At 44.7% G+C, this 57671-nt stretch carries 56 protein-coding genes (2 of these 56 only partly in view); 17 read left to right on the top strand and 39 right to left on the bottom strand.

Features of this window, described 5'->3' with window-relative positions; all coding sequences use genetic code 11:
* Both ACZ5DR_RS13260 and ACZ5DR_RS13255 read right to left on the bottom strand, forming a co-directional pair.
* A protein-coding gene (locus tag ACZ5DR_RS13260) for an EAL domain-containing protein (RefSeq protein ID WP_377366969.1) crosses the window boundary here: on the bottom strand, positions 1–1240 show its 5' portion. 788 nt of this gene lie to the left of the window's left edge; only the first 1240 of its 2028 coding nucleotides appear in the window; its start codon is at positions 1238–1240; the stop codon falls past the left edge of the window.
* 3 nt (positions 1241–1243) lie between these two features.
* Positions 1244–2800 (bottom strand): methyl-accepting chemotaxis protein, encoded by a 1557-nt coding sequence (locus ACZ5DR_RS13255; protein WP_377366967.1) that lies wholly within the window; start codon positions 2798–2800, stop codon positions 1244–1246.
* A gap of 453 nt (positions 2801–3253) precedes the next feature.
* Here ACZ5DR_RS13255 and ACZ5DR_RS13250 point away from each other — a divergent pair, with 453 nt between their 5' ends.
* From ACZ5DR_RS13250 to ACZ5DR_RS13230, 5 genes are all read left to right on the top strand, one after another.
* Positions 3254–4666 (top strand): sigma-54 interaction domain-containing protein, encoded by a 1413-nt coding sequence (locus ACZ5DR_RS13250; RefSeq protein ID WP_377366965.1) that lies wholly within the window; start codon positions 3254–3256, stop codon positions 4664–4666.
* 265 nt (positions 4667–4931) lie between these two features.
* On the top strand, positions 4932–5990 hold the full coding sequence (locus tag ACZ5DR_RS13245; RefSeq protein ID WP_377366964.1) for a TRAP transporter substrate-binding protein: 1059 nt from the start codon (positions 4932–4934) through the stop codon (positions 5988–5990).
* An 83-nt stretch (positions 5991–6073) separates the two neighbouring features.
* Complete coding sequence (locus ACZ5DR_RS13240) at positions 6074–6667, top strand: TRAP transporter small permease subunit (protein WP_377366962.1); 594 nt, start codon at positions 6074–6076, stop codon at positions 6665–6667.
* A gap of 8 nt (positions 6668–6675) precedes the next feature.
* The gene (locus ACZ5DR_RS13235; RefSeq protein WP_377366960.1) at positions 6676–8040 is read left to right on the top strand and encodes a TRAP transporter large permease; all 1365 of its coding nucleotides are present in this window, start codon (positions 6676–6678) and stop codon (positions 8038–8040) included.
* Between the two features lie 64 nt (positions 8041–8104).
* Positions 8105–8878 (top strand): 3-hydroxybutyrate dehydrogenase, encoded by a 774-nt coding sequence (locus ACZ5DR_RS13230; RefSeq protein ID WP_377366958.1) that lies wholly within the window; start codon positions 8105–8107, stop codon positions 8876–8878.
* Positions 8879–8932: 54 nt separating this feature from the next.
* Here the strand turns inward: ACZ5DR_RS13230 and ACZ5DR_RS13225 are convergent, their stop codons facing one another.
* From ACZ5DR_RS13225 to gloA, 4 genes are all read right to left on the bottom strand, one after another.
* Positions 8933–9793, bottom strand: coding sequence for an endonuclease I family protein (locus ACZ5DR_RS13225; protein ID WP_377366956.1), 861 nt, complete (start codon positions 9791–9793; stop codon positions 8933–8935).
* 166 nt (positions 9794–9959) lie between these two features.
* Positions 9960–11231 carry a translesion error-prone DNA polymerase V subunit UmuC gene (gene umuC, locus ACZ5DR_RS13220; protein WP_377366954.1) on the bottom strand — a complete coding sequence of 424 codons (1272 nt, stop codon included), beginning with the start codon at positions 11229–11231 and terminating at the stop codon, positions 9960–9962.
* A complete protein-coding gene (gene umuD, locus ACZ5DR_RS13215; RefSeq protein ID WP_377366952.1) occupies positions 11231–11677 on the bottom strand; it encodes a translesion error-prone DNA polymerase V autoproteolytic subunit in 447 nt (148 codons plus the stop codon). The genes umuC and umuD overlap by 1 nt, the downstream gene beginning before the upstream one ends.
* A gap of 257 nt (positions 11678–11934) precedes the next feature.
* Positions 11935–12459, bottom strand: coding sequence for a lactoylglutathione lyase (gloA, locus tag ACZ5DR_RS13210; RefSeq protein ID WP_377366950.1), 525 nt, complete (start codon positions 12457–12459; stop codon positions 11935–11937).
* Positions 12460–12832: 373 nt separating this feature from the next.
* Here gloA and ACZ5DR_RS13205 point away from each other — a divergent pair, with 373 nt between their 5' ends.
* The 5 genes from ACZ5DR_RS13205 (at position 12833) to ACZ5DR_RS13185 (ending at position 17379) form a co-directional block, all read left to right on the top strand.
* The gene (locus ACZ5DR_RS13205; protein ID WP_377366948.1) at positions 12833–13390 is read left to right on the top strand and encodes a serine hydrolase domain-containing protein; all 558 of its coding nucleotides are present in this window, start codon (positions 12833–12835) and stop codon (positions 13388–13390) included.
* Positions 13353–13529, top strand: coding sequence for a hypothetical protein (locus ACZ5DR_RS13200; protein ID WP_377366946.1), 177 nt, complete (start codon positions 13353–13355; stop codon positions 13527–13529). Before ACZ5DR_RS13205 ends, ACZ5DR_RS13200 begins: the two co-directional genes overlap by 38 nt.
* A 20-nt stretch (positions 13530–13549) precedes the next feature.
* Entirely contained in the window at positions 13550–14989 is a 1440-nt protein-coding gene (locus ACZ5DR_RS13195; RefSeq protein ID WP_377366944.1) for an aldehyde dehydrogenase family protein, read from the top strand.
* A gap of 328 nt (positions 14990–15317) precedes the next feature.
* A complete protein-coding gene (locus ACZ5DR_RS13190) occupies positions 15318–16226 on the top strand; it encodes a DMT family transporter (protein ID WP_377366942.1) in 909 nt (302 codons plus the stop codon).
* Positions 16227–16440: 214 nt separating this feature from the next.
* Entirely contained in the window at positions 16441–17379 is a 939-nt protein-coding gene (locus ACZ5DR_RS13185) for a helix-turn-helix domain-containing protein (RefSeq protein WP_377366940.1), read from the top strand.
* Positions 17380–17441: 62 nt separating this feature from the next.
* On the opposite strand, the gene ACZ5DR_RS13180 is transcribed toward ACZ5DR_RS13185, so the two are convergent.
* The 13 genes from ACZ5DR_RS13180 to nthA all read right to left on the bottom strand — a co-directional run bounded on the left by ACZ5DR_RS13180 (position 17442) and on the right by nthA (position 30238).
* Positions 17442–18317, bottom strand: a complete 876-nt coding sequence (locus tag ACZ5DR_RS13180; protein WP_377366938.1) for an arginase family protein — start codon at positions 18315–18317, stop codon at positions 17442–17444.
* Positions 18318–18403: 86 nt separating this feature from the next.
* Entirely contained in the window at positions 18404–19399 is a 996-nt protein-coding gene (locus tag ACZ5DR_RS13175) for a sugar ABC transporter substrate-binding protein (protein WP_377366937.1), read from the bottom strand.
* Between the two features lie 52 nt (positions 19400–19451).
* On the bottom strand, positions 19452–20417 hold the full coding sequence (locus ACZ5DR_RS13170; protein WP_377366936.1) for an ABC transporter permease: 966 nt from the start codon (positions 20415–20417) through the stop codon (positions 19452–19454).
* An 11-nt stretch (positions 20418–20428) separates the two neighbouring features.
* Positions 20429–21421 carry an ABC transporter permease gene (locus tag ACZ5DR_RS13165; RefSeq protein ID WP_377366934.1) on the bottom strand — a complete coding sequence of 331 codons (993 nt, stop codon included), beginning with the start codon at positions 21419–21421 and terminating at the stop codon, positions 20429–20431.
* Positions 21418–22917 carry a sugar ABC transporter ATP-binding protein gene (locus tag ACZ5DR_RS13160; protein WP_377366932.1) on the bottom strand — a complete coding sequence of 500 codons (1500 nt, stop codon included), beginning with the start codon at positions 22915–22917 and terminating at the stop codon, positions 21418–21420. Before ACZ5DR_RS13160 ends, ACZ5DR_RS13165 begins: the two co-directional genes overlap by 4 nt.
* A 44-nt stretch (positions 22918–22961) precedes the next feature.
* The gene (locus ACZ5DR_RS13155) at positions 22962–23306 is read right to left on the bottom strand and encodes an EthD domain-containing protein (protein WP_377366930.1); all 345 of its coding nucleotides are present in this window, start codon (positions 23304–23306) and stop codon (positions 22962–22964) included.
* 304 nt (positions 23307–23610) lie between these two features.
* Positions 23611–25626, bottom strand: coding sequence for an ABC transporter permease (locus ACZ5DR_RS13150; RefSeq protein WP_377366929.1), 2016 nt, complete (start codon positions 25624–25626; stop codon positions 23611–23613).
* 8 nt (positions 25627–25634) lie between these two features.
* Positions 25635–27185 (bottom strand): sugar ABC transporter ATP-binding protein, encoded by a 1551-nt coding sequence (locus ACZ5DR_RS13145; protein ID WP_377366927.1) that lies wholly within the window; start codon positions 27183–27185, stop codon positions 25635–25637.
* Positions 27186–27293: 108 nt separating this feature from the next.
* Complete coding sequence (locus ACZ5DR_RS13140) at positions 27294–28466, bottom strand: substrate-binding domain-containing protein (protein ID WP_377366925.1); 1173 nt, start codon at positions 28464–28466, stop codon at positions 27294–27296.
* A gap of 40 nt (positions 28467–28506) precedes the next feature.
* Positions 28507–28965 carry a nitrile hydratase accessory protein gene (locus ACZ5DR_RS13135; protein ID WP_377366923.1) on the bottom strand — a complete coding sequence of 153 codons (459 nt, stop codon included), beginning with the start codon at positions 28963–28965 and terminating at the stop codon, positions 28507–28509.
* The gene (locus ACZ5DR_RS13130; protein ID WP_377366921.1) at positions 28962–29312 is read right to left on the bottom strand and encodes an SH3-like domain-containing protein; all 351 of its coding nucleotides are present in this window, start codon (positions 29310–29312) and stop codon (positions 28962–28964) included. Before ACZ5DR_RS13130 ends, ACZ5DR_RS13135 begins: the two co-directional genes overlap by 4 nt.
* A complete protein-coding gene (locus ACZ5DR_RS13125; RefSeq protein ID WP_377366919.1) occupies positions 29312–29632 on the bottom strand; it encodes a hypothetical protein in 321 nt (106 codons plus the stop codon). Before ACZ5DR_RS13125 ends, ACZ5DR_RS13130 begins: the two co-directional genes overlap by 1 nt.
* Before the next feature lie 9 nt (positions 29633–29641).
* Positions 29642–30238 carry a nitrile hydratase subunit alpha gene (gene nthA / locus ACZ5DR_RS13120; RefSeq protein ID WP_377366917.1) on the bottom strand — a complete coding sequence of 199 codons (597 nt, stop codon included), beginning with the start codon at positions 30236–30238 and terminating at the stop codon, positions 29642–29644.
* Positions 30239–30424: 186 nt separating this feature from the next.
* On the opposite strand from nthA, the gene ACZ5DR_RS13115 reads away from it, so the two are divergent.
* From ACZ5DR_RS13115 to ACZ5DR_RS13100, 4 genes are all read left to right on the top strand, one after another.
* Positions 30425–31954 carry an amidase gene (locus tag ACZ5DR_RS13115; RefSeq protein WP_377366915.1) on the top strand — a complete coding sequence of 510 codons (1530 nt, stop codon included), beginning with the start codon at positions 30425–30427 and terminating at the stop codon, positions 31952–31954.
* Positions 31954–33171 carry an MFS transporter gene (locus ACZ5DR_RS13110; RefSeq protein ID WP_377366914.1) on the top strand — a complete coding sequence of 406 codons (1218 nt, stop codon included), beginning with the start codon at positions 31954–31956 and terminating at the stop codon, positions 33169–33171. Before ACZ5DR_RS13115 ends, ACZ5DR_RS13110 begins: the two co-directional genes overlap by 1 nt.
* Before the next feature lie 50 nt (positions 33172–33221).
* Positions 33222–33947 (top strand): response regulator transcription factor, encoded by a 726-nt coding sequence (locus tag ACZ5DR_RS13105; RefSeq protein ID WP_377366912.1) that lies wholly within the window; start codon positions 33222–33224, stop codon positions 33945–33947.
* A gap of 127 nt (positions 33948–34074) precedes the next feature.
* Positions 34075–34746 carry an energy-coupling factor ABC transporter permease gene (locus ACZ5DR_RS13100; protein ID WP_377366910.1) on the top strand — a complete coding sequence of 224 codons (672 nt, stop codon included), beginning with the start codon at positions 34075–34077 and terminating at the stop codon, positions 34744–34746.
* Positions 34747–35003: 257 nt separating this feature from the next.
* Here ACZ5DR_RS13100 and ACZ5DR_RS13095 read toward each other — a convergent pair.
* The 17 genes from ACZ5DR_RS13095 to ACZ5DR_RS13015 form a co-directional block, all read right to left on the bottom strand.
* A protein-coding gene (locus ACZ5DR_RS13095; protein WP_377366908.1) for an IS3 family transposase occupies positions 35004–36151 on the bottom strand; the annotation gives its coding sequence in 2 pieces (ribosomal slippage) (positions 35004–35914 and positions 35914–36151; 1149 coding nt in all).
* 108 nt (positions 36152–36259) lie between these two features.
* Positions 36260–36931: a GntR family transcriptional regulator gene (locus ACZ5DR_RS13090; RefSeq protein WP_377366906.1), complete on the bottom strand. Its 672-nt coding sequence runs from the start codon at positions 36929–36931 to the stop codon at positions 36260–36262.
* 29 nt (positions 36932–36960) lie between these two features.
* Entirely contained in the window at positions 36961–37626 is a 666-nt protein-coding gene (locus ACZ5DR_RS13085) for an amino acid ABC transporter permease (protein ID WP_377366904.1), read from the bottom strand.
* A gap of 11 nt (positions 37627–37637) precedes the next feature.
* Positions 37638–38300 (bottom strand): amino acid ABC transporter permease, encoded by a 663-nt coding sequence (locus ACZ5DR_RS13080; protein WP_377366902.1) that lies wholly within the window; start codon positions 38298–38300, stop codon positions 37638–37640.
* A 33-nt stretch (positions 38301–38333) separates the two neighbouring features.
* Positions 38334–39149 carry a transporter substrate-binding domain-containing protein gene (locus ACZ5DR_RS13075; protein WP_377366900.1) on the bottom strand — a complete coding sequence of 272 codons (816 nt, stop codon included), beginning with the start codon at positions 39147–39149 and terminating at the stop codon, positions 38334–38336.
* A gap of 19 nt (positions 39150–39168) precedes the next feature.
* Complete coding sequence (locus tag ACZ5DR_RS13070; protein ID WP_377366899.1) at positions 39169–40083, bottom strand: aminotransferase class IV; 915 nt, start codon at positions 40081–40083, stop codon at positions 39169–39171.
* A gap of 19 nt (positions 40084–40102) precedes the next feature.
* Entirely contained in the window at positions 40103–40891 is a 789-nt protein-coding gene (locus ACZ5DR_RS13065) for an amino acid ABC transporter ATP-binding protein (protein ID WP_377366897.1), read from the bottom strand.
* A gap of 674 nt (positions 40892–41565) precedes the next feature.
* Positions 41566–42786, bottom strand: a complete 1221-nt coding sequence (locus ACZ5DR_RS13060; RefSeq protein ID WP_377366895.1) for a methyl-accepting chemotaxis protein — start codon at positions 42784–42786, stop codon at positions 41566–41568.
* A 51-nt stretch (positions 42787–42837) separates the two neighbouring features.
* Positions 42838–44838, bottom strand: coding sequence for a methylmalonyl-CoA mutase family protein (locus ACZ5DR_RS13055; RefSeq protein WP_377366893.1), 2001 nt, complete (start codon positions 44836–44838; stop codon positions 42838–42840).
* Complete coding sequence (locus tag ACZ5DR_RS13050; RefSeq protein WP_377366891.1) at positions 44838–45683, bottom strand: Pnap_2097 family protein; 846 nt, start codon at positions 45681–45683, stop codon at positions 44838–44840. The genes ACZ5DR_RS13055 and ACZ5DR_RS13050 overlap by 1 nt, the downstream gene beginning before the upstream one ends.
* Before the next feature lie 54 nt (positions 45684–45737).
* The gene (locus tag ACZ5DR_RS13045; protein WP_377366889.1) at positions 45738–47006 is read right to left on the bottom strand and encodes an MSMEG_0569 family flavin-dependent oxidoreductase; all 1269 of its coding nucleotides are present in this window, start codon (positions 47004–47006) and stop codon (positions 45738–45740) included.
* Positions 47007–47034: 28 nt separating this feature from the next.
* Entirely contained in the window at positions 47035–47316 is a 282-nt protein-coding gene (locus ACZ5DR_RS13040; RefSeq protein WP_377366888.1) for an MSMEG_0570 family nitrogen starvation response protein, read from the bottom strand.
* Positions 47297–48298: a sll0787 family AIR synthase-like protein gene (locus tag ACZ5DR_RS13035; RefSeq protein WP_377366886.1), complete on the bottom strand. Its 1002-nt coding sequence runs from the start codon at positions 48296–48298 to the stop codon at positions 47297–47299. The genes ACZ5DR_RS13040 and ACZ5DR_RS13035 overlap by 20 nt, the downstream gene beginning before the upstream one ends.
* The gene (locus tag ACZ5DR_RS13030; RefSeq protein ID WP_377366884.1) at positions 48289–48903 is read right to left on the bottom strand and encodes an MSMEG_0567/Sll0786 family nitrogen starvation N-acetyltransferase; all 615 of its coding nucleotides are present in this window, start codon (positions 48901–48903) and stop codon (positions 48289–48291) included. Before ACZ5DR_RS13030 ends, ACZ5DR_RS13035 begins: the two co-directional genes overlap by 10 nt.
* Positions 48887–50011: an MSMEG_0568 family radical SAM protein gene (locus ACZ5DR_RS13025; protein WP_377366882.1), complete on the bottom strand. Its 1125-nt coding sequence runs from the start codon at positions 50009–50011 to the stop codon at positions 48887–48889. Before ACZ5DR_RS13025 ends, ACZ5DR_RS13030 begins: the two co-directional genes overlap by 17 nt.
* Positions 49983–50993 carry a Nit6803 family nitrilase gene (locus ACZ5DR_RS13020; protein ID WP_377366880.1) on the bottom strand — a complete coding sequence of 337 codons (1011 nt, stop codon included), beginning with the start codon at positions 50991–50993 and terminating at the stop codon, positions 49983–49985. The genes ACZ5DR_RS13025 and ACZ5DR_RS13020 overlap by 29 nt, the downstream gene beginning before the upstream one ends.
* Positions 50994–51009: 16 nt before the next feature.
* Positions 51010–51492, bottom strand: coding sequence for an MSMEG_0572/Sll0783 family nitrogen starvation response protein (locus tag ACZ5DR_RS13015; RefSeq protein WP_377366878.1), 483 nt, complete (start codon positions 51490–51492; stop codon positions 51010–51012).
* Between the two features lie 268 nt (positions 51493–51760).
* Between ACZ5DR_RS13015 and ACZ5DR_RS13010 the strand changes: the two genes are divergently transcribed.
* Positions 51761–53161: an aminotransferase-like domain-containing protein gene (locus ACZ5DR_RS13010; RefSeq protein ID WP_377366876.1), complete on the top strand. Its 1401-nt coding sequence runs from the start codon at positions 51761–51763 to the stop codon at positions 53159–53161.
* Here the strand turns inward: ACZ5DR_RS13010 and ACZ5DR_RS13005 are convergent.
* A complete protein-coding gene (locus tag ACZ5DR_RS13005; protein ID WP_377366874.1) occupies positions 53158–54075 on the bottom strand; it encodes an alpha/beta hydrolase in 918 nt (305 codons plus the stop codon). The two genes, ACZ5DR_RS13010 and ACZ5DR_RS13005, sit on opposite strands and share 4 nt — an antisense overlap.
* Before the next feature lie 124 nt (positions 54076–54199).
* On the opposite strand from ACZ5DR_RS13005, the gene ACZ5DR_RS13000 reads away from it, so the two are divergent.
* Complete coding sequence (locus ACZ5DR_RS13000; protein ID WP_377366872.1) at positions 54200–55615, top strand: aminotransferase-like domain-containing protein; 1416 nt, start codon at positions 54200–54202, stop codon at positions 55613–55615.
* Here ACZ5DR_RS13000 and ACZ5DR_RS12995 read toward each other — a convergent pair.
* Positions 55599–56594, bottom strand: a complete 996-nt coding sequence (locus tag ACZ5DR_RS12995) for a cytochrome d ubiquinol oxidase subunit II (RefSeq protein WP_377366870.1) — start codon at positions 56592–56594, stop codon at positions 55599–55601. The genes ACZ5DR_RS13000 and ACZ5DR_RS12995 overlap by 17 nt on opposite strands.
* 362 nt (positions 56595–56956) lie before the next feature.
* Complete coding sequence (locus ACZ5DR_RS12990) at positions 56957–57439, bottom strand: DUF2938 family protein (RefSeq protein WP_377366868.1); 483 nt, start codon at positions 57437–57439, stop codon at positions 56957–56959.
* Between the two features lie 173 nt (positions 57440–57612).
* Between ACZ5DR_RS12990 and ACZ5DR_RS12985 the strand changes: the two genes are divergently transcribed.
* A protein-coding gene (locus ACZ5DR_RS12985; RefSeq protein ID WP_377366866.1) for an OsmC family protein crosses the window boundary here: on the top strand, positions 57613–57671 show its 5' portion. 361 nt of this gene lie beyond the right edge of the window; the window shows 59 of its 420 coding nt (coding positions 1–59); its start codon is at positions 57613–57615; its stop codon lies beyond the right edge, outside the window.

Here is a 57671-nt window from a genome sequence, read left to right as displayed (position 1 = left end):
TCTCATTATGAAGCGCGTAAAACACGTCTTCTTGTAACGCGTAAGACAAGGCCATTTCAGAGCGTAATACCACATCATCAAAGCTCTCACCCGCCTGATAAATGGCACAACCAGAGCGCAACTCCGTCTCAATGATGGCGTGTTGATTCATCAGTTGCTGCAGCTTTGATAAATGCGCTTCCACATATTGTTGAACGTCACAGGTCTTTGGCAGTGAGCACACCACAAGGAAGCCATATTCGGTAATACGACTGGCCATGATGATGTTGTCATCACTTTCAAAGATGGTCGCAATATGACGTAGTTTTTCATCCACGGCGGAGTAACCATCCAACTTGGCCATACGCTTAAACTTGATCAGCTCAATCTGAACAAAGACATAGGTAGAAAGATCGTTGCGCATATCAGTCGCAATGAACTTCTTACGCAGAAATTCGATATTTGGCAGCTTAGTGACCTTATCGAAATGCTTGAGAAAATACGCTTCGTTTGCCGCAAACACTTTTTCGGACACGTCAATGCCAACTGCTTGGATATGGGCGCCATCTTGATCTGTCACTTGACGAATCCACCACTCGACTTCCGTGCGCTCTGCCCCTACTTTCAATGTTAACGGTAGCTTAAATTCCTTTTCATTTCGCAGAGTCAGTAATGCCACTCGGTTTTTAAACTCCTCTTGATTGCTTTCTAGCAGGCAATCAACAAAGTTCTTTTCCATGGTAAGACCATGCTGAGCAAAGACATTATCAAAGGTACGGTTGGTCAACATGATCTGACCGTTTAAGGTCATACGCACAATGTAAAGCCCTTGGCTGTCAAACACACTCTTATAGCGCGTATCCACCCGCTTAAGTTGATTAACCGCTGTTTTGTATTGGGTCAAATCATGGCAGATGCCGACAAAGGATGGCTTACTCTGGGAGTCTAAAGAGCGCCCAACAGACAAGTGCATGTCAAACACTTCGCCATTCTTACGGCGCGCGACCACTTCACGGCCACGGCCAATGATCTCCGTTTTACCTGTGACCAAGTGATTGTGGAGATATTCATCATGTTTCAGCCCTACATCCGATGGCATCAGGATAGAGACGTTTTGTCCCACAACTTCCTTTGCCGAGTAGCCGAAAAGAGTTTCTGCAGCGGGGGAAAATGATTCAATCACCCCTCTATAGTTGATGATAATGATGCCATCTGCAGCAGAGTTGAACAGCGCCTCGTATAAAAATCCCTTTTCACTCATGTCCTAGCTCCTAAAACGCTGCACCAAATTATGTAGATCAACGGTGGAGTTTTTAGACGCCGCGACTGCTTGGCTGAGCTCTTCCATTAAATCTTTATTCTCGTGTGACAACTGGGCAATACGTACTACCTGCCCACTGGTGTCTTCAATGACCGTCACTTGTTGCAACGAAGTGGATGACATTTGCATGGTGCGTTCCGAAATATCTTCCATGCGTTCTGCAACCGTATGAATTAGGTGTTCTTCTTCCTCCACCAAAGTCATGCTGTGTACAGAGGCTTCGCCCCCCTTATGGGCAAGCTCAGACGATTCGGTCACACTTTGCTTAAGCAGGTTAATCTGCTCACCAATGTTCTGGGTTAGACTTTGAGTCTTGCTCGCAAGATTACGCACCTCGTCAGCCACCACAGCAAAGCCGCGACCATGTTCCCCTGCTCGCGCCGCTTCAATGGCCGCATTCAATGCCAATAAATTCGTTTGCTCGGCAATTTGATCGATGGATTGAGTGGCGGTGTAGATATTATCTGTTAAGGATTGAACCCCTTGGATCGCCGTTTCCACTTCCTGTACCTGCTGTCTGAGCTGGCTAATCGACCCTTTGACTTTGCCTCCTAATAAAGCAGCTTCTTGGGTAAGATCCGCACCCGCCTTAGTAAACTCCGCGGTCTCAGTCACATGGCGAGACACTTCTTCTGTGGTAGACGAGAGCTCCGTCATGGCGGTTGCCACCAAATTTGTTTGATCGTTCTGATCAGCGATCTTGGCCTGTCCCTGTGCTAACCGCTGGTGACAGGCATTCATTTGCTCCTCCACCGTGGCACTGGATTCTTCAATCCGGGTCAAAATAGTGATCATACGGCTATGAAGTGACTTGATCCCCATTGCAATTCGACCTGATTCGCCAGAAACGCTGGAATAGGTTTTGGCAATTAATGGATCTTGAAAGGCTTTAGGCCCTAAATAACTTTTTAACTCATTGAGGTTTTTACGATGCTGATACACCGTCGAGGCATTCATGACAATGCTACATAAAAGCGCCAATATTATGGTCGGCAAAAGTCCAGCGTATGCATAAGACAAAATTAAGGCGATCAAGGAGACTGCAAACAAACTCCAGCCATTTTTAAGCAGTTTAAGCTTGTCCAGAGGGCTAGGTTTTTGAATCCCTTGGTAAATGGCTTCTGCACGTTTAACATCTTCACGTTTAGGACAAGAACGAACGGATTCATAACCCACTACCTGCCCATCCTTGTACATGGGCATGACGTAAGCATCGACCCAATAAAAATCACCATTCTTACAACGGTTTTTAACCAAGCCCATCCAAGAGCGCCCAGATTTCAAGGTCTCCCACATATTATTAAACGCTGCTGCGGGCATATCTGGATGACGTACAAGGTTGTGAGGCTGCCCTAGCAGTTCATTTGCTTGATAGCCGGATATATCCACAAACGCTTGGTTAAAACTTGTGATCCGTCCTTTTAAATCTGTCGTCGAAATTAACTGAGTGTCTTTTGAAAACGTGCGCTCATTTTGACTCACAGGGAGATTCATTCTCATGATGTCACCATAAATAACTTTTATAAGCTGGTATTAGATCGCGTAATAATGCCAAGCCCAAAAATTTATGATAGTGAAATGTTACGGAATATTACCGAAAAACATTAGAGAGAACTTAACTATTGATCTGGATCAATTAAAAACAGAAACACAAATAAAATTGATATTTTTCAGTACTTTTTTTAATCAATTCTTCAGGTGTCGGCTATCACGATGCTTGTCATATCTAAGACTTTAGATACAAAAGGCTACATTTCATGTAATTATTACCCCTGAGGCTCACTTAGTTACATGATGATATTTCAGTGATTCAATCAATATTTTGGGTGGGCTTGCCTAATCTCATGGCGAACACCCTAGGCTATTCTTTGAATGAACTCTTTCTAAGCGTTCGACGTCTAAACACAACACCGATTAAACTAGCAAGATGGCAAACAAAGGCTCATACCAAGAATGACATCCACACCCAAAAAACTCAGACAAGCTGCCGATGCCTATCGAGCCATCCTAGACACACTTGAAGAATGGATATTAGTGGTTGACCAAAACGCCCGTATCTTCTTTATGAATCGGCCCTATGCGCGGTTTCTAGGAGTGAATGCGGAGGAGGTAAAAGGCAAGAAAGTGACGGATGTGATCGAAAACACGCGTATGCATCTAGTTATTCAAAAAGGGGTTGCCGAGCGGCTGTCCATACAAAAGATTCGCGACAGTAACATGATCGCAAGCCGCTACCCTATCATTGATCAAGGCACTGTGATTGGCGCAGTGGGCATTGCTATTTTCAACGACACCTACCAATGGAAGCGAATAAATAGCCACATAAAAGCCCTCATGGCAGAGCAGACGCCACTTCCGCAAAGCCAAAGCCCCCATAAAGATTCGTCCACAAGTTACTATCGCCTGACAGATGTTGTTGGCGAGAGCAAAGCCATAAAAGAATTGAATCAGACCATCACTCAAGTGGCATCCGGTGATGTCACTGTCCTATTACGAGGAGAGTCTGGTACCGGCAAAGAGCTTTATGCCCATGCCATCCACCATCTATCAGAACGCTCTGACGCCCCTTTTATCAAGGTAAACTGTGCTGCGATCCCCGAAAACTTATTAGAAAGCGAACTTTTTGGGTACTTGGATGGCGCCTTTACCGGCGCGAGAAAGGGCGGTAAAGCCGGAAAGTTTCAATTGGCCAACAAAGGCACATTATTTTTAGACGAAATTGGCGAACTCCCCCTATCAATGCAGGCCAAATTACTACGAGCCTTACAAGAGCGCGAGGTCGAAGCAATCGGCAGCCATTCCCCAACGCCTATCGATATTCGCTTGATCACCGCTACCCACCGCCCTTTGGAGGACCTGATCCGCAGTGGTGAGTTTAGAGAAGACCTGTATTATCGAATTAATGTGGTAAACATCTCTTTGCCTCCCTTGCGGGAACGCCCTGAGGACATTGCCAAGTTAACTGAACACTTTTTACACGCCTTATCCCGCCGTACAGGTCGTCGCGCTCCCAAACTGACCGCCCAAGCCATGACGGCTCTTCTGGAATATCATTGGCCAGGTAATATTCGTGAACTTGAGAATGTTTTAGAAGCGGCATTTTTTACAACCCAGGAACATAAAATCCCATTATCCCTGCTTCCTGCCAATGTTCGTCAGGCTGCCAGCCAAGACGAATTTTCGTCGTCCTTACACACCAATAGCCCAATTCTGTCCGGCACCCTTAAAGAGCAACTAGATCGAGCCGAGAAGCAGGCGATTAAACAAGCCTTAAACAACGCCTATGGCAACCGCACTTTGGCTGCTAAACAATTAGGCATTAGCAAATCAACCCTGTACGAAAAGCTCCAAAAGCACGAACTATAAGTAAATCATTAATTTTTTCCGAATAATCGGACTTAGTCTGATTATTCGGACGCCATCCCTATTTTTAATCACCTAAACCATCCGGAATTTCGGATTTTCAATCACTCTCTCTTCCCTATTAAACAGCAAAAAATCTCATAGAGATCTGTTTTATAAGGCTTTTAATCTCATGGCATCTTTATTGATACGACTTTTTTTCGATACGTCGTTCGCCTGCACTTCATCCATGCAGGCTTTAGAAAAACAATAAAGCTAGGATCAGACTATGAAGAACACTTTTATCGCTGCCACTTGTGCATCAGTTGCTTTCATCTCTACGCCCTCGTTTGCAGAGCTAGACAGAATTCGCTGGCAAATTCCTATGCCAATCTCCTCTTCACTTGCCATACTCGGAGACACCATGACGGACGTTTCCAGACGACTTGAAGAGATAAGTGATGGTCGTATAAGACTTCAAGTGTTTGAACCAAACTCTTTGATCCCTGCTCTGGGCGTCTTTGAAAATGTCAGTACTGGTACCATTGATGCAGGATTTTCATGGATGGGATACGAATCAGGTCAAGTCCCCGCCTCTGCTCTCTTTGGCGCCACCCCCTTCGGCCTTGAATCTAACGAATTTACCGCATGGTTGTACTTCCATGGGGGAGATGGATTGCTCAAAGCTTTGTACGAACCCCACAATGTCTATCCGATTTCGTGTGGTACCGTCAGCTCGGAAGCAGCAGGCTGGTTTAGAGAAGAAGTAAAGACCCCAGAGGATATGAAAGGCATCAAATTTCGAGCCGCGGGGCTGGGCGGAGAGATCATGGCTGAAATGGGCATGTCCGTGACCGTGCTTCCAGGTGGCGAATTATATCAGGCCCTTGAAACAGGCGTGATTGACGGCACTGAATTTTCCATCCCCACGGTCGATCAGCAATTAGGGTTCTACCAAGTCGCCAAGCATTACTACCTTCCTGGTTGGCATCAGCCAAGCACCAACCTGTTTTTGTATATTAATCTGGACAGCTGGAAGGACTTAAATCCATCCACCCAATCTCTTATTGAAACCACTTGTATGGCGGCAAACACCTACTCCATTGCCAAATCAGAAGCCATGCAAGGCGCCGTTATCAACGACTTTGAGTCTAAGGGTGTCCAGCTGCACCAGTATTCACCTGAGATCCTAAAAGCTTTTGAGAAAGCGACCGAGACCGTTATGGCTCGTCGTTCCGCCAGCAATAAAGAATTCGCAGAGATTTATGCATCCATGAAAGCTTTCCAAGAAGAACACAGTGCTTGGAAAAACTACGGCTATTTACCCCGTGATTGGCATCAAAACTAGCTCTTAATCCATGCCTAATCGGCCCTGCCATGAGCCAGTGCTGCTGGCCTTGTTTGCTAACTTCTGATGTTGGAATTTTTATTATGTCGAACCATGAGATATCTCAGGACCTAAAAGCCATTGAGGCAAAATTGTCGGACACTACTTGGTCAACGCTCCCCCACACTCGACTCAGTCGTGCTATTGACCGAGTGATTGAAATCATTGGTCGCAACGTCTCGTTTGTGTGGGTGCTTTTAATGCTTTTAATCGTTGCCAACACCCTGATGCGCTATATTTTCAGTGTCAACTTTGTTGCTCTAGAGGAGTTGCAATGGCACCTGTATGCCATCGGCTTCATGCTTGGCTTATCTTATTGCTTAACCCACGATGGCCATGTGCGGGTAGACACCTTGGTTGAGCGCTGTCATCTAAGAACCCGAGCAACCATTGAGCTGCTCGGATTAAGCCTTTTACTCTTGCCTTTCTGCCTCATCGTCTTCGATTACTCTCTGCCTTTTATTACTCGTTCTTATCGTTTAAGTGAAGTGTCCTCTGCCCCCGGAGGTTTACCCATGCGCTGGCTCATCAAGTCTACCGTGGCGATTGCATTTGCCTTACTGACACTGGCGGCATTTTCACGTTGGCTGCGCTGTTTCGCCTTACTACGCCAACCTAAATCCACCGCATCGGTATAGGGGGTCACATGCTAGAAACAAATGAAATGCTCGTTATTGCCATGCTAGGCAGCTTTATTGCTTTGCTCTTTACTGGCTTCCCAGTCGCTTGGATTCTTGCTGGGCTGGCCGTGATATTCAGCGTTATCGGTATCGTGACTTATGAGTACCTAAATTGGGACACCTATTTCATGACCAGTTGGCGTGTTTATGGTTTGTTTGTGCAACGAATCTATGCCCAAATGACAAATTGGATACTGGTGGCCTTGCCCATGTTTGTATTCATGGGGCTCATGCTTGAGCGCTCTGGTATTGCGGAAAAGCTCATGGTCAACTTTGTCCGCTTGTTTGGCCGATTCCGTGGTGGTTTAGGTGTGGCGGTCATCTTGATTGGTATTCTCTTTGCCGCCTCCACAGGGATCGTCGGAGCCTCTGTTGTACTGCTCGCCATGCTCTCAATGCCTGTGATGTTGCAACAAAACTATTCCAAATCCTTTGCCAGCGGCATCGTTGCCTCTTCTGGCACCTTAGGCATTTTAATTCCGCCTAGCATCATGCTGATCATCATGGCCGATCAGCTCTCTTTGTCTGTGGGCAGTTTATTCATGGGCGCCTTGATCCCAGGTCTACTGTTAGGCTGTCTATATATTATCTATGTGATTGCCAGTGCCTATCTGAATCCAAAAGCCTGTGAACTCCCAACGGATTTGCCTCCTGTAACCTGGGGACTGATCAAAGAGACCTTACTTGCTGTCATCCCACCCTTGGGTTTGATCTTGGCAGTATTAGGCTCCATCTTTATGGGGATCGTTTCTCCCACGGAGGCGGCTGGGGTTGGCGCCTTAGGTGCGACCTTACTGGCCATTTTAAACAAGCGTTTCTCTTTCCCTATGCTGGCAGATGTGTGTCGCCGCACCACGATTACCACAGCTTTTGTGTTCGGTATTTTCCTTGGCGCCACAGCCTTTGCCGTGGTGCTGCGAAACCTGGGCGGCGATGAATTCATCAGCGATAGTTTGCAAAGCATTCCCCTATCGTCAGCTGGCATTGTCATCGTGATCTTATTGATTACCTTCATTGCCGGTTTCTTTTTGGATTGGCTGGAAATCAGCTTGATTCTATTGCCATTAGTAGGCCCTGTGGTGGTGGCACTTGGTTTCGACCTTGTCTGGTTTGTGGTGCTCTTTGCTTTAGCGCTACAGACTTCCTTCTTAACGCCCCCGGTGGGCTTCTCCCTGTTTTATCTAAAAGGCGTCGCACCGCCAAGTGTTACCACCTTAGACATTTATAAGGGGGTCATCCCTTTCATCTTGTTACAACTGTTAGCCGTTGCCCTAGTGTTTTATTTCCCAAATATCGTGCTCTGGCTACCTCAAGCCATGTACGCAAATTAATAGGAGGACCTGCACTAACAAGCAATACCACCTTTATGGACGTTAACTAAAAAGGAAATACATCATGAAAAATCAAACCGTTTTAATTACTGGTGCTGCCAGCGGAATAGGCTTAGAAATCGCTTTGGCCTTTCTTAAGCAAGAGGCAAATGTGGCCGTTATAGATTTCAATCAAGACGCATTGGATAAAATGAGCCGTAATTTAGAGGACTTTTCGGCTCAGTTGTGCTTTTTACAAAGTGACGTGTCTGATGAAAAAGTCTTTGAGGCCGCCATCGATAAAGCCATTGAGCGCTTTGGTCAGGTAGATATTTTAATCAATAATGCCGGCATGCAACATGTTGCGCTGATTGAAGACTTCCCCACTGAGCGCTACCGCCAGCTGATTGACATTATGTTGGTTGCGCCATTTATCGCCATTAAAAAGCTCATGCCTAGCATGAAGGCTCAAGGCTTCGGACGCATCATTAATATGGCGTCTGTTAATGGATTACTCGGTTTTAGTGGCAAGGCTGGCTACAACTCCGCCAAACATGGTGTGATCGGCCTAACCAAGGTGGCCGCTCTTGAATCCGCACCGTTTGGCGTCACCGTCAATGCTCTATGCCCTGGGTATGTGGACACACCACTCATACACAACCAGCTGGAAGACCTGGCTAAAACCCGTGGCATCGCGGTAGAAGATGTCATGGAAGAAGTTATGTGGTCCAAAGTACCCCAGAAGCGTCTGCTGGACGTGTCAGAGATTTCTGATTATTGCCTATACCTCGCAAGCCCATCAGCAAAAGGCATCACAGGGCAAGCTGTGGTGATTGATGGTGGGTATACCTGTCAGTAACTGTCATTTAAAACAGCTGTCCCATAATCAGCATTTTGGTTATGGGATAGCTACTCACTCCCCCCCCGAACATTCCGGCTGCCAGATCCGATTCACGAACTCAGGATGATCAACAAAGGGGTTGCGGTTGCCTTGCAGTGACTGAACTCGATCGTTGCGTCTTTGTTCAAACGCTGTGACAGGAAATCTAAAGTGCCATTTTATTAGAGTACATAGATCGCCAATGGTGGGTTGGCCACTTTGCTTTTCATTACCATGGACTACTTCTAAATCTGGCATGAGTTCTGGGGAAGCATTGTCCCCTGCTTCATAACGAGTGGCCATGTAAAACACCATACGTGCCACCTGCCCCTTAGCTCTATCTGGTGGTTCAAACGACTCATTCTCTTTATTAAGGTAGGCACCTGATAATACTTTAGAACCATCGGCTAGCTCGTCATACACTGGCTCGCCCCCCTCCCCGTAACCATAATTGCTATGGGCACCATTGATATTACGATCAGAGGGGCGCAGGTGATTTAAATCGGTGTAGCCATCTTGGCTTTGCTTGGCAAAGCCTCGGGACTTTGGCCAGACATGCTCCCTATCCCAAGAGTCATCCTTACTTTTACCGCGATTAGCTTGATCAATTCGTCGTACATCATCCAAATACAAAAGCTGTACTAGACCACATTTAGGCGCGTCCTCAGGACAGGCTGAGTCCGTATAAACCAGCGCTTCCCAGACATCGACTTTTTTGCCATCAAACCAATCGGCATTGCCACTCTGGGTGTATTTGAGAGGCTTTTGTCCATCTATAATCTGGTGCAATTTTGATTTTAACGCTTGTCCAGTCAGCCCTTGGGTACCGTTGTAATAATCGGCATTGGCCTGAAGACAAAATAAGGAGATCACAAATATTGAGAGGTATTTCATATCTTCCTATTGATAGTGTTAGAAATGAATATTGTGGGGCAATTTTATCGTCACTAAAACCCCATCTTCGAAATGCATTTTAATGTCATGGAGTGCCGTTATGGTGCAGATTTCCCGAGTTAAAGAACTTGCTAGTGGACGCACAAATTGAATGTCTACTATCTCTCTAGTAAACACACGGCAGGTCACTCCATCGAGTGGTGTACGCGGGGGACAAATGCTCCCGCTTCATGGACCACTGAGGCGTGATGCCCTGGGAAGCGAAGAATACCGTGCCCTTTCCGCTGTGGTTGATGCGATCCAACACCTCCATAAGGGCTTTGGAATGGGGCCTTTCAGGCGATCCCTTAAAGAAGTCCTGCTGATAAGCCCCTTGCTCAAAGAAGCCCGTCAACATGACGCCCGCCTTAGCGTAGCGATAACCTGCCCGATAAATGCGTGAAAACAGTACGTCAGCGGCTTCCAACAAATCCCGTGTGTCATCCGTGGGATAAGGCAGCTCCACAGACAAGGCATTGGAATACTGAGGGTCATTAGGGTTAAACACGCCTGTGCGAATAAAAACCTGGATCACGCGGGCCAGACGCTTCTCCCCCCTGAGTTTCTCTCCAGCTCGGGCCACATACTTCGCCACGGCTTGTCGTAATTCGGACTTATCCGTAATCCGTTGACCAAAGGAACGACTGCATAGAATCTGCTTTTTAGTGGGTGCTAGCGCCTCAAGCTCCAGACAAGATACGCCATTTAGCTCCCGCACCGTCCGTTCAAGCACCACAGAGAACTCCCGACGAATGCTCTTGGGATCGGCATCGGCCAGATCCAAGGCCGTCTTAATGCCTCGGGCTTTGAGTTTCTCTGTTAAACGACGCCCAACACCCCACACATCTCCCACATCCACCAAGGCCATTAAGCGCCTTTGTCGAGCACGATCCGTCAGGTCCACCACTGAGCCTGTAGCGGGATACTTTTTGGCCGCATGATTGGCGAGCTTAGCGAGGGTTTTAGTGGGCGCAATGCCGATGCCAACGGTAATGCCCGTGTGTTTATCTACTCGCGCTTTCACGTGGCGACCAAAATCCAACACATCTAATGTGTGGCCGATCCCCGTTAGATCCAAAAACGCTTCATCGATGGAATACACCTCAACCCTAGGCGCTTCTTCCTCTAGGATGGTCATTACCCGATTGGACATGTCTGCATACAAGGCGTAGTTAGATGAAAAACACACCACATCGTGTTTGATAATGTCGTCCCGCACCTGAAAAATCGGCACCCCCATCTTGATGCCCAATACCTTGGCTTCTTTAGAGCGAGCAATCACACAACCATCGTTATTCGACAACACCACAATCGGTTTCTGCTTCAAATCCGGTCGAAACAGCTTTTCACAACTGGCGTAGAAGTTATTGCAATCCACCAAAGCAAAGACGGTATTCATCAGCCACGCTCAAACTTACGGACAACCCCAGTCACCACACCGAAAATCTCCAACTGGGATTCTTCAGTGATCTCAATGGGACGATAGGCTTTGTTTTTCGGACGCAGCAAGACATGGGGTTTTAACTCAAGGGTTTTCACCGTCATCTCACCATGCAGACACGCAATCACAATGTCCCCATGGCGAGCCGTTAAGGAACGATCCACTACCAAGATATCTCCTGAGTGAATCCCCGCTTCCACCATGGAATCCCCTTGAGCACGAACAAAAAAGGTCGCACTCGGGTGCTGAATACACAGCTCGTTCAAGTCTAACGTGCGCTCCACAAAGTCCTGAGCCGGAGACGGAAACCCCGCCGACACCGACTCAACATAGAGCGGAATGTTTAACTTATTGATCGAAAGAAAAGCGGCTGATTCAGCAGAGCCAAGATACGTGACCTTCATAATGCGCAAAACCCAATTACTGTATATTTATACAGTATAGTTTTGACAACGGATTGTGACAACAGGTTTTGGTGTGCAGGAAGAATACAGACGAGCGCCAACGCGAAAAGACACAGCAAGCGCTGGTTTCGGTGTAACAGAGAAACCGATAGATAACTGAAAAATGAAAGATATAGAGAAGCAAAACCACTCAGAGGCGTTAGGCAAACGCCTCTGAATGGTTTTATGGATGAGTATTAACTTAGAAACCGTATGGATTAGCTCTGTACACGATTGGCATCGAAGATCTCAATCCAGTAACCATCTGGGTCTTTAATAAAGGCGATGTTATTCATCTTGCCATCAGACAGTCTTTTTTGAAATGCCACTCCCAGGTCCTCAAAGCGCTGACATGCCCCTTCTAGATCTGGTACATGAAAGCCAATGTGGCCAAAACCACGAGGATCGCTATTGCCATTGTGGTATTCCACCGTATCCGCCGTATCGCCCCAGTTGTGGGTCAACTCCAACATCGCCGGACGACCAAAGGTTTGCGCAGTACGCTCCTTTTCATCGGCGCTAATATCAGAGAAATCTTCACCGTGAGTCAAAAAATACAAACTGAACTTCATCTCAGGGAAATCAAGCTTACGCAGCAAAGTCATGCCCATCACACGAGTGTAGAAATCAAGCGAACGAACAGGATCCGCAATACGCAACATAGTCTGGTTAAACACGAATCCATTGGTTGCTGGATCTTTTTCTTCACACAAACCCTCGGCTTGCTCAAAATGACGACTCATAGTCATACCTCCTTTGATGTTAAAGAAAAGGTGGGGGTTAAGCGTCAAAAATCAATAGCTTAGTACGGCCAATACTCATATAAATAGCCGACTGAATACACGACACAATGATCCGCTTTTTTGCACTGGGTCGATGGAATTGTACTGTTAACTTTCAAGCACACATTCCTAAGATAAGTCTTAGAGCGAGAACCATCACTCAGATTTGATTCTTATTGGTCTCCCTCAGTAGATCCCATTATTAGTACATCCCCTTTCTAAAAATCATGAATTTTTCTGATCACCTAGATCCCTTACAATTTCTTGCTTAGAGCAATTTTTAGCCACTTCATTGGCGCAAAAACCGAACTTTTATTCAACAAAAAGGTTGACTATGTTCACTGGTCAATTTATTGCTAAAGGGAGCCTATCGCTTCCTTGGGAAACAACTGCAAAAATCGAGCTAGGTGACATTGTTCTGCCAAATGGCCAATCTGCTAAAGAAGCTATAAATGCTAGCTATTCAGACGCATTGATAGTCATCGAAAATGGCAAGCTAGGTAGCGAACTCTACTTCAATGAAACCACCGAAACATCTCGCCACTTACTTTTTTCGATTACTAAGTCAGTAGTCGGTATGTTAGCGGGAATACTGATCGAAGAAGGTTCATTGTTACGTGACTTACCTGTGACCCATTACATACCTGAGCTGGCAAACTCTGCTTGGGGGGATGCAAGTGTTGATCAGGTACTAGACATGCTTGTGTCGGTGGATTTTGGAGAAGACTACTTAGACCCACAAGGGCTGATGGAGCATTACCGCGTAGCAATGGAATGGAATCCACCAGGCAACGTAGACTACAGTGGAGATCCTCATAGCTTTCTCACTAGAATCGTAAAGGGCAAACAAGAGCATGGCCATTGGTATCCATGGTCAGTGGCTATACGTTGACCCCAAACGCAAAGTCACAATCGTGAAGTTTTCTTCTCAGCCATTACCTGAAGATGGATTACTGGACCAACTAAACATCGATTTATGCAACGCCATTGCCGAAGCCATTGAAAACCGCCGTTCACCTAATAATTTATAGGTAATGAACAGGAGTAAAACATGATTGAACTTCAAACAGATAAATTCTATATCAACGGTCACTGGGTAAATCCCGCTGGCAGCAAAAAAGCCGCCGTGATCAACCCAGCCACCGAAGCCCCAATTGCAGACATTGCAATGGGATCCACTGAAGACGTAAACATCGCTGTAGACGCAGCGAAAAAAGCCTTTGAGAGTTTTTCTCAAACAACGAAAGAAGAACGTCTGGCTTTGCTCACTCGTATTCGAGAAGTCTACGCTCGTCGTTATGATGAAATGTCCGAAGTGATTCGTGACGAACTGGGGGCTCCCATCAGTTTGTGTCATGACGCACAGAGTGCGGTTGGCTTATTACATATGGACGCAACGCTGGCAGCCCTAAAGCTCATGGACTTTGAAACCTCCAATCATGTTGGAGATACCATTCGACGTGAACCCATTGGCGTTTGTGGACTTATCACACCATGGAATTGGCCTATCAATCAGATCGCATTGAAAGTCTTTCCAGCAATCGCAGCAGGTTGCACTATGGTTTTAAAACCATCTGAAGTGACACCCCTAAATGCCCTACTTATGGCCGAAATACTCGACGAAGCAGGCGTTCCTGCTGGAGTGTTCAACCTAGTGAATGGTGATGGCGCTGAGGTGGGTTCTGCAATTTCAAAGCATCCTGACATTTCCATGGTTTCATTCACCGGCTCTACACGGGCTGGCGTGTTAGTCAGTCAAGATGCAGCGACTACCGTTAAACGGGTTACCCTTGAGTTAGGAGGAAAGTCGCCAAATATCATCCTGCCAAGCGCGGACTTAAAGGCGGCTATTCATGAGAATATGGCCCATTGTTTCTCAAACAGTGGACAGAGCTGTAACGCACCAACTCGAATGCTGGTGAGTGCAGAACAATATGACGAAGCCTTACAAACCGTAAAAGAGCTAAGCTCCAAATTTGAAGTGGGCTCACCTCTTCTCAAAGGTGAGCACATTGGCCCTGTTGTGTCAGACGTCCAGTTTGGCCGAGTCCAAACTCTGATTAAAGCCGGTATTGAAGAAGGAGCGACATTACTCATGGGTGGGGCTGACCGACCTGAAGGGTTCGAAACAGGCTACTATGTTAAACCGACCGTCTTTGGCAATGTTACAAACGAGATGAGAATTGCCCAAGAAGAGGTGTTCGGCCCAGTATTAGTTGTTATTCCGTACAAAGATGAAGATGAAGCGGTTCGTATCGCAAACGATACACCTTATGGACTCGCGGCATACGTCCAATCAGGCGACCTAGAGACAGCCCACAATATTTCAAAAAAACTGCGTGCGGGGATGGTTCGTATAAACGGTACGGACATCGCTGAAGGGTCACCTTTCGGTGGGTACAAGCTCTCAGGCAACGGTCGCGAAGGTGGCGTATACGGTATTGAAGACTTTTCTGAAATGAAAGTCATTTCAATGCCAAAATCCTATTAAAAGCCCCCTAGCGTAATACTTTAATACAGGCCGAACCTATGTTCGGCCTTTTTGTTACACCTTCAACAGTTCAGTTAAGGAACATGGGATTGAATTAGCAACATGAAGCAAGCTAGCCAATCATGGTTCGTTGGAATTGATCTGCTAACTTTCATGTCAATTCATACCGCCAATAAGAATCATTGCAAACTAATGCGCGATCCATGCTTTCAATGCATCTCGGTGGATTGTCCCAAAATGACTATATGTTGTCCTGATTTGCCAAGTCACTCTAGAAAAAGAGGAAGAATATAGGAGCTACAAGATCACAAAATAGGAACTCAATATTATGAAATCTGGCTATTTATACGTCATTATGTGCTACATACTGGTTGGCATTAGCTACCCGATTGCTGCGGATGCGATGTACGCGATCCCCGTTTGGACATTTATTAGTATTACCTTCGCCATTGGCTTTGTTTTTTTATATGCCATCGGCCTATTTTCAAAAGCACCGAAGTTTTTTTCTCTGAGTATGAAAGCTTGGGTAGTTATAAGCATTCAATCCTTGCTTGGTGCCGTGCTTTATACAGCCTTTTTGTTGTATGGCTTTGAGTACGCAAACGCCATTACGGCATCGATTTTCACCAGTATCTCCCCTGCCTTTGTACTGGCTTTGTCATTCTTCATACTTAAAGAGAAACTTTCGGTGAAAAAGAGCGCTGCGATTGCCTTGGCTATCGCTGGGGTAATGTTCCTGACACTGCCTGGTATTGAAGCAGAAAGCGGCCCATCGGCCTTAGGGATTTTGTTCTTCTTCCTTTCAACTCTATCTGTTGCAGGTTGTGTGATTGCAGCGAAGAAACTGGATATTCAATTACCGGCTATTACAATGGCGACCGGAGTATGCTTCACTGGCACCATTTTTACCTTACCTGTGGCACTACTCACCGAAACAGCGTCTATCGAGCTAAGCCTGTTTAGTGCAGAAAATATCACCATCATGGTCTATTACGGTCTGTTGGTATGGGCGGTCCCTTACTTCTGTTTCTACAAAGGCGTGACACGCATTCCTGCCAGCGCAACAGGCATGGCTTTTGCGACCATTCCTGTGGCCTCAACCTTTTGTTCGATTATGTTCTTTGACCAGTCAATGAGCACGACTGATATTGTTGCACTAATAATGGTCACTTCATCCATCTTCTTAGCTGAAGCTGAAGAGCCAGTAGCAGTTAACAACAAGCTAGACTTTGCTTAACGAAATCTTTTGTAAACCTCCCAACTCGTAATCTTTGGCTCGACTTCGGTCGGGCCTTTTTTTCACCACGATTATGCTTAAAAACCTATTGTTTTTGGCAACTTTCACTAGCGCCCTTCAATCTACAACTTCTCTACGAAATCCGACCTTTTTGCACCGAAATGGCACTTAAATTGCTTAAAATAAAGAAGTTATTATTTGAGAGGTTTTCACCATGAGCATAGTGCTAACAACTGAGTCATTAGACCAAAAAGAGCGGTTTAATTACTGGAATGATGTAGTCACTAAATTCTATGCGCCATGTGTCGGAAATGTTGCCGAATTAGATCGATTTAATGCCACTACAACGGTTCACTCGTTTGGCTCTTCTGAAATAAGCACCGTTGATTCAGTAAGTATTCGTTATGACCGCCGACCCGAAGATCTGCACCGTATACCCAGAGAAGACATATTCTTATCGGTGATCACTGAAGGGGAAGGTTACTTCAGTCAAAATGATCGTACCGTCAAACATCAGAAGGGTGACGTATTACTTTATGACTCTGCAAAACCCTATGTGTTTAACTACCCGAAAGCGTACCAGTCTATGCTGTTACGAGTACCTCGTGCTTTAGTGCAAACCAAGGTTAATCAACTTGATCAACTTGGTGGGACGGTGTTTAAAAGCCATACTCCACACGCTCGTCTAATCCAATCCTTGATGCGTGAAACCAACTTCATTGCTTCTGAACCTGAGCTTCAAGAAGGCGATGAGTTTATTATGCCCACCTTAGAAATGATTACGACAGCCTTAGGTAAAGCAACTAATAGTCAATTAATATTGGCGAACGAAACCTCTCATCAAAAACTACTGAATGAAATCAAACAATTTGCGAGACAAAATATCACGGAAGAATCTTTGTCCCTAGAAATGATCGCAGAGCACAAAAACTTGTCGATTCGTACTTTAAGCCGCTTGTTCGCTGAAGCTGGAGAGACGCCGAAAAGCTGGCTTCAGGAACAGCGATTATGTGGTGCTTATGAGGCTATTTTGAAAAGACGTGTCACGAATGTCACAGAAGCTGCATTAACATTTGGCTATAAAGACTTATCCCATTTCAGTCGTGCTTTTAAACGACGCTTTGGCTGCACACCTAATTCACTACTTCACTAAGCATTTTCTTATACTCACAAAAAAGCGAGCTATTCAGCTCGCTTTTTAAGTTCAGACAGTCACTACTTGCCAAGCAGTGGCAGTGACTCCATCATTTTTTTCAAGTTGATCGCATCCCAAGGTAAATGTTCAGCAATACCCAAACCAACAACGGGAGCATATTGTGCTGCTTCATTGATCACTTTTACGGCTTCAGCCATGGTCAGTTCGCCTTGCGCAATACCATCAAATGCGTCTTTTGGTGCATGAGGGTTCGCAAACAAAAGCGCACCAAAATCCTTAGTACTGAGTACATCTAAATCAAAATGAATGGCTAGGCACTTAATGCCCTCTTCTTCCATCCATTTCTTAATAGAAGTGATTTCACCACGAATCTCGTCAGGACGGCAAATACGCATGCCACGTTCTGCCAAAAAATTGGCTTCGTATTCGTTCTCATTGTTCACACCCGCATACATGACTTTATTGGCCTTGATCGGTGTTTTAACAAATTGAGTCAAATCAGCATCACCTTCACCCATTAGTGCACGAAGTACAGAGGCATGGGAGTGCTCAAATTGCTCTGAGGTCATGATATCAGGATGGGCATCTACCCAAAGAACTCCTAGCTCATCACCGTATTTTTCACTCAAATAGGCAAACGGAGCTAAATCCACTAAGCAGTCTCCACCCAGCACTACCAAGCTTTCAGGGTTATGCTTTTCAATCAACTCTTGAGAATGTTGAATTTGCGGAATGATCAAAGAACGACCCACAATCCCATTCTCGTTCTCAAGCACCATATCTTTAGAGAACGGTACATTGACTTCTTCAACAGGGCCATCGGTGGCTGGCGCCAACCATGCCAATAATTGCGCCCCCAAGTGATAAGCATGATTGTTGCCACCTTGCCACTGAGGCATGATGAGGCGTAGCGTTGAATCTTGATTATTAGACATAAATTAAAAAACCTTACTTAACAGGGTGACACATATCGATGCATTGAGTCGCACCCAAGTTCGACTCAATGCAGATCTTACTTAAATTAATAGTTAGCCAATGCACCGTGACAAAGATCTAAGGTCTCTTTTGTCACAATCGGGTTTGGTAAATAGGTGTACTTATCTTGAGGCTCACCGTTTAGCAGTTTTACAGCGGCATTCACAGCATACTTGGCATCACTGTAGGCATCCGACAACACTGTGGCATGCTGAACACCTGCATCAATGTTTTCATAACCTTCTAGCTCACAACCAACACCCACTAGAGCGAGTTTAGTGGGATCAATATTGGCACGGGCTGCTGCGACAATCACACCGGCTAACATGAGATCTTCCACGGCGTACACACCGTCTACCTGATCACCAAAGCGTGTGAACAAAGTTGATGCTGCATTCATCGCCACGTTCTGATCCCAATTACCCGGTTGCTCACCTAGAATCTTGATCCCTGGAGCAATCTTAGCCAGCTCCTCTTTGAATCCTTTGGTGCGGCCAATTGACGTTGGAGTGCCCGGTGTGCCCGTGATGACAAAAATCTCGCCTTCTTCGCCATGCCCTTTTGCCTTAAAGGCATCGACTAATGCATGAGCAGACTCACGACCGATTTCTTCAGAATTACCACCAGTGTAGACATCCCAATAAGGTTCAGACTGCTTCGCTGGCATCGCATCACTGATGATCAATGGGATGCCAGCCTTTTTGATTTTGCGCATAGATGGAATCAAAGCGTTCACATCAACTGGCCACAAAATAATGGCATCAGGGCGCTTAGCAATGGCCTGCTCCACCTGATTCGCTTGGTTAGCTGGGTCAAAAGCACTCGTTACTGTTTCAAATTTAAACCCGGCTTCTGTCGCGTCTTTCTTGAAAAACTTCAAGTAATCCGCACAGTAAGCACATTCTTCTGTTGGCTGAAGCAAAATCACAGATTTGTCTTCAATCCCAGCACTAGCTTGGCTAGAAGATGCCATAACCGTCGCCATTGAAACTGCTGCTGAGACAGTGCTCAAGGTTTTCACTAAAGGACGTACAGATTTCATAGTTCACTCCTGATGGATATATTTGATAACGCAAGTTCAAAAGATCATCGGTCTATGCCGATGCTGTTTTTTTCATTTTCTGGGTAATAAATTCGCTCAGGCTACCGTTCATAATCACTACGAACGCCAGCACAGAACCATTAATCAGCAAGGACACGGCGGAACTTACTCCCAGCAAGCTCAAGCCATTGTTCAGAGCCGCTAGAATCAATACACCGATGGCAATATTGTGGATTTTGCCCACACCACCACCTAGGGAAACGCCTCCCAAGATCGCTGCAGAAGCCGCTTGAATCAGCAAACCGTCACCCAGTGTTGGAGAGCCCGTTGCCAAGCTGATAGAGATCAAAGCACCTGCCAACGCCGCGAATGAGCCAGAACACGCAAACGCAAAGAAGAGAGACAATGAGGTATTAGCACCACTCATGGTGGCGGCCTGACGATGACTGCCCGTAGCGTAGAGATCACGGCCAAGACGGGTAAACTTCAATACCAGATACAGAATGAAGAAGGCACCGATTGTGATATTGATACGTGGTGAGAGCAGATAGAAAATCTGCGCGTCCAAGGCATCAGCCGCATCAAAATTGAAGTAAGGCACCACATTGCCATCTGCAATCCAATAGCCAAAACCAGAGAGCAGAATCATCACTCCAAGCGTACTGACCAATGATGAAACCTTTAGACGAATCACCAGCAAGGCGTTGATCAAGCCAACCACCAGACCAAAAACTACCGCGCAAAGCACGCCTATGTACGCACTGTCGACGCCTGTTTTGGCAAGGATGAGTCCACCAACGGCCACCATAGATGCCACCGACAAATCGAACTCTCCGACCACCATGGTCAGAGATAATCCAAGTGCCACTAATCCTACCAACGCAAAGTTTTGCATCAGGGCAAAAAGGTTACCGCTTGATAAGAAATACTCACTGATCAGGGCAAATACTGCTGGAACAGCGACAATTAACCCAACACGCAAATAATCTGATGCATTCCAATTTAATGAACGAGACATGGCGTCACTCCTTATTTCTTACGTTTGCGGGTTAACACCGCACCTAACATGACTGACGCCACAACCACTGCCCCTTTCACCATCAACTGGATGTCTAAAGAGAAGCCCTTGAGCAATAAGATGTTGCCAATAATGGCCAAGAACAGAGCGCCACAGACTGCGTCATAAATACGACCATGACCGCCTGCGATAGCGACACCACCCACAAGCACCGCAGCAATGGCACTGAAATCCAACCCGGCTCCTAATGACAAGTTGCCTTGAGATGACTGCGCCCCAATCAACACACCGGACAAGGCAGCCGTTAACGCAGCAATAACATAAGCAACGATGGTGGCACGCTGAATACGTAAGCCTGACAACTTGGCAGTATTGGAATTAATACCGATTAGCTGAAGCTCACGGCCCAAACGCATACGGGAAAGAAAGAACTCAGCGGCAATCAAAACCGCTAACAGGATGAAAATCTGATTAGGAATACCAGGCAGCACGTGGCCGACGCCCAACCATTCCACTTTGACATCGCTGGTGATGGTGCGACCACCCGAGTACCAGGCCCCTAGCCCCATAATGATGGACGACGCAGCAATAGAAGTGATGATTGGGTTGGTCTTTAATACCCCCACTGCACCGCCTTGCAAAAAGCCCAGTATCACCCCGACAAAAAGCGTTGTTAGGATCGCGGGTATGACCCCAAAATCTAAAACACTGGCAAAAACAATGGTCGAAATTGATGCCGTGGCACTGATGGACAACATGAACAAGTTGCCGCTGATGGTAACCAAAGCTAACCCTGCTGCGACAACACCGACCGACACAGTCACAAACAGAATAGAACTCAGATTTTGCAGAGAAGCGAAGCCTTCCACAAAGATGGATGCCAACAATGCCATAACAACAATGAGCATACGCACAGCCGTGGCTTGTATACGATTAGGGGAAAACATTCCACTGGATGACAGCGCTAATGATATTGATGGCTTAGCCGTAACAGACTGACTCATGCTGCAACCTCACTGTTTCCATGCAGGATGTCCTGCAAAATACTTTCTTGAGTGGCTTCGGATCGGGGGACAGACCGCACAAGGCTACCCTTGAAGACGGTAACGATTCGGTCTGCAAAATCTAAGATTTCTTCCAAATCTGTGGAGTAGAAAATGATGGATAACCCCTCGTCTGCACGCTGACGTAAACGGTCATAGATATCGGCACGAGCGCCAATGTCGACGCCACGAGTTGGCTCATTGAGCAAGAGCACATCAGGATTGGTGGCTACCGCTTTACCGAGCACTACTTTTTGCTGGTTGCCGCCACTTAAAGTCGACACGGCGTCCCCATTTCGCTCAGGATTCACGGTGAACGCTTCAGCAAGATCCCGGGCGAGCTTCAACTCTTGTTCTGCATGGATCACACCTTGAGGCGCTAAATCACTCAGTACTCGAGACGTTAGATTTTGACCAATTGGCGCCTCTAAAAACGCCCCTTTACCGGCACGATCTTCAGGTACATAGGAAATGTGATGACGCTCAGCGTCTTGTATAGAGCGTAGGCTTGCTGTTTGACCACCGATTTCAATGTGGCCGGAGGTCACAGGTGACAAACCCGCAAGGGTACGAAGCAATCCATCCGCGCCTGAGCCTAATTGACCTACTAACGCAACGATTTCCCCTTTGGCACAATCAAAGTCTAACGGGCCAAAACTATCAGTGATGGCAACATTGCGACAGCGCACAAAGGTATCCCCTACTCGTCGAACGGGGCGCTGAACACCACGCTTCACTTCATGGCCCAACATCGCTGTGACCAGCTCAGCACTGCTCACCTCTTGAGTACGTTTAGTAAAAATATGTCGTCCACCACGAAATACCGTGACCCGATCTGTGATGGCAAACACCTCATCTAAACGGTGACTAATGATCACCATAGTGGTGCCTGCCGCTTTCAGCTTACGCATGATCGCAAAGACTTTTTCGATCTCGGCTTCAGACAGAGTTGCGGTCGGTTCATCAAGTAGCAACACTTTAGCGCCACTGGCGAGACCTCGAGCAATCTCCACCAATTGACGCTCCGCTAGGGACAATGTCTCAGCCAATTGATACGGTGAAACATGATCTAAACCCACGTCTTTTAAATACTTCTCCACTCGAGCAACGTAGCGGCCACGAAGGTAGATAAGCCCCTTACTTTGCATACCGATCATAATGTTATCCAGCACGCTTAAATGAGGCAGAATAGACAACTCTTGGTGAACGATGGTGATTAAAGAGGGATCAATACGCTTGCCTAGTTCAATGGATTTACCATCCACAATCAGCTCGCCTTCTTCAGGCTTAACATAGCCTCCCATGACTTTGACCAAGGTACTTTTGCCTGCGCCGTTTTCACCGCATAGTCCCAGGATTTCTCCTGTTTCTAATGAAAAGCTCACATCACTCAAAGCGAATACGCCGCCATAGCGCTTTGAGATATTATTGGCTTGTAAAATAGGTTGTGTTTCCACGAAATATCCTCTCAGGTTTTGATTTAGGGAATTAAAAATGAGAGTTATTTTGGAAACACAGTTCGGTGTGTTAGCGGCAACATCTGCATGGAATCAAAATCGATGAAATTCTGACTGTCGATTTTCACCTCCTCCATTTCCCAGCACACTTTGGCTGCCTCAGCAGATTCAAAAGTGTAGATTGAGATCGCATCGTAAGCAGGCCCCTCTTCTGGAACATAAATGTCCCCAAGATTTGTCTCGCGGATAGGATAATGATCATAGGAAATCAGCCCTCTATCCTTCATCAAAGCCACCATGCACGGACCGTGTTGGTTTTTGTAATAGTCCAAGAAGCCCTCAAGTGACATGCCTGGCACACGACGAAAAATATAAGCTGCGATATACATAAGATGTTCCTCTGATTTATTCAGTCTTTTTGTGACTTTGTAAATCCATAGTAAGGAACGAAAGATGAAACCCGCTTGGCAAAATAAGCCAACCTATTGGATATTTAGGACAAAGGGTAAAATTAATCAGAACAACTTTGAGTAAGTAAGGGCAGGAATAAACGAAACGAACAATTTAGGAATGATCAACCAAGAGCCACGGAGACTTCACTCTCCGTGGCTCTTATCAATTAACAAAGACGTTAATACACCTATTCATTTGCAGATGCTTAAGGACTCGCTTTTCAAGTAAAACTTGTTGTGCTTATTTTTCTCTTAAGGTCACAACAGCCATTAACACAGCCAAACCCAACATGATATCACGTACTGCGGTAGGTAATGGCGTACCACTTAGTAGGATCTGTAATGCTGTGAGTGCTAAGGCCCCACCAAACATACCCAAGTAATGACCCCGACCACCACTGATCAAAGTACCACCAATCGCAACAGCAGCAACTGTTGGTAACAAATAACTGTCACCTAAGGATAAACTTGCACGCCCTAAGAAACCTGTTAACAACATGCCTGCAATGGCGGCACAAACGCCGGATACAACGTAGGCCTTAATTGTGACTTTGCTAACATTGACCCCAGAAAGGAACGCCGCTTCAGCATTGCTACCAACCGATATCAATCGACGTCCAAACGCTGTACAGGTCGTAAACAACACGCCAAATACAACAAAGACAAAGATTAAAAGTGATAGTGGTGCCATGCCTAAAATAGAGCCGTTTATCAGCCATATTAAAGCCGGCGATGCAGTCCCTGACGGAGTCCCTCCAGAAACAAACATCGTGAAGCTCTGTAGTAAACCACCAATCGCCAAGGTTGCAACAATCGGAGATAAGCCAACAACTGACACCATTACGCCATTAATTAAGCCAATAAAAGCGCCAAGCAATAACACGACGGGTAACGCAATCAGTAAGTTCGCATCACTACCTTGCATAATCATGGCACCGACTACACCACAAGCCGATACAACCCAACCCACTGATAAGTCAAAACCGCCGCTCATAACGACCACACCTTGCCCCAAAACGAGAACAGATAAAAAGGCTCCCAGTAATAACAGACGGTCTATGTAGCGCAGTGTTTCTAGATCCTCGCCGTAATACATCATTGCAATTGCAGAAATGACCACAACGCCAACCCAAGCAGGAATCATGTATTTACGATCACTCTTTGGTAACCATGCACTGATTGGAGGAAGGTTAAACTGGCTTGCACGTTTTTTCGCGACGTGGCTTGAGCGCAAAGAGAATTGCTGAATGGAAAGTAGCATTCTTTGTAACCCTCCATTTGCTGACTCTCCGCGTGGGCGATTGATGATGACAGCCAATAGCAAGATCAGTGCTTCAATCCCTGCACTTAAGTAATTGGGGGCACCGAAAGCTAACAGTAGATTTACCATTGCAATCACTGTTAATGCACCCATCACTGAACCCAACGCAGAGCCTCGGCCACCTCCTAATAACGTGCCACCTAGCATGACTGCCGTTAAGCTCGAAACAAGAAGAGGTGTTCCAATAGTGGGATCAGCTGCGCCAGATAAAGAGGCAGCCATCACACCAGCTGCACCATAGAAGCCGCCACCGATTATATAACTTGCCCACACTCCCCGCTTGACGTTTAAACCCGCTAATTTGGCAGACTGTCCATCGCTACCAGCCGCATAAATACTGGTACCTAATGACGTATTCCTAATAACCCACCATATAACTAACGCAACCACTAAAACCGTCAAAGGTCCTGGTAACACATCGTAAATGGTGTCATCCAATAACATCACTATGAGCTCATCTGGCACCATACCGCCAGGCTGAGGAAGTACGAGGTATGTAACCCCCTGTAGAGTGAACATAGTCGCTAGAGTTACGATAATCGGTTGCAAACCGACGACGGAAACAAAAAAACCATTGATCATGCCGGCCAGCATACCAATGACCACACCTATCACAATTAGACTTTCGACAGGTAAGCCCAGCTCAGCAAAATAGATCACCATGACGGCTTGTGAGAAAGCAACCACTGCCCCGACTGATAAATCCAATCCACCACCAATCACAATGACTGTTTGGCCGATTGCAGCAAGGGCTAATGGCGCTACGGAAGCTAGAAGCATGCTGATAGTAAAATAACTCGGCGCTCGACCATTTACGAGGGCTGTAACCACCATCAAGCTGAAGAAAAAGACCATACTAAGCAGAAGGCCTTGGTTCGCTTTGATCGAGGTTGACCAATCACGACCGGAATTCGAAGTACTAGTGAGTGTCGTCATAAGCTTACCTATATCGCTTCTTTGGTTTGTTCAAAGTATTCTGCTTCTGGGGCAGCATGGGCCTGACCTAACGCCAACTCCATAATGCGTTCCTCATTGATGTCTTCGCGGGATAAGGTTTCGATAATTTCACCGTCATAAAACACCATTGCACGATCTGACAGCTGTACAACCTCTTCGATTTCGGTTGAGTACAGCAATACTGATCCTCCATCAGCAACAAATTGACGGATCCATTTATAAATTTCGGATTTAGTACCAATATCTACACCCCGAGTTGGGTCGTACATCAATAAGATTTTACTGCCCGCGACAATCCAGCGTGCCATAATCATCTTCTGCTGATTACCACCACTGAATGCGGTGGGAGGTTGATATAAACCACGCTCAGCCACTTCGGTTTTGACGAGGGAGTCAGCCACTTCATTCGTCTCGATCTCATTGTTTACCAGACCAAATTGTGTGTACTGATCAATCACAGGAAGGCTGATGTTGTGACGCCCACTTAAAGATAGAAATAAACCTTCGGTTTTACGCTCTTCCGGAATAAATCCAATATCTCGCCCTGGAACAATAGCGTCCGCAGGTGACGTCAGTAGGGTCTTTTCACCATTGATATAGAAGTCGCCAGATGCAATCACTTCTGCACCAAAGCAGGCTTTGAATAGCTCTAGCTGGCCCATGCCCTGGAGACCTGCAACACCAAGCACTTCGCCTCGTTTTAATTCAAACGAAGCATTTCTAAGACGTTTTCCAACTTGTATTGAGTCGCCTTTTAATGCGGATGGCAGTGCAGTGTTTGTTGTATTCACTATGTTTGGAAAAGTGGCACTTAAGCTACGTCCAATAATGAGCTTCACAATTTCTTCATCAGAGACATCAGAAACAGCCCCTTCATGTACGGCTTTACCATTTCTTAAAACAGTCAAGCGATCACAATATTCACGCACTTCTAGCATGCGGTGCGATATGAAAATGATGGTACATCCTTGCGACTTAAGTCGCGCAATAATGCTACCTAACCATTCCATGTCCTTACCACTCAATGACGAGGTAGGCTCGTCGAGTAGCAAAATCTTAGGTGATCTTGATACCGCCCTGGCAATCTCAATCTTTTGTCTGAGTGCAAGGTCAAGCTCTCCTACACGAGCTTGCAAATCAATACCTTGTAGATCGAGGTCATCGAGGATTTTTTGTGCTTGAGCTTTGGAGGCTTTTCGATCCACAAGCCCCAAGCGATTTGTTGGTTCATAAGGAATCAGAAGGTTTTGGGTGACCGTTAAGTCTGGGACTTGGGTCATCTCTTGGAAAGCCGTTTGAATACCGAGGTCGTGAGCTTGTTTTGGTGAAGATAAAACCACTTCTTGGTTATTGACCATAAGCTGACCAACATCAGGGCTCAATAAACCACTTAGCATTTTAACCGTTGTAGATTTGCCTGCACCGTTTTCACCTAGCAAAGCGTGAACAGTACCAGCATGTATCTTCGTAGAAACGCTTTCTAAGGCTACCGTTGCACCAAACGCTTTACGAATATTGATCATCTCAATAGCGTTCATAAGGAGTATCTCATTTCAGAATTGTCATATAAGGGGCGATAACATCTCGCCACCTTATATGAGAAAGACGGGACAGCCTTACAGGAAGGCTGCTTTTACATTACTCAATTAATATTCAGGCGTACCGTTCAACGCAGCTTGTAAACCAAGTTGAGGCGTGTCTTCACTGTAGATCGCTACTGAGAATTCAGTATTAGGAATCATGCTTGGCTTGAATACATTACAACCGGTTTCATGCATTTCTTGCCAAGATCCCGTTTCACATAGCTTAGTATCTTTGTATGTAACAACTGGTACATCCATGATGATGTCATGGGGCAACTCTTTACCTTCTAACAACGCATCGATACCGTACATAAGTGCTTGAGCCCCCATAACAGGCCCTACTTCAAACGTTTGACCTTTGATACCCATTGGACGGAATGCACCCTCAGTTTCACCAACGTCTGTATTTGGATCCATTAAGGCTACACGTTCACTGATTTCTGCCGACCCTGCACATGGGATTTTCTCAGCATCAGGAATGCCCGCAGAATCTTGCAATTGGTAGAATGGGTAACAACCTAATTGTGCGGTTGCGATGTCAATATCGCTCCACTTTTTAACGGCCATCACCTTACTCAACTCACCCAAAACAACTGGGTCGCTCCACATACCGTTCACTTCGGCAACCACGTTTACGTTAGGATATTTGTCATAGACTTTTTTCGCTGCGACAACTCGATCATCGTTTGCCGCCACACCAGGCGCACCATTGATCATAAGGATATTGCCGCTTTCATTGATCGCTTTCACCGCCCATTCTGCCTGGTTGGTAGCTAATACCTTGTTATCAGCATGGACATTAGTTGCACATCTTTCACTTACCGTTGAGTCCCAAGCAATAACAGAAATACCTTGACGACAGGCGTTACGAATGGAGCGATTTAAGGCCGTTGGTGAAGAAGGATACATGACGATTAAATCCGCTCCAGCTTCGACCATACCGTTAATTTGTTGGGCTTGGCGTTGAGCATCACCGTTATTCACTACCTGAAACTCAATGTCTACTTTGTCGCTGTAGTCAGAGCTTTTAGTTAGTGCTTCCATCATATTTTTGTTTTGCTCCATCCAGGTATTACCGTAGAAACCGAAGCTCACAAACACTTTCAACTTTTCGGTGTCCGCTGCATAGCTCGGCGCTGATACCGCTACCGCTGAGCTAACTAATGCAATTGGCGCAACCACTTTTTTCAGTTTTTTTAGGGACGACAAAGCCCCCATCGCATTTTTCGATGTCATTTTGAGTTCCTTTTAGTTGGTTTTTTGTGAGCTTTAAACTCTATTTTTTGGCTGGGCTAACACTAATTGGCTTAGGTTTAACTCCATGAGAATGATGATGGTGGTGATGCGGATTAGGCATATCCGGCAACCCTTTTTGAAATTTAATTGGCTGACCATGCTCGGTAACGATATATGATCGACGCCAATCTTCTTTGTATAACGCACGTGTTTGCTCGGACGTTATCCCCTTGCTATCAAGCAAACTTTCTAAAGCAGACAGCCATTGCCGGTAATACGCTTGCTGCGGTGTTTCATCACAATGTTGTGGTCGATCAGCAATATGCTTGGCAAACATCTCTACCCACTCCGTCCACGCAAACAGCCCTGACTTACTAAGCAAAACCGTAACCGCGAAAGATTGTGCCTGCCAAGGTTCTTCAAACGTCACATCAGCCGCATCATTGACGTCAATCTTGCTCAGTTTATTTAACAGTGAAGAATTCTCTGATTGGCTCATTTGGCTGCCTCTAAATAGCTCTCATACATATCAATGAAAAGAACATTGTTGGGTTCGCCACCGTCACCCCACAATTCATTATTTTCAAATCGCACACTGTATAACGCTTGCGGACATTCACCCTTACCGTGAGCACGTGAATCAGCGAAGATGTAAATACCGTAGTATTTCACAATGACCCCTTCACAACCTCTAAGGTACGAAGGCACTCGTGTGTGATCTGTTTTAACGGTTCGTGTCACTTTGACACGATCACCTTCTTTAAAACGAACCGGCAAAGTCGTTTCATGATGAGGATGTTGGCTGCCCATAATCATGTCGATCACGTCTTTTGCATTGATTGGCATTATTTGTCCTCCCCCAGTTCTTTTAACTCTGCTACACGCTGTGTCAGCTCTTCTTGCGTTAAAATACCCTTGCTTAAAAGCAACTGTTCAGTTGCATATAGCCAGTGTTCGTAATAAGGAGATTCTAAATAATGGACAGGGTCCATTTTTTCCATTTCATGACGACATTCGTCGGGGTACATCATCCCTTCTAACTGCACCAGCATATGAATGGCAAAGGTTCTACGTTCCCAATCTTCTTTAAATGGGGGCTCTTTGCCGTGATCATTTTGAACAGGGCCGTAACATTGCATACCACCAAAATCGTGTGCGCTATTCACAGTAACCTCCTATTTTGATGGCTTCTCAGCTAAGCCAGTACCAATCATGGAATTACGAGTCACCCATTCCACTAACTCTTGCTCAGATAAACCTTTTGATTCTTCAGGTTGCTCAGGTAGTACCATGAAGCGGATTTCTGCGTTGCTATCCCATACACGAACTTCTTTCTCGGCAGGAATCTCTAAATCAAACTCTTTCAGTACAGCACGTGGCTCTAGCACAACGCGACTACGGTACGCAGCGGTTTTATACCAAGTCGGTGGAAGCCCTAAAACTGGCCATGGGTAACAAGAGCAAAGCGTACAAACAATAACGTTGTGTACTTCTGAGGTATTTTCCAACACCACCATTTCTTCACCTTGTACTCCGGTAAAGCCAAGCTCAGCAATCGCTTTACTGCCATCTTCTAACAATCGAGCTTTATAAGCCTCATCGGTCCAAGCTTTTGCTACCACTTGTGCACCATTTCTAGGGCCAAGTTTGTTTTCATAAAGCTCGATCATGGCGTCTACTGCGCTGGTGTCAATCAGGTTCTTTTCTTCTAATAAAGTTTCAATAGCTTTAATTCGTAACATCAAATCTGAAGGAGGCGCTGTACCTGACATCTTAAGTTCCTTTATTGCAATCGTATAAATTCGCTTTTTATTTACATTGAAACAATGCGTTTCAACTCAGTGATTTCATAATGGATGATTCTTAAACATCTCACCATCAACATTTATGACGATATGAAGCCAAAATACTTATCTATCTAATGTGTGGAACACTCACACATGATGTATAGGTTGAATATGTCTAAAAAAGTACGTCCACCATCCACTGCAGAAATTCAGAGCATGGGAGAACAATTTGGAATGCATTTAACACCCAGTGAAGCGGCAATGTATTCTGAGTTTATTGCACCCATCGTAAAAGATTACGATCGTATTGATGAATTAAACGATCCAATTCCACTGGTAAAATATCCTCGCACTCCTGGTTATGAACCAACAAAAGAAGAGAATCCTCTCAATGCGTGGTATTGGAAAACTCACATCGAAGGGGCTGACGAAGGTCTTCTGAAAGGCGTAGAAGTCGCGATCAAAGATAATATCTGTGTTGCTGGCGTTCCTATGATGAATGGTACGCGAGTGTTAGAAGGCTTTATGCCTAATGTCGACGCGACCGTTGTTACGCGCATCCTAGATGCCGGCGGCATCATTGCAGGAAAAGCTGCTTGTGAAGCACTCTGTACCTCTAGCCAGAGCTACACATGCGAAACTGGCCCCATTTTGAACCCTGTTAACAACGCCTACTCAGCTGGCGGCTCTTCTGGTGGTAATGCTGCGCTCGTTGGCTCAGGTGTGGTAACCATGTCAGTGGGTGGTGACCAAGGCGGATCCGTACGTACTCCTGCGGCTTGGTGTGGTATTTATGGTTTAAAACCAACTTGGGGATTAGTCCCAACGACTGGGGCTATGCCGATTACCTACTCCATGGATCACCTAGGTCCCATGTGCGATACCCCTGAAAATGTTGCCAAACTTCTGACCGTTATTGCGGGACCTGATGAAAATGACCCCAGAACGGTCAGCTCAAAACCTCAAGATTATCTTGCTGCACTTAACAAAGACGTTAAAGGGCTTACTATCGGTATTCTTAAGGAAGGATTTGGTCACCACAATAGTGATCCAGAAGTGGATGCAACCGTAAAACAAGCGGCAGAACATTTCGCGGCATTGGGAGCTAAGGTGATTGAAGTGAGTGAGCCAATGCATTTAGACGGCTGTGCTATTCACACGGGTATCGTTATGGAAGGCGCTGCTCAGCTTATTTTCCATGGCAGTGGTCAAGGTGATAACTGGAATGGTCTTTACACCACCAGTTTAGTTCAAGCCTTTAGTAGTCGCTGGCGTGCACGCCCAGATGAACTTCCGTACACCACGACATCTATGTTGTTCCTTGGCGATTACATGCATAAGAAATATCAGGGCCGATACCATGCTAAGGCTCAGAACCTCAGAATGAAGTTAAAGCAAAAATACGATGAGCTGCTAGAAAAAGTCGATTTGTTAATCATGCCAACGAATCCACATACTGCGGATAAATTACCGGCACCCGGAACCCCAGAATCAGAACTGATTGATGCGTCCAATATGCTGCAAAACACCATGCCATTTGATGTATCAGGACACCCTGCTTTCAGCATTCCTTGTGGAGTGGTGAAAGATATGCCTGTTGGTATGATGCTAGTAGGACGTATGATGGACGATGCCACCCTCATCACCGCAGCGCAACAGTTCTATAAGACGTACGACTGGAAACAAGGTACTGCGCTGTAATGAAGAAAAACCGCTACAATACTTTATCGCCCTCCAATACTAGTTTACTAACCCGAATTGGAGCTTGCCTAGCCGTCTGTGCGGCGTTAATGAGTAGCGGTTTACCTTCTCCGTTATATACCCACTATCAATTATTATTCGATTTAAGCAGTTCAAGTATCAGCGCAATTTTCAGTGCCTACGCTGTTGGTGTACTTTCTGCACTATTGCTTAATATAAAAATTAGCCGTTATATTCGAAACAGAAAATACCTTTTACTATCAGGAAGCCTCATTCTGATCGTTAGTAATATCGTCTTAGCACTGGCGAGCAATGAAGCAGCTTTATATCTTGGACGCTACCTCTCTGGTATTGCAACAGGCACGCTTCTAGGTGCTGCGGCTGCGACACTGCTAGAACTTCATCCAAAAAAGAATCCACGTGCAACCGCTGTTCAATCGACCGTGGCATTCACACTCGGAAGCGCATTAGGCCCAGTTATCAGCGGTGTTTTCATACAGTATGACCTTAGCCCTCTTTTCTGGTCATATTGGGTCATCATTCTGGTCGCCTTGTGCTCAATCCCACTCTTCTTATTAACTGATCAATGGATAACACCACCAAAAGCGACTCAAAAATCAACTAGCCCTACATTGAAAACTCGTCCTTTCCATTTAAGCCCACTTTTTTTCATTTCAGGATTAACCTTGATTATTGGGTGGTCAGTGGGATCAGTCCTCATGGCCGTAGGTACCAAAATCGCGATAGAACAGGTTGGTATTTCAAGCGCATTATTGGCTGCTGCGTTATTAATGGGGTTTCAACTCAGTGCAGGCATAGGGCAACTCTTAAGTGGATACATTACACCAAAAATGAGCGTAACATCAGGCATCGCGCTTACTATTAGTGCACTTGCTCTAATAAACCTGTTTTCGATCTTTCACGCTGCCATTGGTTTTAGCTTGTCTGTTTTCATATGCGGTTTTGGGTATGGCATCTCATTTGTCGGGGCAACAGGACTTATTAATCAAAACTCTCCTAATAAAGAACTTGCAAACAATATTTCTCGCTACTATTTCATAGGCTATATCTTTGGCAATGCATTCCCTGCCATGCTGGTTGGCCTTTTAATGGACCAATTTGAAACATCCATTTCAATTGGTTTATTAAGCGTTTGGTTACTCTCTATAACCGCCATACTTTATTTCTTGATATACAAAAATGAAAAAGCGGCATAATAATTGCTCAGAACATTTATATTGGTAATTGTGTTTTGAGGTCTAAGATAATGTTTAGTGATATGACGATGAATGAAATAAAACTTTTTGCAGACATCGTAGCCAAACTTGAAAGTTATCAATGCAACGATGTTGAAGTTAGAGAATCTGTTTTAACGGATTTGGCGAAGCTGCTCCGCTGCGAGCATGCCTGCTCATACATTCTCGATCCTCAAAGCCAACATTTTATCAAAGGTATCAACGAGAACATTTCTGAAGATGCTCAAAAGATCTATACAGATCACTACCAATTTCATGACCCCATCACGTTCAAGATGAGAGCGTTAGGTTGCTCTACTGTCGAAGAAGTCATCGACTATAAAGATTATTATCGTACTGATTACTACAACGATGTGATGAAAAAAGACGGTTTAAAATACGGCATTAATCTGTATCTTTTTGATGAAGGTCGAGACATTGGTGATTTCCGTTTATGGCGCGGCAAAAATCAAGAAAATTTCGATAGTCGTGAAAAGGGACTTCTGAGAATCCTTGAACCTTACCTAAAACGTTCCATACTCAAGAACGAAAACAACATTCAACTAATCAACACTTTGACGTCACGGGAACGAGATGTCGTTGAGCTAATCGCTAAAGGGTTTACAGACAGAGAAATTGGCCAATATTTGAACATTGGCTTTAGCACCGTACGAACTCATCTGAACAAGTCCTTACAAAAACTCGGCTGTGCTAATCGCGCAGAGTTAGCGGTTCAATTCAATACCGCATTACATTAGATCCTCTACCCACAATATCATTAACGCCAAATCACGGCCAGTTATCAACAAAAATGCCGATGCTCATCTAGATAATTTCTTGTTCTAATCAAGACACCAACAGAATTATTATTTAGAGGTAGTTGTCATGCATATTGATCCGGAACTCATTACAGGCGCCAAAGTCGCATTAGGCTACGCAACAGGCAGTGCTTCATTGCTCGTTATTGCCAAACAGGCCCTTAGCCATCTTAAAAGTCCGACTAAGTCATTAGCTTTAGCGGCATCCAGCATAATCACCACAGCACTTGTTCTATTCTTCTTTCAGGTGCTACCACACCCCCCTGTAGGCCTTTCAGAAGTCCACTTTATTTTCGGATCGATGCTCTTTTTAGTATTTGGTATGACCGCAACAGGAATCGGCTTAGCGACCGGCTTATTGCTTCAAGGGTTGTTTTTCGCGCCTTTTGACCTTCCACAATACGGCATGAACATCACAACATTGCTAGTTCCATTAATGGCTATGAATATGATTTCCCAGAAAATTATCCCTCAAGGTACTTCCTATGTGGATTTAAGCTACGCTCAGGTATTGAAGCTTTCTAGTGTATTTCAAGCTGGGATCGTTGCTTGGGTCGCATTCTGGGCTTTTTATGGCCAAGGCTTTACTGCTGAAACTCTAATGAGCGTTTCTACTTTTGGCATTGTTTATTTAAGCGTCATTATTATTGAGCCTGTTATCGATTTGGCCGCCCTATATACTGTTAAAAATATTTTTAAGCACAAAAACCTTATAATTTTCAACTCTCGATTAGTTTAATAAACTAAAATAAAAGCCGAGATCCTTCTCGGCTTTTACTTATAAATCATTAGCGTCTTAAGGTAAAATCTCTAATATAAAGGAGAATCTAGCCCTATTAAATTTACCAATTCGTTTTAATCCTAATTTTGTAGAGGAAAACTAGAATATTTAAACACCTCAGTTGTATTTTTGATCTAAATTATCATTGGTTATTTTGGCTTCTCTAATACTTATCAAACACAAGAAAATAATTGCTATGGACTTCCCAGAGTTTGCTAGACAGTAGGAACTTCTAAAAAATACTTTTCTTCGAACTTAGCAGGTGACACGCCACCTGTATGCGAATGTCGTTTTATCGGATTGTAGAACATCTCAATAAAATTAAATATTTCACTTTTGGCTTCTTCCCTTGTTCTATAGATTTTTCGTTTTGTCACCCGTTTCTTGAACGTGGCGAAAAAGCTTTCTGCAACGGCGTTGTCGTGACAATTTCCTCGACGACTCATTGATGGTGCTAAATTATGAGCTTTCATAAAAGCAAGATAGTCAGAGCTCGCATATTGGCTCCCTTGATCGCTGTGAACCAGCACTTCACCTTTAGGTTTACGCTGCCAGATGGCCATTAGTAAAGCATTAATGACCAGATGACGATCCATCATTTTATCCATTGACCACCCAACAACACGTCGGGAAAATAAGTCGATAACAGTTGCGACGTATAAAAAACCTTCATGGGTCCTAACGTAGGTAATATCACTTACCCACGCTTTATTAGGGGCATCAGGGTTAAACTGACGCTTCAATATGTTGTCAGCAATCTTGCCTACTTTACCGCCTTGAATATGGCGACGTTTATAGCCAATCTGGGTCTTAATCTTGTTATTACGCATGATCTTGGCAACACGATGTACGCTACAGGATTCTCCCTCATCACGAAGATCTCGATGTATCCATGGACTTCCATAGGTGCCACCACTTGCAATGTGGCATTCTCGAATCTTCTCTAAAAGCCTTAGATCTTCAATAGCCCGATCAGACAGTGGCTTTTTTAACCAAGCATAATAACCGCTTCGATGAATTTTAAAGACGTGACACATCAATTGAACAGAGTGTTCTTTTTGGTGATCTCGAACAAAGGCGTACTTTACTCTGGGTTGTTGGCAAAGTACCTTGCGGCCTTTTTTAGAATGTCACGCTCCTCCGTGATTCGTCTCAGTTCAGACTTGAGCCGAGCATTCTCAGAGGCTAAATCAATGTCTTCGGATGGTTGAGGCTGTGGCTCTACATACTTTTTGATCCAAGCGTATAAACTATGGGTGGTTGTATCGAGCCGTTGAGCCACTTCAGCAACAGAATAACCACGCTCTGTCACTTGTTTAACCGCTTCTCTTTTAAATTCTTCAGGGTAACGTTTGGACTTCATAAAACACCTCTTATTTAACTAGATTTTAACGTTAATAGGTGTCTAGTAAAGTCTGGGAAGTCCAGTAGAGGCAATCAAATCGTTGCCCCAACCATGAAATAACTTTTCCTAACTTTGTTCTTGACGCTGAATGGAGGATGCCACCGTAGGCATACCTTTTGTGACGTGTGATGTGATCTCATGCAACATATCTGAAAGGCTTTCACCCTTGGCAAATTCAATGTACTTGTCATGACCGGATAAAGCAGGGCCTTTTCTATTATGAATTTTCTGGTGTAATGCCCAATATATTTGCAACCTTCCAGCTAACGTTTTCCAAGAGGATAAAAGTAATTCATTATCTGCAAACTCGTATACGGTTGAATGAAAGGATAGTTCCGCTTCAAGTGAACGAGGCTTATCCTCTGCCAAAATGGCTTCTTTTAGGTAATTACAGCGCTGATCTAACTCGTTAAAAAATTGATCAGTTCGCTTTTCCCAGATCAACTCGAAAGCCAAACGCTCCAGCCCTATTCTCATTTGGTACAGGTCTAACAAACGCTTGGGGGTTAGCTTTCGAATGGAGTAGCCTTCAAATGGGCTTGCTTCAATAAACCCTTCTTGTACTAATGCAGAGATAGCTTCTCGAACAGGGGCACGACTGGTTCCAAACTGACTAGCTAAACGCGACTCTACAAGCTTAGAACCAGGCAATAATTCACCACGTAAGATTGCATCACGCAGAGCTTTTTGAACTGTGTGTCTGATCGTCGTACGGGGGGTTAAGTTTTCAAACTGCATATAATATCCTTTTATTATTAGAACCCCAGTTAGTCGTATTTAGCGTAACGTTTTTCTAAGCGAGCTGAGCACCAGCTACCAGGAAAGATTGCGATAAAGTAAACAATCGCGACAACAGTAAAAATCTCAAGTGGTCTAAAGTAAGCAGCACTTAACAAACGACCTTGGTACATAATTTCTTCCACCGCAATCACAGAACAAAGTGACGTCATCTTTGCCAGCTCGATGCCTCGGTTGGTAAAGGCAGGCAACATACGTTTGATAACTTGCGGCAGAATAATGCGTCGAAACACCTGACTGGAACGCATACCAATCGAAGCACCGCCTTCAAATTGGCCTTTGGGAATAGACAAGATGCCACTTCTAAACACTTCAGTACAATACGCCGATGTATTCAACGCCAAGCCCAATAGCGCTGCTTCAAACCCGCCCAACTGCTGACCGGTTAAGATGGGCAGAGCATAGTAAAACCAAATCACCTGAATCAATACAGGCGTATTACGAAAGACCTCAACATAACAAATAGCCAATAGGTTCAACATTTTATTTTTTGAAGATCTTGCAATCCCTAATAGGCTTCCAATAATCATGCCAATAGCAAAACAGATCACCCACAGTTCAAAGGCAACCACCACACCTTTTAGAATCACTGGAATGCTGCTACTGACAACACTCATATCCCATTGAAAACTCATTGTCTACTCCCCTAATTCGCCGTAATTTTATACTCGACCCACTTCATACACATGCTCATTACTAATAGAAAAAAGAAGAACATCAGAGCGATCGTGGAATACACCTCAAGTGGGCGATAAGTAATTGCGTTGACCTGCATAGCTTGGTAAAGCAACTCGCCAAATGCCAAGGTGGATGCAAGTGTTGTGGTTTTCGTTAACTCAAAGGTACGTTCCATGAATGGCCCCGCCATACGTTTAAACGCTTGTGGCAGAATAATACGTCGCATGATGGTTTTAGACGTTAAACCAATAGAACGTCCACCTTCCCACTGCCCACGCTCGATGGATTTAATACCACCACGGAAGACTTCTGCGTAAAACGCACCCGACTGAGTGGAGAGTGCGAGGGCTGCCGCCCAAAAAGGTGACAGAGAAATCCCCGCCACGATTGGTAATGCATAAAAAAACCAGAAAAAGTGTACTAAGGGCGGCGTATTTCGAAAAAACTCTACAAAACACGTCGCAGGTAATGACATACCACGATGAGTAGACAAACGTGCTGTAGCTAACAACGCTCCCACAATCACCCCAAAGAAAATGGATACTACAGCTAGCTGCAATGTCCCTAATGCCCCTTCAAAAAGCATATCGCTATGCTGCCATACCGCAGCAAAATCCCATTCAAAACCCATACGTACACCTTTACTGATTTTGGCTATCAGGCCTTACTTCATGACACCTGGAATCTCTTTAGGATTCAGACCTTTGGTTTTCAAATATTCTTCGAAGACTGCTGTCACGGTTCCGTCTTCCATCATTTTAATGAATTCAGAGTTCACATACTCACGGAACGCCGTATCTTCTTTGCGAATACCACCACTTGTTGGATTGCTAATCTCAGGTTTCGGAATCACAAGATTCCCCATTCTAATTTTTGATTTTGCAATCACCAATGCTGGGTGAAAGAACGCAAGCCCATCGATTCGACCTGAAATAAACGCCGCAATGGTTTCATCCGTATTGGCATAACGTTCAATATTGGCTTCAGGTAGACGTTGCGTCAGGTCACGGTCAACGGAACTACCCATTGCCGTACCAATGCGGTATTCCGACGAGTTCAAGTCTTGCCAGTTTTCAATTTTTAGGTCTTCACGAAGCAGGATACCTTGCTTGTAGTACAGCAACGGTGCTTCCGGGAAAGAGATCGCCTTTTTACGCTCTTCGGTCGCATCCAGTACCAATACAAGATCTGCTTGCTTAGACTGAATCGCCGCTGGCGCGTTACCGTAAGTGGTTTCAGATGGCTGTACCGTTGCACCTAAATCTTCCGCAATCTTCACACCTAAGCGGTAACCCACACCGTCCCATTTACCTGTAATTGGATCTTTGAAGTACCAGGGTTCGCCCTGTACAACACCCAATTTCATCACTTTAGTTGATTTAATTCTCTCTAAAGTCGATAGGTCCTCGGCAAAACTGACGCTTGCGCAGATCACGGATAAACTAATTAACGTAAAGCACTTTTTGAAAACATTTTTCATACTTGCGTTCCTTTTTTAATTAATAGCTGTTTAGGTACTCTTCATACAACTGAGTAAGTTTTTCGATCATTTCACTGTTATTACGGTTAGTAATGGTATGACCATCAATATTGCTGACCGGTGTAATGCCGCCCAATGTGCCCGTCAAAAACGCTTGATCAGCGGAATACGCTTCAGCAAGGGTGTAGTTTTTCTCACGGACCGTAATGCCTGCTTTACGAGCCAACTCCATCACTGTTTTATGGGTGATACCGTTAAAGTTGTAATGCCCCGTAGACGTCCAAAGTTCATCACCACGAACGATGAAGAAGTTAGTTGAGTTACAGCTCGCCACAAAACCATTTGGGTCGAGCATCAATGCTTCATCTGCACCGGCATTAATGGCTTGGATCAAGGCCTGGATTAAATTTAAACGGCTGTGTGAATTCAGACGTAAGTCAAAGACATCTGGGCCACTGCAACGGAACGTTGAGGTGAACAGCTTACGTCCCCCGATTTTTGATTCGGGCGTGATCGTCTTGTATTCCGCCACCACAACGATGCAAGCTTTTGAAATCGTAAAACGTGGATCTTGGTTCGGCGTTTCTTTACGGCCACGCGTGACCATCAAGCGAATATGCACACCATCATGCATGTCATTCTCAGCGAGGGTTTTTTTAATAATCTCGATCATTTCGTCTCGAGACACGCCCAAATCTAATGAAATTGCTTCGGCACCTTGAAATAAACGGGTCATATGTTGGTCCAGCGCCACTAATGAGCCATTTACAAGACGCATGCCTTCCCAAACACCATCCCCTAACACAAAGCCACTATCAAAAATGGACACCTTGGCGTCATCGCGTGATTTAAATTCGCCATCTACATAAATTTTTACATCCGCGTTGCGTGGATCGCCTTCATACGCTTGGGCACTACGTTGTGTATTGTTCATCTTTATTTATCCAATCAAATTAAAAACTGAAAGCCGAGAATTGTTCGATAAATTCTTGCGTGCGTTTCTTCTGTGGGTTTTTAAGCACCTCATCAGGGGTGCCTACTTCGTGAAATTTGCCGTCGGCAAAAAAGAGAACGCGATTGGCAAAGTGGTAAGCAAAACCTAATTCATGCGTCACTAGCAGCATAGTGCGACCTTCGTCTGCCAAGTCACGAATAACGTTTAACACTTCACCTACTAGTTCAGGGTCCAGTGAAGAAGTGGGCTCATCAAATAAAAGAATTTCAGGGTCCATCGCCAAAGAACGTGCAATAGCAACACGTTGTTGTTGACCACCTGAAAGATGTGAAGGAAAGGCACCCAATTTCTGCCCCAGGCCGACTCGCTCAAGTTCTTTAGTCGCTCGTTCATTAGCGGCCTTCTTGGAAAACCCTTTTACTTGTACAAGTCCCTCAGCCACGTTCTGAAGCACGGTCATGTGAGGAAAAAGATTGAACTGTTGAAAAACCATGCCGACATCTTTTCGAACAGAGCACAATTCTTTTTCGCTTTGTTTATATACTTGAGGACCCGATGTGTTTTTGGATGCCAACGTACCGATGGTGTTTCCTTTCAATAAAATTTCACCACTGGTCGGCGTTTCCATAAAATTAAGGCAACGTAGCATTGTACTTTTACCCGAGCCACTTCCACCAATAATTGCAATACGATCTCCTTTATTTACTGTCAGATCTATATCAACCAGAACATGGTTCGTCCCAAAAATTTTATTGAGTTTTTTAGTCTCTAAAACAACTTCACTCATGACAGCACCTGAAATAATGATGAAAAAACGAAGATTGACGACTGTCGACAATCTGTATGCAATCTATATTCGTACGTATGGACAGGGTATGTCAAAAGATTATCTATAAACATAAGAAATTGATTTAAAAGAAAAAATTTATGTACTCTTATGAGGCAGTATCATTCATCTGAGCACTAATACAATGCAAAACCTCTAATTTGGTAGGAATATCTAAGTAAAAACGATCAAGATTTGGATAATATGGTTCAAAATTAGTGCGATTTTATAAATACAATTTTTATGTTTTAAGGAATGAGGTAACTGAATTTAAATATATTTATTTCGCATATAAAAATTATTTTTTATATCGAAATCAAATAAAAAGAGCATTTCACAGATCTCATACAATTTTTACTTTTGATGATGTGAAATTTTTTCATTGAAAAGAGTTTTGCCAATAAGAAAATGCTTTTCTATTGGCATGATAAGGAGTCAAAACCACGCGATGTAGTCTGCAAAGTGACAAAGTTTACCTACTACATCGCATGCTTTTTAAAACTTTTGCTGTAGGTGGTTTAGGAAGGATCGGATATTGCCGTCAATGTGAACGGTATTTTCCTTTAGGGAACATGCGATTACATGAGATTAAGTCGGCCAGATTGTCTCATGTTGCCAACTTAATCGCATGTTCCTTAAAACTTCTGCTGTAATTGATCCAAAAAAGATCTAACATTGCCATCAATGAAGAAAGTATTATCTTTTAATTGATTTACTAACCGCTGAACTTGGGCTGTTTCTTTATTTGCTTGCATATTTGCTTCACTCATTGTCCGTGAGATCTTCTTAGCATTAGCCGCATCCATTAAGAGCTGAGAAAGCTGATGATTCATATTTTGACTAATTTCGGCCTGCAGCTCTGTTTCAGTAGCCACATCTTTTGCAATAGCATCCACTTCATTCACCACATCATTTGTCATTTTCAATGTTTGAACAGTGTTATGCATTGACGATCGAACTAGATCAATTTGTGTCACAATACCTTCTGTCGCTTTAGCAGTTTGGCCAGCTAGATTTTTTACTTCCGTAGCCACCACCGCAAAGCCCCGACCCGCTTCGCCTGCTCTTGCTGCTTCAATAGCTGCATTTAGAGCTAATAAATTGGTTTGATCCGCAATAGATTTAATTAATTCAACGACTTCGCCAATATTTTCAGCGGCTAGAACCATTTGCTTCATTATCTCATCTGATTTACGAGTTTCAGCGGAAGCAGTTTGTGCAATAGATTTAGCGTGTGTTACTCGCTCTTGAACTCGCGTTGAAATATTCACCATATTGTTAATTGAGTTAGATAATTTGTTTGCAGACTCTGCAGATTGTTCAGCAAGCGACATACTTTCAGTCGATACCTGCGTTGCCGTAGCAGACTTATCAACTAAACCAAAAGTACTAGTCTCTAGCCCGTTGGAAATATCTTTCATCACAACTAAAGCCTTTCCCACTTCAGACTCAAATGATTGAGTAAAGGCTTCCATTAGCTCTTTGTTTTCCAACACGCTTATGGTGTACAGCGTTTTACCAACATTAGCTAAGGTAACAATTGCAGACGTCGTGAACGTAGAGCCATTAGCGCATTGATACGTTAAACCTCCTCGCCAATATTTATATTGGCCTAATAGCTTTTTTCCTTCGAGCATCATTTCATCACGAGATCGATTTCCAGGTTGATTCTCGGATAAAATATCGTAAAGAGGTCGACCTTTTAATTCTTTTGCATGCTTATAGCCTAACTTTTCAACCATCGCACGATTAATAAATAACAACCCTTTCTTTTTACCACCACCTCCTAAACAGTTAATAAAAGCAGGGACTGATAATTCCGAGATGACTTTTTGAGCAATATTGGCTACCCACATATGCATTCTCCTTTGTTAATGGTGTTTTTTTAGCATATATGCTGGTTGAGATTACTTAGCTTCTACTAATTCAATGATTCTATTAACCACCAAACCGATCTCACTATGCCGAGTAAAAATGCCTTCGATTCCTATTTTTTCTAGTGACTCAAAATCATGGTCTGGTATTACACCGCCAACAATTAATGCCGTTTTAACAGGATCAATGCAAGAAAAGACGGCCTTAGAAAAATCAAGGTGTGCTCCCGCCAAACTTGAAATCCCAACCACATCAAAATGATGATTCTGAATCATCGATTGAACCTCTGAAAACGGTGTTAACACGGGTAAATAGGTCACATCCAAACCCACCGCTTTTAAGGTGGCAACCACTTGCTTTGCACCGCGATCATGGCCGTCTAAGCCGACTTTGGTAAACAATACTTTTAGTGCTCTACCATTTTTATTCATGAACTGTTGGTATCGTGATCTCACAGTTTTAAGGTCCTCTGAGTCCAACAACTCATTAGAAATTTTTTGCTGCGGAAAAAATCGAGGATGGATTTGACATAAAGCTTCGGTGACCTCCCCAACTGTCGCACGATGCTTTATCGCCGCGACCACATAGGGCATAAGATTTTGGCCACTTAGGGCTTTTTCCTTTAGTTTTTCTAAAGATTGATTGACCAAACGATTGTTTCTAACAAGCTTCAATTTATTGATTGATAAGCGTTGAGATTCCAGTGCTTTTTCGGAATGAATCACTCGCGGAGAAACCTGAGGTTTGTCTTGTTGATCTGAAATGCTGGTCACAAATGGTTTGGATAGTTGAGCTTGCTGCATAGCCTGCTGATGAATAAAGAAGGCAATGTCTCCTTGCTCAACTTTTGCTAACACACCCTCTCCTGACTCTAAAGATATTAACGTGCTGTTCACATAGTCGATCATTTCTGACGTTAAAGTTTCCATCATGTAGGAACCACCCCATGGGTCAACAACGTCAATCAATCCTGTTTCCTGTTGTAAGATTTGTTGCGTCCCTAAGGCAAGGCTGGCGGCAAAATCAGAAGGCAATGCAATCGCCTCGTCGAAGCTATTTGTATGAAGTGACTGCGTCCCCCCCATCACCGCAGCCATGGCTTCAACCGTTGTGCGAGTCAAATTGTCGTAAGGTGATTCGGCATTCAAGGATACGCCCGAGGTTTGGCAATGCATCTTCATGCGTAGGGCTTGCTCATCAGTCACACCTAGCTCGACAAGAAGATCGTGCCACAATTTTCGGGCAGCACGTAATTTTGCTATTTCTTTGAAAAACGCCATGCCCGATGCAAAAAAGAAGCTTAAGCGACGTGCAATAGTGTTTAGGTCTAAGCCTCGTTTTTGACACGCTAATAGATAAACTTTGGCATGAGCCAACGTCAGTGCTAGTTCAAGTTCAGGTGTCGCGCCCCCCTCTTGAAAGTGATAGCCTGAAATCGACATGGTATTAAAGTTTGGTAATTTCTTTTGGCTGAACTCAACTACATCTATGCTCATCTCAAGCGAAGGTTTAGGTGCATGAATAAACGTATTTCGAACGGCAAATTCTTTCAAAATATCATTTTGGATCGTGCCACGTAATGAGCTAGACGCATAACCAGCTTCCTCCGCTGCAACGATGTAACACGCTAAAATCGGCATGATAGCGCCATTCATCGTCATCGAAACACTGACTGAAGACAGATCAATTCCATCAAATAAGCGCTTCATATCCTCAACTGAGTCAATGGCCACCCCAGTTTTCCCGACGTCGTATTGTGCCCTTTCATCGGTAGAATCCAATCCAAGGTGTGTAGGTAGATCAAATGCGACTGATAGGCCTGTTTGTCCGTTTTCTAATTGCTTCTTAAAAAATTCATTGGTGGCATCCGCTGAGCTGAATCCGGCATATTGCCTCATTGTCCAAGGTTTTTGTTGGTACATGGTTCGATAGGGACCACGAACAAATGGGGCTTGGCCAGCTTCACTGCTTTGCCACGATTTAGCCAAATTTGGCAGGCTTTTGTAGATTCCTTTTGCGCGTACAGAAGACACTAGACTGCCTCCGACAAAGCTTGTTGACGCCACAAAATACCATCATGTACTACGAACTCTTTTTCCGTGTGTATATCCCCTATTACTTGTCCGTCTGAGCTTCGAAACATGCGTAAATGAGTCGTCATAAAACTGTCGCTGATCTCTCGCGCTACACACTGCACACACACGACATCGTCGATATTGACGTTACCGTAGTAATAAATAGAACGCTTAATCGTGCTCAACAATTTGGTTGCGGGAGTAAAGTAACGCTCTGCCCGATCAGCAATGCTTTGAAACGCTGCAAAGTACAGAAAGTCAGCGCCATTAAAGTCCGTGTAGGGGCAAGGTAAATAGCGATACTCTCCAAGACTGGAGTGACTGAGCGATCTTTGAGTTTTGTGTTCCGATAAAAGAACCTGAGCCTGTAGATCCTTTGATACTGCCAAACCTTTCATATCTGCTCGTACAACACTCTGATTGTTGCCGGCCATCTCTCGATAAACAAATGTAGAAATCATCTCGACACGAGCAATCACTAGGTTACCTTTCATCACCAAATGGCGAGACATGCTGCGCGTTGAGGAGATACGAATGAGCGAAGTGATGATGTCGATTTCATCATTTTCATTTACTTGATTAAGTTTGCCATTTTCAATGTTCAAACAAACAAATGCGGCATACACTTTACGTCCATGTTCGTCTTTAAATTCAGGCTTTACACACCCCAGAGCGCTCGCCAACGCCAGCCAATGTTCATGTCCGCATTCCTTTAGTAACCATTGCTCACTCAAGCCCACTGCTGACAATTGAGGCATTCCAATTAAGTAGTGAGACACCTGTTTTATATTCACTTCATTCATAAAAAAACCTCTCGAACGCAATGGATTTGAGTGAAACAAGACGTGCGACGCCTGTTACGCTACTTCAGTCGTAGTCGTCGAAACGACATTTTGTTGAATGGTATCCGCGAGATAGGCTGAGTCTTCAGCAATGCCTGAGAAGCGACCTGATCCCCAAGTGTTCAACCACGGAAGGCCAATAAAGTAGATACCTGGTGCTTGTGTTACGCCACGATAGTGAACTGGTGTACCTCGTCCATTGAAGACTGGAGCATCCAACCAAGTAAAATCCGGACGGAAGCCGATACACCAGACGATAGACGTGATACCTGACCCTGCTAGGTCTAAAGTATCTCGCTCTTCTTCTGGCTCCCAGACAGGTTTATAATGTGACTCTTCAGGCGCATCGATCCCTTGCTCGACAATGTATTTGTCAATCCGAGTATTGATGTTGTTGTACACAGAGTCAGCAAACGCGAGGTTTTCCTTCAGATCTGGACGAAATGTAAGACAAGCGCCATCGTAATTTTCAAGCACACCAAACAACTCCATGCCTTCGGTGGCGAATTTGCGCAAATCAATGTCGCGACCGCCATCACGCCCAGTAACGTAATGGTTGGTGTTATCTCGTACTCCTTCTCTGAGAGGATGCTTGTCGACAGTCATTTTGTAATAGTCCATGTCGTCTAACCATTCAACGACATCTTTACCACGGTACTTACGCGCAACACGTGGCGCATTACCAACGGCCAAAAAGACTTTCTTGCCTTCTAGATGAAGATCTTCAGCGATTTGAGCGCCAGACTGTCCTGAGCCGACCACCAATACTGCCCCTTCAGGGAGCTGAGCTGCATTTTTATATTGGTTAGAGTGTATTTGCAGAATCGACTCTGGAAGGCGTTCCGCCATACGAGGAATAATGGGTTGATGATATCCGCCACTCGCAACCACGACTTGGTCACAGCTCAATTCGCCTTTGCTCGTTAGCACGTGATAGCCCCCTGCTTCACGCTTCCAAATACGCTCTACCGCCACATTTTCTAACACCGGAGCATCCACTTTTGCAGCAAATCGCTCTAAGTAATCAATAGTTTCATTGCGATTCATGAATCCTTTTGGATCATTGCCGTCATAAGGGTGATCAGGCAATGTACATTGCCAATTTGGCGTCACCAGTGTGAAAGAGTCCCAACGCTGCGTTTTCCAGCTGTTTAAAATCTGGCGTTTCTCAAGCACCAAATGCTCGATGCCTTTTTTCTTTAAACGGTAACTAACAGACAGCCCGGCTTGCCCTCCGCCAACAATCACCACTGGATAGTGCTTTTTAAACATTTCAACTGACATAATTTTTCTCCTAAGAGGGTTCACATTGTTATTTGATGGAATAAACGACAATCACGCTGTTAGGATCGTCATATCGTTTGCACTGCATTTGAATGGTACTGAGCTGATCCATTGCACTTGAGCATGCATAGCCATATTTTTGGCGAACACGCTCACTGGCCTCATTCAACGCCTGATCGCACACAGACAAAAATTCTGGCACCGTGTATTCGTGCTCAATTTGGAAATAATTTTTGATCACGCTAGAAGGCGAATAACAAGACTCTTGTTTGCCATCGGGCCAACGAACGTTAAAGGTAGTTACGGGCATAATCTGGCTCCTCAGACGAAGAAGTAGTGTGAGTGCTTGGCATCATGAATGGCTTTTTGTGAAAGTCCCAAAACACATCGTTCTCCTGTTGATGCGTTACAGTAATGCGAGCAGAGTTATTTAACTGACCAATACAAGCCGCATGAATGTTGCGCTGTTGGAATATCGCCAGTACTTGAGGCGCGACATCCGCCTCACACGTAATGAGATAGCCAAAACTCGGAAAACTACGTAACCAATCTAGCCAAGAGACATGCGCCGGCTTAGGGATTCGATCCAGATCTATCTCAACACCACAACGTGAACAGTCCATAAACATTGCAGCAGTACCAAGAAGTCCGGCCTGAGAAATGTCCTTAGCTCCGCTCACACCCGGCATAGACGCGACTTTAGGAAGCAAAGCAATATCTTGCTGCAGCTGACCTGAGGGCGCGGACGTTGCGGCATTCCAATTTAAAAAAGGCTCTCGGTATTCGCCTCTTAAATCTATTGCGCAGAGCAACACATGATTCGGTTTTGCATCAAAGCTCGATAAAACATGCGTGGCATGACCGATGATCGAAACCGACAACTGATTGAGTGGCGAATCTTGACAGGTATGGCCGCCGACAATTGGAACCCCAAAGGCCTGAGATGCAGCGTTCATTCCACGTGCCATTTGCATCAAAGCATCGTCGTCTTGACACCAAATGCTGTTGGTCACTGCGACAGGAACGCCTCCCATCGCAGCGATATCACTGCAATTCACCATGACACCACACCAGCCAGCAAACCAAGGATCATTAGCAACGAACTCAGGGATAAAACCTTCCATTGCAAACAGATTAAACCCGTCACCGTTTGGAATGACGGCGGTATCATCGCCATTTTGAATACTGCTATCAGAGCAGGCTTGCATATTAAGCAACACTCTCTGTAAGCGCTTTTTTGACTGAAATCCTGAATAAGATTTCACATCTTCTAACAATGTTTTTAACGCCATGATTTGCCCTCTTCTAGGTCTGATCTATGAAGGGATACGTCTTCTACTCCCTCGATGACAGTTAGATCAAAGGGAGATTTATGGCGTCGCCCTTCTACCCAAAAGCCTTGAGAAGGGGTGAACAAAGCTGGGTAGAAAGGTAACTCTGCACGCATTTTCACATGCTCTGTTCCCTGAATTTCAAGGCGGCCTGTCGTCGTCCAATGCAATCGCTTAAACAGCGTTTCATTTTGTGCTTGCACCGTGGCGTGAAATTCATCACACCCCAAGGTGTTAGCACTGCTTACTGCCAGCCGAATTAAGCCAGCACCAAGAACGCCTTGACGACGATAAGCATGTTCAACAGCCAAACGAGATCCCCACCAAACTCGTGGTGATGACTCATGAATACGCACAGTGCCCACCACTTTTTCAGGCATGCCTGCAACCTGCTGAATAGCTACTAAAACCTGTGCTGAGACATCAATTTCATCTGTATCATGGTCTTCAAACAGGCCTTGCTCTTGGCAGAATACATCTCGACGAATACGGCGAGCCTGTTCGATTTCCCAATCATTTTGCGCCCACTTGATCTGGAAATGGTCGTGATTAAAGGTGTTCCACATTGGCAGCCTCCTTTTCGTAGCGAGAGAGTGAGCTGCAAGCACCACATTTGACGCAGCCCGCTTCAGATTTATCGGAGGTAATACCGGCCGTGACTAACTCTTCAGCTAAAGGTTTTAAAACACTTTCCATAAAGGCTTTAGAAGGCGCAGGATGATCCTCTAAGGGCGTGCCGCGAATCGGAACAAAAGGCACCACAAAAGGGTAAACGCCTATTTGCACTAACTTTTTAGATGTTTCGACTATGGCCTCTGCAGTGTCACCCAGTCCCGCCAGAATATAAGTACTCACCTGCCCTCGACCGAACACCGCTACCGCAGCTTCAAAAGCGGCAAAGTACTCGTCTAATGAAACATCTGCTTTTCCTGGTGTAACCTGCTCTCTGACGGCAGGCGTGACTACCTCTAAATGCATTCCTAAGGCATCAATGCCCGCATCTTTCATTTTTTGAAACCAAGCATGATCTTTCGGCGGCTCACATTGGCCTTGGATAGGGACATCAACGACCGCTCTAATGGCCTTTGCGCTATCACACATCACACGAGCACCACGGTCAGGTGTCGCGGGTGTACCAGTCGTCATAACGATATGCTTGATGCCATCCATCTCTACAGCTGCTTTAGCGACTTCAGCGAGTTGCTCTGGTGTTTTGTGGGCGATCGTTCGGCCAGCACTTAGCGACTGACCTATGGAGCAAAATTTACAAGCCTTACGGCGACTCTCGTAACGAATACAGGTCTGTAAGACTGTCGTTGCCAAGACATCAGAACTGTGGAGCGTAGCAATTTGCTCATAAGGAATACCGTCTTCCGTTTGCAAGCCATAAAAATTGGGCGTCTTGGTATACGTCACATCCGTCAGAGGAATCGCGTCACCGTTAGTCTCTAATTGAGTAATTTTCCCATTATCCAAAACATACGGAGACTCCCATGCCGATTGGGTGTACACCGGAACCATCACTGTCGTCCCGTCAATAGTGAGCGCTTGATGATCTGATGGCCCAGCTCCGCCTCTTCTACTTACATGAGTTTGATCACGATTCACCAACCTCAGCCCTTTTGTCTGAAGGTCTGTAATCAGGCTAGATTTCACTGTTTGTGATGATTTCATGGTTTGACTCCCCGGTGACCTCTATAGAAGATTCAACAATGGGTGTTTGAAACATTGGTGTTGTGTACTGGCTTGGGGCATTTTGAATCCGTAAACTTAAAAGTTCAGGGCGAGCGTAATGCCCAACGGAATCCATCATGCGCTTGCGCTTGTCGATTAACCCCATGTCTAAATCTGCGACGATGTAGCCTTCCCCTTCGGTCATAGGCGGCACAAGATGCTTACCTTCAGGCGTAATAATGGCTGTGTTGCAACCATCTCGAAGAGCTTTTTGCATTTCAGGGTCGTCCGTTAAACTTTGGATTTGAATGTCTGTTAACCAACCTGTTGCATTGATCACAAAGCAACCCGACTCCAAGGCATGATGGCGAATGGTCACGTCCATCTGCTCACCAAAGATTGGCCCAACCAGAGACCCAGGGAACTGTGCACAGTGGATTTGCTCGTGTTGGGTCATAAGAGAATATCTGGCAAGAGGGTTATAATGCTCCCAACACGCAAGCGCCCCGACTCGACCAACATTGGTTTCTACAACTTTTAATCCAGCTGCATCACCTTGCCCCCAGATCATGCGCTCATGATAAGTCGGTGTGATTTTTCTGCGTTTCAGAACCAATTCACCGGTGGCGTCAAAAATAAGCTGAGTGTTATACAAGCTGCCGTGATCTCGTTCGTTTACCCCCATCACAATAACCATGCTGTGTTGCTTCGCTTTTCGGCTTAGCGCGTCAGTGGTGGCACTAGGAACTTCGACTGCTTGTTCATAAAGTTTTAAATGAGGTTTACCTTGCTTAACCGGTGGCAAAATAAACGAAAAGTACGGGTAGTAAGGCATAAAGGTTTCAGGAAAAACGATCAGCTCAACCCCATCTTTCGCGGCTTCATCAATGACTGCTAAGACTTTTTCAAGCGTACCGCTCAAACTCTCTAAATCAGGAGAGATTTGAACGGCAGCAGCGCGAACGGTCTGTTTTGATTGCATCGCTGCTGCCTCCTGCTTATACAGTCCAGGTATCGATGATCAACGCATCATCACGTTTGTGAATTAGCTTAAGATCAAGAACATCCAAAGGATTGATAGGACGGATGCCTTCAATCAAAGAGCGCTCTCCGTGGCCGTATAAAGCTTGTAGAGCAAAACGACACGCGTACACTTTGCCTCCTTCTGCCATGAACTTCTTCAATTGATTGTTGAAGTTCATGTGCCCTGGAAATGCTTCATCACCAAGAGTTGGAAAGCCACGCTGAACCCCAAGATTGACGCCTGGGCCGTATAGTAGAATCGAAGTCTCATAACCTTTGCGCAACAAGCGGGTCGCTTGAAGCATATTTACAAAGCCAATAGAGCCTTCGAACGCTACAGTGTGAAATGTCACTAGAGCTTTCTCACCTGCTTCAGCTTTGACGTCTTCAAATACTTTTTCTTCGTAATCAACAAAAAAATCACCGTCTTTATTTAGAGGGAATTCGACTGTAGGCATTGAGTGTTCTCCTTAATTAATTTTGGTTAGAAATCGATACTGCTCAATTTCACAAAATATATTGCACACCTAATGCCAATGATTGCATTTACAAAAGCAATCAATTTGCGATAAATGCTTTTTCCACTCTTTCTAAGAGGTGAATTTTTTTTTAAAATAATGAAAATTTCGTTAAAAATGGCATTTATTGATAATTTATGAATGCACCATTTGATTGCATATATGAAATAATAGTCACTCTTTGAGTGCATTTTGGAAGCTTGTCCCAATGTACAAAGCACAGATAGAGCGCTGGAAAAAAGCCGTAGAAGAGAAAGGTAAATACCCCACTTATAAACTCTTAGCAGACTTGATTGAGCAAGATATAGAGACGGGGAAGCTACAGCCACAAGACAAAATCCCTCCCATGAGAGATCTAGCTGAGATAGTTGGGATCAATTATTCCACAGCATCAAGAGCCTACGCAGAGGCTCGAAAACGCGGTTTAATTGAATCTATAACTGGTGCAGGCACCTTTGCCAAAGGCAAAGTTCCAGCAATAAAACCCAGTTTAGCTCCCTACGAACTAACCATGAACATGGTCATAGAGCCGGCCATACCGACACTAGTAGATGAGATAAAAGACGTTGCCATTAGCACCATCAGTCAAGGTAGCCTATACAAAATGTTGCGCTATCAGGAACATGGAGGAAGCACATTAACTAAAGAATTGGTTAAGCAGCACTTACTGCGTAAAGCTGATCACATCTCCCTTTCTCAACTTGTTATCTCTCAAGGTGTCCATCAAATATTAAGTGCACTTGTTACGCAGCTATGTGACGAACAGCAAGTTATCTGTGTAGATTCACTGACTTATCCAGGCATCAAATCTATAGCAGCACAATTGGGCAAACGACTACACGCACTTGAAAGAGATCATGACGGCCCACTGGTATCCTCATTTGAGGACGCTTGCAAAACACATCAAGTTGCGGCTTTGTACCTAAACCCAACCATGCACAACCCTACCTGTACGTCTATCTCACGAAGCCGTCGAGAGGCATTAGTTGATGTAGCACTGCGCTACAGCATCAACATTATCGAAGACGATGTTTACGAACCACTGGCGGAAAATCCTGCTCCGTCCTTTGCGCAATTGGCTCCTGAGCTCACTTACTACGTATCCAGCTTGTCTAAATGCTTTGGCCCGGGAGTTCGCTTTGGCTTTGTGGCATGTCCTACCAGACGAGCCGCAGAGCATACAAATGGCGCACTACGCTCTCTTAATGTCATGTCAGTACCGATTATGGAGATGATTGTGTCCAATTGGCTTAGAGAAGGCACTGTAGATCGTATGATCCAATCAATACGAAGAGAAGCCAATGCTCGGCAGCAAATCATTTATGATCAGCTTCATGGTATCGCGCTCAATATGGAAGAAAACGCCTTTCATTTCTGGCTCAAATTTCCGAAGACTGTCAGCTGGCACCCAACAGAACTTGCAATAGAACTTCGCTCAAAAGGAATAAGTTCTGTAGCAAGCGTCGCTTTTGCTACAGATAATCACCCACCTCATGCAATGAGAGTATGCTTTGGCGGCCCCTTTAATCGCAGCGATGTTACAGAGCAAATGCAGCGACTCAAGGAAACCTTATTTGAACCTCCACACCTAAATCAAACTCGCTACTAATTCGGTAACGAACGAAGCCATCTTGCTTGTTGAGCAATGGCTTTGTTTGCTTGCTTATCGCCAACAAATAGTGGGTAAGCATGAACGGCTTCCCTCTCTTCGTGGTATAAACATGTTACTCCTGCCCCATCTATTTCCCTTTTTAAGGCCCGGGTTGCAGGCAAAAAAACTTCTCTTGAGCCAGATAAGATAAAGAATTCCACACCGAGCATCTTTAAATTTGACCAACTCATAACTGGCGCGGTGTGATCAAGCTGGCTACTCATCCAATTCAACCAACGCACATCTAGAACTAGATCTTTAAAATTAGATGCGTCCTCATAGTTTGGCCAATCTTGTCTATTTGTCCACGGAGACATAAGTAGTACTCCACGAGGGGCAAAAACCAAGCCCGTATTTTTTGAAAGCTTGCCCAAGAGTGAGAGAACCAAACTTCCTCCCGAACTATCGCCTGCAATAGACCAATTTCCATACAGATCGCCTGATTGATACATAGTCGTTAAAACACTTAAGCATTGCTTCGTCATCATGTCATAAGAGCAAGTTGTTGGAAATTTTGTATAGTGCAGCACAGCGGCAGCTTTATTTGTCGATAAAACCAATTCTGAAATCCAACGCCATTGAGATCCCATAACTCCTGCAACAAAACCTCCACCATGGAAATACACCAGCACACCTTCTTCTGCCGCCTTTTCACGATTAAGCCAAGTGCATTGAACCTCTCCATAGTATGAATTATGGATAGTAATACTTTGATACCTATCAGAATTAGATAACACCTCTACAGCCTGTAGATCTGTATTACGACTTAACTCTTCAAGGGAGGTCAGGCTCACAGGCTTGCCAAGATGAATTCCTTCTAAAATAATTTGCCCTAATTTTGCAATAGGACTGCGTTGCAGTCGTGCCTTCATTTCAGGTGAACAGGACACCATACGCTCCTTTTTCTAAAGACATCTGATCTAATAGTCGATACAGTTTAGACAAAACCACAAAAAGACTTTGAAAAACAGGAACAGAATTCCTGCCATATTCATTATGAAGAAATTTCGGTACCTAGCACTTGAAGAACAACTTAGGCACAAAATTAAATCTCAACGTTTCAAAGAGGGAGAAAAAATCCCCTCTGTTCGTGCCTTGTGCCAACACAATGAACTGTCCAAGGCAACTGTCCTACACGCCTTACAACGGCTCGAAGCCGAAGGTCTGATTTATGCTGTCCCCAAATCAGGCTACTTTGTTTCCCAAACATTAGTACAGCGTAATCTGCCAACAAAAGTCACCACACCGAGCACACCAACACAAGTGAATGTCCCAGAGCTGTTTCGAGACATCATGTCTCGAAGTGCAGCGTTCGACATACTGCCTAAAGAAGGGGCACCGCATGTAACCAGTCACCAGAAAACACTCAACAGAATGATTAATCGGGCCGCACGAGCCCGCCCAGAGCAAAAATCAAACTACTACGATGAACCCAAAGGTCAGCTGCCTTTAAGAGAAGCCATCGCTGAGCTTTATCGACAGCGGGATACAGAAATTCTCCCCGAATCCCTTTGTATTACGGCAGGTTGCCAGCACGCCCTATTTCTATCAATTATGGCAACCTGTAAAACAGGTGACACCGTAGCAGTCGAATCTCCCGCATTTTACGGTGTATTACAGCAAATTGAGCACCTAGGGTTGGAAGTTATTGAAATCTCATCCGATCCTTCAACCGGCTTGGATCTCGATGAATTAGAGAATAAAACCAAAAACTGGCCAATCAAAGCCTGCATCGTAACGCCAAATTTCAGCACCCCCACAGGCTCAAAAATGCCACCAAGCGCTATGCAAAGACTGATATCGTTAGCGCAGGATAAGGATTTTTTTATCATCGAAGACGATATCTATGGGGAACTGAACTTTGATAATGAACCCTGTTTACCGATTAAAGCTTTCGACAACTGTGGTCGAGTAATTCTCTGCGGCTCGTTCTCCAAATGCCTTTCTCGAGAATTACGAATCGGATGGGTAAGCACAGACCGCTTACAAGACAAAATAGTACAGCTCAAATTGATTACGCAACTCGCAAGCCCACAAGCAGCTCAAGGAGGCTTAAGCGAATTTATCCTCAGTGGAAATTTCAAACGCCACACAAATCAACAGCGGCAACGATTAAAAACACAACGGGACGAGCTACTACGGGAAATAGAAAAGCATTGGGGAAAAAACTGTCGATTTAGCTACCCTAATGGTGGATTAAGCTGTTGGATCGAGCTTCCTCAGCACATCGACACACAGAGAAGTTATCGACAATTACTCACAAAAGGCATTGTGCTAACGCCTGGGCCGCTGTTTTCCGCTAATGGGTTATACAAAAATCATATGCGTCTGAGCTTTTCTCACCCGTTAACGGAGCACCGCCGAGCGGCACTCCATGTACTTTTTAACACCTTACTTAACCAAGTTGTGTAGAGCTTTTTGCCCTTTCCAACGAGGTTTTAAAAGCCCAAATACTGTACGAAGCAATCGCAATAACCAAAACCAGTACCATCCATAGGGTGTGCTCTAAGTTTGCGCCTGTCGCCATTTCATAAATACTCACATCAGGCAAAACTAACGTTGGCCAAAGGCTGGTGATGTACGTGAAAAAAGCTGTCCCTAACATAATTAAAGTGATCGCAAACGGCCATCTCTGCCATTCAGAAAAGCGTATAACAAAGTACACCCACACAAATGCCATAATCCCTAGTGTTGGCACAAATCCCATGTAGAAAAAGTTTGGCAATCCAAGCCAACGCTCTCTTTGTTCCTCATTTAAAAACGGCGTAATCAAAGTCAAAGTGGTCATTGCATAACCAAACCAGACCAACAGATGATGGGCATATCGGCGCATAGTGCTATACAAAGCGCCTTTTGTCGTAACCAATAACCAAGTCGCACCAAGCAAGGCATAGGTAAGCATCAATGTCACGCCAGTCAAAATACTAAACCAAGTAAACCAGCTCCAAAAACCACCGGTAAACTGGCCACCTTGCACACTAACACCGTCTACAAGCGCCCCTAAAATAGTGCCTTGCAGAAAGGCTACCAAAGCGGAGCTAATACAAATAACCACATCCCAAAATCTTGAATTGTTAGCCCTTAGTTTAAACGCTATACCACGCACAACAAGCCCACAGAAAACGCCAATCAAAGGGACGCTAAACGCAGCAATCAGTATTGATAACGTGGGAGGGAAAGCGATAACCAAACAAACAGCTACTAATAAAAGCCAAGCTTCACTGCCATCCCAAACGCATGAAGTCGAGCGCACCATGGTTTCTCGATCCTGCGTGTTTCTTACCGCCAAAAAGAGCATGCCAACGCCCAAATCAAAGCCATCTGACACAACATACATAGATAAGCCAAAAATAATGGCTAACGCCCATACAATGACTAAGTTAATCTCCATCCGTTCTCCCCGCTTAACTGACAACATCAAAACCATTCATATTTGGTTTAAATATTAAGAGGAAGTTAGAGAGCGACACAGGCACAAAGATGAGAAAAATCAATAGGGACAGATGGGGTTTGCCCCTATGAATCGCCCTATCATAGCTAGGCACCTTTTTTAACTAGATTTTAATGTCAATGGGTGTCTAGTAAAGTCTGGGAAGTCCATACAGAGCAATTTTCAATGGTACTTTAGCCCCTTTTAATCGCCTAAAAGTAAGCTCAGAAGCACACAAGACAACCGATTTCAGCTTAAATGACCACAAGAGTCACTTTGTCCCAAATGGAATTAAAATGTTAACTTTTCTGATTCAATAATTCCTAGCAATACAAAATGCTAAACGCGAACTGCCCGCCAGCAAAGATTGCATGAGCAACGACTAAATATACATATGTAGCTGTCTTATTGGGCAGTAACCGACCAAAGAACCCTGCTCCTAGTCCAGGCATTAAAATCCCCAAACCTGCAATAGTACTCAACACCACGCCAACAAAAATCACAGGAGCCAATGCAGGGTTACTAATGAATTCAACACCATAAATAATCAAAATAAGTGCAGCATAGACAACACCAATAATGTAATGAAAGCTCCAACCAAGACTCTTCTCGGTTAATGTAATTTTAGAATCATCAGTGGTATCTGCGACAAATCTTCCAGCTGCTATCCCCTTCAGCCAACGGCCCACTACGCCCCAGTTTGTGGGTGGAATCCCTAACACTTTTTTGACCAGAAGTACCCATAGATCTAAGACTAGAGTTGAGCCAACCCCAACAAAAAGACAAAAAAATACAACCTGTTCCATAACGCTCCTTACTTCTTCAGCCCCTGAGAAAAGACCAATGAATGATCTTTAAATATTTGCGCGTTAATTATGGATCAATTAATCTATAAGTTCTACTCTTGATTGAAAAAGAGATTCATTGGCACCTAATCGTGGCTGTCATACAAAATATCGACAAATATTGGAGAAATAATATGAGCGTACAACTAGAGTCAACTTGGACCGGTGGTAAAAGTGGTAAGGGAGAAATTCA

It is taken from the genome of Marinomonas vaga (assembly GCF_055388305.1).
Note: the sequence above shows the minus strand (reverse complement) of the source record. Positions and strands in the feature narration are given on the sequence as shown.

Bases quoted from the DNA above. Each gene is read 5' to 3' on its own strand.
- ACZ5DR_RS13070 (WP_377366899.1), bottom strand. From the start codon at position 40,083: ATGAACAATACACAACGTAGTGCCCAAGCGTATGAAGGCGATCCACGC.
- ACZ5DR_RS13000 (WP_377366872.1), top strand. From the start codon at position 54,200: ATGAAGAAATTTCGGTACCTAGCACTTGAAGAACAACTTAGGCACAAA.
- ACZ5DR_RS12990 (WP_377366868.1), bottom strand. From the start codon at position 57,439: ATGGAACAGGTTGTATTTTTTTGTCTTTTTGTTGGGGTTGGCTCAACT.
- ACZ5DR_RS13080 (WP_377366902.1), bottom strand. From the start codon at position 38,300: ATGGGTTTTGAATGGGATTTTGCTGCGGTATGGCAGCATAGCGATATG.
- ACZ5DR_RS13155 (WP_377366930.1), bottom strand. From the start codon at position 23,306: ATGTATATCGCAGCTTATATTTTTCGTCGTGTGCCAGGCATGTCACTT.
- ACZ5DR_RS13050 (WP_377366891.1), bottom strand. From the start codon at position 45,683: ATGAATGAAGTGAATATAAAACAGGTGTCTCACTACTTAATTGGAATG.
- ACZ5DR_RS13040 (WP_377366888.1), bottom strand. From the start codon at position 47,316: ATGCCCGTAACTACCTTTAACGTTCGTTGGCCCGATGGCAAACAAGAG.
- ACZ5DR_RS13010 (WP_377366876.1), top strand. From the start codon at position 51,761: ATGTACAAAGCACAGATAGAGCGCTGGAAAAAAGCCGTAGAAGAGAAA.
- ACZ5DR_RS13185 (WP_377366940.1), top strand. From the start codon at position 16,441: ATGAGCATAGTGCTAACAACTGAGTCATTAGACCAAAAAGAGCGGTTT.
- ACZ5DR_RS13045 (WP_377366889.1), bottom strand. From the start codon at position 47,006: ATGTCAGTTGAAATGTTTAAAAAGCACTATCCAGTGGTGATTGTTGGC.
- ACZ5DR_RS13090 (WP_377366906.1), bottom strand. From the start codon at position 36,931: ATGCAGTTTGAAAACTTAACCCCCCGTACGACGATCAGACACACAGTT.
- ACZ5DR_RS13235 (WP_377366960.1), top strand. From the start codon at position 6,676: ATGCTAGAAACAAATGAAATGCTCGTTATTGCCATGCTAGGCAGCTTT.
- ACZ5DR_RS13170 (WP_377366936.1), bottom strand. From the start codon at position 20,417: ATGTCTCGTTCATTAAATTGGAATGCATCAGATTATTTGCGTGTTGGG.
- ACZ5DR_RS13025 (WP_377366882.1), bottom strand. From the start codon at position 50,011: ATGAAATCATCACAAACAGTGAAATCTAGCCTGATTACAGACCTTCAG.
- ACZ5DR_RS13225 (WP_377366956.1), bottom strand. From the start codon at position 9,793: ATGAAATACCTCTCAATATTTGTGATCTCCTTATTTTGTCTTCAGGCC.
- ACZ5DR_RS13075 (WP_377366900.1), bottom strand. From the start codon at position 39,149: ATGAAAAATGTTTTCAAAAAGTGCTTTACGTTAATTAGTTTATCCGTG.
- umuC (WP_377366954.1), bottom strand. From the start codon at position 11,231: ATGAATACCGTCTTTGCTTTGGTGGATTGCAATAACTTCTACGCCAGT.
- ACZ5DR_RS13135 (WP_377366923.1), bottom strand. From the start codon at position 28,965: ATGAGCCAATCAGAGAATTCTTCACTGTTAAATAAACTGAGCAAGATT.
- ACZ5DR_RS13140 (WP_377366925.1), bottom strand. From the start codon at position 28,466: ATGACATCGAAAAATGCGATGGGGGCTTTGTCGTCCCTAAAAAAACTG.
- umuD (WP_377366952.1), bottom strand. From the start codon at position 11,677: ATGAAGGTCACGTATCTTGGCTCTGCTGAATCAGCCGCTTTTCTTTCG.
- ACZ5DR_RS13200 (WP_377366946.1), top strand. From the start codon at position 13,353: ATGGCCATTGGTATCCATGGTCAGTGGCTATACGTTGACCCCAAACGC.
- ACZ5DR_RS13150 (WP_377366929.1), bottom strand. From the start codon at position 25,626: ATGACGACACTCACTAGTACTTCGAATTCCGGTCGTGATTGGTCAACC.
- ACZ5DR_RS13205 (WP_377366948.1), top strand. From the start codon at position 12,833: ATGTTCACTGGTCAATTTATTGCTAAAGGGAGCCTATCGCTTCCTTGG.
- ACZ5DR_RS13110 (WP_377366914.1), top strand. From the start codon at position 31,954: ATGAAGAAAAACCGCTACAATACTTTATCGCCCTCCAATACTAGTTTA.
- ACZ5DR_RS13245 (WP_377366964.1), top strand. From the start codon at position 4,932: ATGAAGAACACTTTTATCGCTGCCACTTGTGCATCAGTTGCTTTCATC.
- ACZ5DR_RS13085 (WP_377366904.1), bottom strand. From the start codon at position 37,626: ATGAGTTTTCAATGGGATATGAGTGTTGTCAGTAGCAGCATTCCAGTG.
- ACZ5DR_RS13030 (WP_377366884.1), bottom strand. From the start codon at position 48,903: ATGTGGAACACCTTTAATCACGACCATTTCCAGATCAAGTGGGCGCAA.
- ACZ5DR_RS13190 (WP_377366942.1), top strand. From the start codon at position 15,318: ATGAAATCTGGCTATTTATACGTCATTATGTGCTACATACTGGTTGGC.
- ACZ5DR_RS13255 (WP_377366967.1), bottom strand. From the start codon at position 2,800: ATGAGAATGAATCTCCCTGTGAGTCAAAATGAGCGCACGTTTTCAAAA.
- ACZ5DR_RS13020 (WP_377366880.1), bottom strand. From the start codon at position 50,993: ATGCAATCAAAACAGACCGTTCGCGCTGCTGCCGTTCAAATCTCTCCT.
- ACZ5DR_RS13130 (WP_377366921.1), bottom strand. From the start codon at position 29,312: ATGCCAATCAATGCAAAAGACGTGATCGACATGATTATGGGCAGCCAA.
- ACZ5DR_RS13165 (WP_377366934.1), bottom strand. From the start codon at position 21,421: ATGAGTCAGTCTGTTACGGCTAAGCCATCAATATCATTAGCGCTGTCA.
- ACZ5DR_RS13105 (WP_377366912.1), top strand. From the start codon at position 33,222: ATGTTTAGTGATATGACGATGAATGAAATAAAACTTTTTGCAGACATC.
- gloA (WP_377366950.1), bottom strand. From the start codon at position 12,459: ATGAGTCGTCATTTTGAGCAAGCCGAGGGTTTGTGTGAAGAAAAAGAT.
- nthA (WP_377366917.1), bottom strand. From the start codon at position 30,238: ATGTCAGGTACAGCGCCTCCTTCAGATTTGATGTTACGAATTAAAGCT.
- ACZ5DR_RS13145 (WP_377366927.1), bottom strand. From the start codon at position 27,185: ATGAACGCTATTGAGATGATCAATATTCGTAAAGCGTTTGGTGCAACG.
- ACZ5DR_RS13250 (WP_377366965.1), top strand. From the start codon at position 3,254: ATGACATCCACACCCAAAAAACTCAGACAAGCTGCCGATGCCTATCGA.
- ACZ5DR_RS12995 (WP_377366870.1), bottom strand. From the start codon at position 56,594: ATGGAGATTAACTTAGTCATTGTATGGGCGTTAGCCATTATTTTTGGC.
- ACZ5DR_RS13240 (WP_377366962.1), top strand. From the start codon at position 6,074: ATGTCGAACCATGAGATATCTCAGGACCTAAAAGCCATTGAGGCAAAA.
- ACZ5DR_RS13015 (WP_377366878.1), bottom strand. From the start codon at position 51,492: ATGCCTACAGTCGAATTCCCTCTAAATAAAGACGGTGATTTTTTTGTT.
- ACZ5DR_RS13175 (WP_377366937.1), bottom strand. From the start codon at position 19,399: ATGAAATCTGTACGTCCTTTAGTGAAAACCTTGAGCACTGTCTCAGCA.
- ACZ5DR_RS13115 (WP_377366915.1), top strand. From the start codon at position 30,425: ATGTCTAAAAAAGTACGTCCACCATCCACTGCAGAAATTCAGAGCATG.
- ACZ5DR_RS13230 (WP_377366958.1), top strand. From the start codon at position 8,105: ATGAAAAATCAAACCGTTTTAATTACTGGTGCTGCCAGCGGAATAGGC.
- ACZ5DR_RS13035 (WP_377366886.1), bottom strand. From the start codon at position 48,298: ATGGCGTTAAAAACATTGTTAGAAGATGTGAAATCTTATTCAGGATTT.
- ACZ5DR_RS13005 (WP_377366874.1), bottom strand. From the start codon at position 54,075: ATGAAGGCACGACTGCAACGCAGTCCTATTGCAAAATTAGGGCAAATT.
- ACZ5DR_RS13065 (WP_377366897.1), bottom strand. From the start codon at position 40,891: ATGAGTGAAGTTGTTTTAGAGACTAAAAAACTCAATAAAATTTTTGGG.
- ACZ5DR_RS13195 (WP_377366944.1), top strand. From the start codon at position 13,550: ATGATTGAACTTCAAACAGATAAATTCTATATCAACGGTCACTGGGTA.
- ACZ5DR_RS13100 (WP_377366910.1), top strand. From the start codon at position 34,075: ATGCATATTGATCCGGAACTCATTACAGGCGCCAAAGTCGCATTAGGC.
- ACZ5DR_RS13180 (WP_377366938.1), bottom strand. From the start codon at position 18,317: ATGTCTAATAATCAAGATTCAACGCTACGCCTCATCATGCCTCAGTGG.
- ACZ5DR_RS13060 (WP_377366895.1), bottom strand. From the start codon at position 42,786: ATGTGGGTAGCCAATATTGCTCAAAAAGTCATCTCGGAATTATCAGTC.